This is a genomic window from Acidovorax sp. NN32, assembly GCF_057597245.1.
Window position 1 is genome coordinate 5269712 of the sequence record NZ_CP199679.1, and the last position, 43702, is coordinate 5313413.

A 43702-nucleotide genomic window follows, 5' to 3' on the forward strand; every position below is an offset into this window, starting at 1 on the left:
TCTTGTAGTCCACGTAGATCTTTTCCAGATCGGGGGTGGGGGCGTTGTGCACCCAGTTCCAGATCACCCCGACCTTGCCCTCGCCCCAGGGCCCGATCTGCGCGGGCGTGCCGGGGTTGTTGGCGTTGAGCGTGAAGTAGTTGATGTTCAGGCCATAGTCGCGCGAGGACTTGAACAGCAGTGTCAGGTCGCTGCCCCAGTTGGAGGTGATGACCGTGTCGGCCTTGGCGGCGGCCATCTTGGCCACATAGGGGGCAAAGTCGCGCGTCTGCGCGATGGGGATGAAGTCGTCGCCCACGATTTCGATGTCGGGCCGCTTGCGCGCCAGGTATTCCTTGGCGGCCTTGGAGACCTGGCGGCCGTGGGTGTAGTCCTGGTTGAGCAGGTACACGCGCTTCACGTCCTTGCGACCTTGCAGGTAGGTGGTCAGCGCCTCCATCTTCATCTCGCTCGATGGATAGAAGCGAAAGTGCCAGAAGCTGCAGCGCTCGTTGGTGAGCTGCGGGTCCATGGCGGCGTAGTTGAGGTACACGGTGGCGCGCTCCGGGTCGCGCTCGGCGAGCTTGTTGAGCCCGTCCACCAGCGCCAGGGCCACCCCCGATCCGCCCCCTTGGGTGATGTAGCGCACGCCCCGGTCGGTGGCAGCCTTGAGCGCGTTCAGGCTCTCCTGCGGCGTGCCCTTGTTGTCAAAGTCCATCACCTCGAACTTGGGCTCGTTGGGCCCGGCCTTGGCATTGACCTGCGCCACCACTTCGCGCAGCTGGTTGAGCGAGCTTTGGCCGGTGAGCGCAAAAGGGCCGGACAGCAGGTCGATGAAGCCGATCTTTACCGTCTCGGCCGCGCCGGCGTGTGCCGCCATCACCAGCGCTGCGGCGCAGGCGCCGGCCTGAAGCCATTGATGAGGCCATTTCCTGGGAACCGTGTTCATGGGTGTCTCCGTGGGGTGGGTGGGTAGGAACTGCGTCAATGCGGGGCGATGTCAATCGCCGCCGAACACCGAGCCATGGCGTTGCCGCAGCTCGTTTTTCTGAACCTTGCCGGTCCCGCCCAGGGGCAGGCTCTCGACAAACAGCACTTCGTCGGGCAGCCACCACTTGGCAACACGCTCTGCGAGGAAGTCCAGGATCTGCGCCTTGTCGAGCGCCTGGCCGGGCTTGCGCACGATGAAGAGCAGCGGGCGCTCATCCCACTTGGGGTGCTTGACGCCAATGACAGCCGCCATGGCCACCGCCGGATGCGCCACGGCGGCGTTCTCCAGGTCGATGGAGCTGATCCACTCGCCGCCCGACTTGATCACGTCCTTGGTGCGGTCGCGAATCTGCACCACGCCCTGGGGGCTGATGGTGGCGATGTCGCCGGTGGGGAACCAGCCATCGGCCAGCGCCGAGCGCTCGGCCTTGTGGTACCGGTCCACGATCCACTGGCCGCGCACCATCAACTCGCCCTGCGCCACGCCGTCGCGCGGCAGGCTGGCGCCGTTTTCATCCACGAGCTTGAGTTCGATGCCAAACACCGATTTGCCCTGCTTGGCCACCAGCGCATGGCGGTCTTCGGCCGGCAGTTCGGCATCGGCAGCGCCCAGCACGCTCATGGTGGCGATGGCCGTGGTCTCGGTCATGCCCCAGCCGTGGCGCACCTCCACGTCGTACTCGTCGTTGAACTTGGCGATCAGCGCCTTGGGCATGGCCGAGCCCCCCACACCCGTGCGCCGCATGGTGGTAAAGCGCAGCCCGTGCTGCTCCACATGCTGGATGAGGCCCATCCAGATGGTGGGCACACCCGCGCTGACGGTGACGCGCTCGGACTCCATCAGCTCGTACAGGCTGGCAGCGTCCAGGCGCGGGCCGGGCAGCACCAGCTTGGCCCCGCCAATCAAAGCCGCATAGGGCAGGCACCAGGCGTTGATGTGGAACATGGGCACCACGGGCAGGATGGTCTCTCGCGCGCTGATGCTCAGCACGCCCGGCATGCAGGCCGACAGGGCGCTGAGCGCCAGCGCCCGGTGCGAATACAGCACGCCCTTGGGGTTGCCGGTGGTGCCCGAGGTGTAGCACAGCGCTGCGCCGGTCTTTTCATCACATTCGGGCCACTCAAAGCGGTCATGCTGGCCGGCCAGCAGTGTCTCGTAGGCCTCTACCCCGGGCACCCCTTGCAGGTCGATGGTGCCCAGCATTTCGGCATCACACAGCGCCACCCAGTGCCGTACGCGGGGGCACGACGCCGCAATGGCGCGCACCAGCGGTGCAAAGGTGGTGTCAAACAGCACCACCTCGTCGTCGGCGTGGTTGACGATGTAGGCCAGCTGCTCAGGGTGCAGGCGCGGGTTGCAGGTGTGCATGACCATGCCGCTGCCCGACACGGCGTAGTACGCCTCCAGGTGGCGGTGGTTGTTCCAGGCCAGCGAGCCCACCACGCAGCCAGGGCGCAGGCCCAGCGCCTGCAACGCGTTGGCCAGCTGCCGGGCGCGCCGGGCCATGTCTGAAAAGCGGTAGCGGTGCAGGCTGCCATTGGTATCGCGCGAGACGATCTGCTGGTCGCCGTATTGGTTCTCGCCATGCTCGAGGATGGCCGAAACCAGTAGTGGCCGGTCCATCATGCTGCCGGGCTGGTGCTGCTGCATTGCCGTTGTCTCCTTGGGATGTGCACCTTGCTGCATCGCGGCATCCGCGGGTGCCGGTGCAGAGCCCTCTTTGTCGGGGCTGGCACATCGTCGCAAACAACGCGGGGCGTGCTTGTCTTCTACGTGACTGGGGTGCGCAGCACCGCCTTGGTGCACGGAGGTGTCAAAGGCCCAGCGCTGTGAAAAGCGTGTCCATGCGCGCCTGCACGGCGGCGTCCATGGCCATGGGACGGCCCCACTCCCGCTGCGTCTCGCCCGGCCACTTATTCGTCGCATCCATCCCCATCTTGCTGCCCAGCCCGCTCACAGGCGAGGCGAAGTCCAGGTAGTCAATCGGCGTGTGCTCCACCAGCAGGGTGTCGCGGGCAGGGTCCATGCGGGTGGTGATGGCCCAGATCACGTCCTTCCAATCCCGCACGTTCACATCCGCATCCACCACCACGATGAACTTGGTGTACATGAACTGGCGCAGGTGGCTCCACACGCCCATCATCACGCGCCGCGCGTGGCCCGCGTAGGCCTTGCGGATGCTGACCACGGCCATGCGGTAGCTACACCCCTCGGGCGGCAGGTAGAAGTCCACGATCTCGGGGAACTGCTTTTGCAAGAGGGGGATGAACAGCTCGTTCATGGCCAGGCCGAGCACGGCGGGCTCGTCGGGGGGTTTGCCGGTGTAGGTGCTGTGGTAGATCGGGTCCTTGCGCAGTGTGATGCTGTCCACGGTGAGGACGGGGAACTCGGCGCATTCGTTGTAGTAGCCGGTGTGGTCGCCGTAAGGGCCTTCCAGCGCGTGCTGCCAGCCGCTCGGGTGGCTCGCGTCGGGCTGGATGTGGCCTTCGAGCACGATCTCGGCGGTGGCGGGCACCGAGAGGGGCACGCCCAGCGCGGGCGTGACCTCGGTGCGTGCGCCGCGCAGCAGACCTGCGAACTGGTATTCGCTTAAAGAATCCGGCACAGGCGTGACGGCCCCAAGCAGCGTGGCCGGGTCGGCCCCCAGCGCCACGGCCACGGGGTAGGGCTGGCCGGGGTGGGCGGCGCAGTGGTCGGCAAAATCCAGCGCCCCGCCCCGGTGGGCCAGCCAGCGCACGATGACCTGGTTGCGCGAGAGCACCTGCTGGCGGTAGATGCCCAGGTTCTGCCGCGCCTTGCGCGGCCCGCGCGTGATGGTCAGGCCCCAGGTGATGAGCGGGGCCACGTCGCCGGGCCAGCAATGCTGCACGGGCAGGCGGGCCAGGTCGACATCGGGCCCTTCCCACACCTCTTGCTGGCAGGGTGCGCCGCGCGCCACGGTGTGCGGCGCCATGTTCCACAGGGTCTTGAGCAGCTGGCCCATGCCCAGCATGTCCTTGAAGCCCTTGGGCGCCTCGGGCTCCTTGAGGGTGGCCATCAGTTCGCCCAGGGCGCGCACACCGCGCAGGTTGGCCACACCCATGGCGCGCGCCACGCGGTCTGTGGTGCCAAACAGGTTGGTGAGCACCGGCATGGTGTGGCCCATGGGCTGCTCGAACAGCAGCGCTGGCCCTCCGGCGCGCAGTACACGGTCGCTCAGCGCTGTCATCTCAAGGTGGGGCGAAACCGGCTCCGCCACGCGGCGCAGATCGCCCGTGGCTTCGAGCTGGGCCATGAAGTCGCGCAGGTCGCGGTAGGCCATATCAGGTCCAGAATTTGAATGAAATTGGCCGCTAGCGCTTTTCCAACAAGCGCAAACAGCTATCAATTAAGGAGCATTCAGCTCCAGACCTTGCCACCGAGGCGCCAGGGCGTGCGGCACATCAATGAGGTCGAGCACGCGCGCCACGCTGTAGTCCACCACCTCGCCCACGGTCTGCGGGCGCAGGTAGAAGGCGGGCAGCGGCGGACAGATGATGCCGCCCATCTCGGTCACGGCCACCATGTTGCGCAGGTGCGTGAGGTGCAGGGGCGACTCGCGCACCATCAGTACCAGGCGGCGGCGCTCCTTGAGGGCCACGTCGGCCGCACGCGTGAGCAGGTTGTCAGCCAGCCCATGCGCTATGGCAGCCAGCGTGCGCATGGAGCAGGGCGCGACCACCATGGCATGGCACTGGAACGAGCCGCTGGCGATGGCCGCGCCCACGTTGGCCACGTCGTGCACGCGGTGGGCCAGGGCCTCGACGGCGGGGCGGTCCATGTCCAGCTCGTGCTGCAGGTTGCGCCAGCCGGCGTCGGAGACGACCAGGTGGGTCTCGATGCCGCTTTGGCCTTGCAGCACCTGCAGCAGGCGCGCGCCGTACACGGCGCCGCTGGCGCCCGAGATCGCGACGATGATGCGGCGGGTGTGGGCAGCATCAGCCATGCGAGGGCTCCATGGCGGCAGAGCGAACCAAGGGCTGCGCCTGCTGATCGGCCTCCACCTGCTCCAGCACCAGTGCGGCCTGCACGGGGTCGAAGTCTTCGTGCGCGCGTTTTTTCACACCGTATTGCTGCAGCTGGTAATGCCGGTCGGCCGCGATGCCGTGGCGCGCGAGCGTGCTTTTGACGCAGACCAGCGGGCAGCCGTCGAGCGCAATGATGGGCCGGCCCGAGCGCACGGTTTTCATGAGGTGCGGCACATCGCCACCCACCCCGGCGATGCACGACATCTCGGCCACGCCGCGCCGGTCGAGCTGCAGCGCCACTTGGTTGGCCAGCTGGGCGGCGCTGGAGCAGCCCGAACAGGAATAGACCAAGGGGTGGTTCTGGGGATCGGTGTTGGTGGCCATGCTTATCCTCCGTTGCGTGGTGTGGGGTCCAGGCGGCGCCGCAGGTGGCCCAGCACCTCGCGCGGCGCCAGCCTCTGCGCCCACTGGCGCGGGTCCAGCACCGGCAGCTCGATGGCATCGAGCGCGTTCTTCACCACCAGGCCCAGCTCGGTGTCGCCCTCCATCGACAGCCGGCGACTGAAGAACAGCGTGTCGGGGTCTTGCTGGCGCTGGGCCAGCAGCAGGAAGTCGTGGGCCGTGGCGCTCAGCGTCACGTCGGCCACCGCTGGGGCCACCAGCGGGGCGTGGGGTGCAAAACGCTGGCCTGTCCAGGCAAAGTCAAAGGCCAGGCGCGCATCGCGCACTTGCACCCGCATCTTCTTGTGGAGCAACAAGCGGCCCACGTCATCGGGCAGGTGCCGCGCGAGCGCCAGGTTGAGCGCCGTCACCAGCAGCATCGAGCCGGGGTAGGCGGGCAGGCGCGCCAGCAAAGCCCCCACGGGCGGCGGCACTTGTCGTTGGTTCGCGGCAGGCGTGGGCGAAGAAGGGAAAGCAGCCATTGGTAGAAGACGGGCCCTCAGGCCACGTAGAAAAAAACGGTGAAAAAATGGCAGACGCTGCCGGCCAGCACAAACAGGTGCCACAGCCCGTGGCCGTGGCGCACGCGGTGGTCCAGTGCATAAAAGACGATGCCCAGCGTGTAGCAGGCGCCGCCCGCCAGCAGCCAGGCAAACCCGGCTGGCGTGAGCGCCTGCCACAGCGGCACCACGGCCACCAGCGCCAGCCAGCCCATGAGCACATAGATGACCAGCGACAGCACGCGTGCACCCCGCGCCCACCAGATCTCCTGCGCAATGCCCAGCAGGGCCAGGCCCCACACCACGCCCAGCAGCGACCAGCCCCAGGGCCCGCGCAGCGACACCAGCGCAAACGGCGTGTAGCTGCCCGCAATCAGCAGGTAGATGCTGCAGTGGTCCAGCTTTTGCAGCACGGCCTTGATGGTGCGTCGGCGCACGCTGTGGTACGCGGCGGAGGCGGCGTACAGCGCCACCAGCATGGCGCCGTAGATGCTGAACGCCACCACCTTCCACGGATCGCCCAGGCGTGCAGCAAGGGTGATGAGCACGGCCGTGCCTGCCATGGCGAGCAGGGCGCCCACCAGGTGGCTGATGCTGTTGAAACGTTCGCCGGGGTACATGCGGTGATTCGCTTCGCGTTATGGATGCATCGCAGGCCGCGCGGCAGCACCACGCGCTGCCCCTTGCAGCCCCTGCTCCAGGCCCGGGCGCCCGAACCAGTAGCCATTGCAGGGCAGATCGGGCATGAAGGGCTGCATGCGCTCCACAAAGTCGGGGGTCTTTTTAGGAGTCTCTTTCGCAACCACTGCGCGGCGGGCTTCGTCAAACGCGGCGATCACCTGCGGCATGTGCTGGGCCTGCGGGCTCAGGCGCACCACGTCCACGCCCTGGGCCTGCATCGCCACCAGTTCGTTGGCCAGGTTGTAGACGCGGGCCGACTGGGTCTGCGTGCCGTTAAGCACGAGAAAGCCCTCGCTCTCGCGCGTGCGCAGCGGCAGTCCGTCAGCATGGTCAAGGCAGCTGAACTGGCAGTCGTCCTTGGGCAGGTTGCGGTGGCGTGCGGTAAAGCAGCGTGCCGAATAGGCCAGCGGCATGCGTCCGTAAGCAAACACCTCTGTCTCCAAACCTGCGGGCCGCTGCGCCAGCACGGCAGCGAGCGCGTCCTGCGACATTTCAAGCGGCATCACCCAGCGCGTGGCGCCCTGCTGCGCCATCCATTGCAGCGAGTGCGCGTTGTAGAGGTTCAGGTGCGGCCCGGCCACAAAGGCCTGCGGCCCGGCGGGTGCGCGCGCAAGACAGCTCACGGCGCCCATGTCATTGGCCTCGACCAGAAATTCGCCGTTGCCCGTGATCTTGTGCATCACGCCCACGTCGGCGCTGGACTCGATGAGCACCTGGCTGGACAAGACCGCCTCCTTGCCCGCGCCCCGCAGCATGCGCGCCAGCGCCAGCCAGTCGGCCAGGCGCAATTCATGGCGGCGCGAACACACCGTCTCGCCCAGGTACACCACATCCACGGGCGTGGCGGCCATGGCCTCGTAGAACGCGAACACGGTGTCGCGGGGCCAGTAGTACAGCAGCGGGCCGAGAGAGAGTTTCATGGGGCGGTCTCCGGGGTTTCATCGTGATATTTCGGATTCAAAGCGGCGCACCGACCTTCGATCTGGCGCGATCCGGGCCAGGGGACGCCGCGCAAGGGCCGCCAAGCCGCGTATGCGGCGCTTCGCTGGCGTGCGCTGGCGTTGTCCCCCTTCCCCTAGCGCGAAGCGCGTAGAGAGAAGGGGGAAGCCGCGCAGCGGCTCAGGGGGTTGTCGCCTGATCATTTCATTTCCAGGGGCGGTGGTAGGCACCCAGCGTGTGCTGCTGGCCTTCTGCCACCTGGTCCAGGCTGGCCATCCAGCGCGTCTTGGGCGCGTAGCGGTGGGGGTGGGCCAGACACTGGTCCATGGCCTCGCGCCAGACCTGGGTGACCTGCGCCACATACGCGGGGCTGCGCTGGCGGCCTTCGATCTTGATGGCGCGCACGCCCATCTTGAGCAGCTGGGGCAGCAGCTCCAGCGTGTTGAGACTGGTGGGCTCTTCGATGGCGTAGTAGTTCTCGTCGTCCCCCACATCGAAGCGGCCCTTGCACAGTGTGGGGTAGCCCGCGTTCTCGCCGGGCGCATAGCGGTCGATGAGCACGCCGTTCAGGCGCGACTCGCGGCCCTGCGGCGTCTCCACCCAGCGCACGGCCTTGGGCGGAGAGCACACGCCGTGCGTGTTGGGCGATTCGCCGGTCACGTACGACGACAGTGCGCAGCGCCCCTCGACCATCACACACAGGCTGCCGAAGCCGAAGACTTCGATCTCGACCGGCGTGCGATCGATGACCTGGCGCACCTGCTCCATCGACAGCACGCGCGGCAGCACGGCGCGCACGATGCCGAACTGCTGGCGGTAGAAGTTGATGGCCTCGTAGTTGGTGGCCGAACCCTGCACCGACAGGTGCAGGCGCAGCCGGGGATGGTGCTGCACCGCGTAGTGCATGAGGCCGGGGTCGGCCAGGATGACCGCGTTCACGCCCAGGTCCACCGCCTTGTCCAGTGCGCTGCGCCACGGCCCCGGGTTGGCCGCCTGCGGGTAGGTGTTGAGCGCCATGAAGACCTTGCAGCCGCGACCATGCGCATAGGCAATGCCGTTGGCGATGGCGGCCTCGTCAAAGTTGAGGCCCGCAAAATTGCGCGCATTGGTGGCGTCGCGCAGGCCCAGGTAGACGCAGTTGGCGCCGTGGTCCACAGCGGCCTTCAGGGCGGGCAGGCTGCCGGCGGGGCAGACGAGTTCCAGTCCGGGGGTTGCAGCTTCAGGCAGCACCGCCTCCATCGATTTCAGGGGTTCCATCACAAACATTCAAACGCGGGCCCCGGGCCGGGCCACAGCACTGGGCGCCACCATAATGAGGACACCCCACGCATCCGCTGATCTTCATCAACGGCGGTGCACAATTCCGGAGCAAACCAGTCGGGTTTTGATGTGGCCCGCCTCCGCAGCGCACCCCACAGCCGCCAGGCCTTGACTTGCGTCTACGCTGTCCCACTTTTCGTTCCTTCCTTTTGCCCAACCCGGGCGCTGCCCTGTCATGAACAAGAACCTGTGGCTGCTGGCGCTGTGCCAAGGCCTTTTCCTCACCAACAACGTTGTCTTCATTGCCATCAATGGCCTGGTGGGCCTGCAGCTGGCGCCCTTTGGCTGGATGGCCACGCTGCCGGTGATGGGCTACGTGGTGGGCGGGGCGCTGTCCACCCCGTTGGTGGCGCGCACGCAGTCGCGCTGGGGGCGCAAGGTGTCGTTCCAGATCGGGCTGGCCGTGGCCGTGGCATCGGCCGCGCTGTGTGCCTGGGCGGCGTTCAGCGGCAGCTTCTGGCTGCTGTGCACCGCTACGCTGGTGGCGGGCTATTACAGCGCCAACGGTGGCCTGTACCGCTTTGCGGCCGCCGAGCTGGCGGCCCCGGACTACCGCGAGAAGGCCGTGTCGTTGGTGCTGGCCGGTGGCCTGCTGGGCGCCGTGGCAGGCCCCAACCTGGCCAGCGCCACGCGCACGCTGTTCCCGGTGCCGTTTGCGGGCGCGTACATCGCACTGATCGGCGTGGCGCTGTTGTCCATGCTGTGCATGGCAGCCATCCGGTTCGAAGTGCAAACCGTGGTGCTCAACGCTGCGGGCCAACGCGAGCAGGGGCGCCCCCTCTCTGTACTGATGCGCCAGCCCGCCTTCATCGTGGCCATTGTGGGCGCTGCGCTGGGCTATGGGGTGATGAACCTGCTGATGGCGGCCACGCCGCTGGCTATGCAGGTGTGTGGCTTTGACTTCGATGCCTCGGCGCTGGTGCTGGAGTGGCATGTGATCGGCATGTTCGCTCCCGGCTTTGTCACCGGCCACCTCATCAAGCGGTTTGGCGTGCTGCCCATCATGGGTGCGGGGGTGTTGCTCAACTTCGCCTGCGTGGCCGTGGCGCTGATGGGTGTGGAGCTGCACCACTTTGGGATTGCGCTGTTCTTCCTGGGAGTGGGCTGGAACTTCCTGTTCACCGGCTCCACCACGCTGGCCATGACGGCCTACCGCCCTGAAGAAAAGGACCGCGCCCAGGCAGCCATCAACTTCTGCGTGTACGCCACGCTGGCGCTGAGCGCGTTCTCGTCGGGTGTGCTGGTCACCACCCAGGGCTGGACGCTGCTGAACGCCGGGTCGCTGGTGCCCATTGTGGTGACGGGGCTGGCGCTGGCCTGGCTGGGTCTGCAGCGCAAGCGCGTTTCACGCGGCGTCTGAAGGCACCTCAGCCACAGCGCCTTCTGCGGCCACCGTGGTGCGCAGCCACTGCGCAAAGGCCGCCACCGCAGGGTCTTCCAGACGCCCCGGCGCCACGAAGAGGCTGTAGCCCCGCGCACCGCTGTCATGGTGCGGGTGGGCCAGCACCAGCTCGCCCGATTGCAGTTCGCGCTCCACAAAATACCGGGGCACCAGGCCTAGCCCCAAGTCGGCGCGCACCGCCTCCACCAGCATCGAGAACAGATCAAAGCGGTGGCCGCCCAGGGTGTGGGCCGGCACGCGCGTGATGCCCGCGCGGCCCAGCCAGTCGTCCCAGGCGCCCAGGCGCGAGCTGAGCTGCAGCAGCGGCACGGCCCGAAAATCGCCGCGCTCTGTCGCACGCCGGTGGCGCGACTGCGGGGCACACACGGCCACGCAAACCTCGGGCATCAGGGGCGCTGGGACCACGCCGGGCCAGGCCGCGTCGTCGTACTGCACGGCCACGTCGAACGGAATCTCTGCCATGTAGATCTGCGTGGGGTACACCTGCAAGTGCAGGCTGCAGCCTTTGTGCTGTGCAAGGAAGGCCGGCAGCCGGGGCAGCAGCCAGCGCTCGGCAAACACCGGCACGCAGCCCACCAGCAGGCGCGCGCCATCGGGCCGCTGGGCCATGGCTTCGAGTGTGTGGTTCTGCAGCCGCAGCAGGTCGCCCACGATCTGCGCGTGGTAGCGGCGGCCCACGTCGGTGAGCGTGGAGCCGCGTGCGCCGCGCTGCACCAGTTGCAGGCCCAGCTGGCCCTCCAGCAGGCGCAGCTGCTGGCTCACGGCGCTGTGGGTGAGGCAGAGTTCTTCGGCCGCCTTGCTTACGCCGTGGTGGCGTGCCACGGCATCGAAAACAAGCAGGGCGCGGGTGCTGGGGATGTGTTTGCGCATGTAAGAAAAACTGTCGGCTGGGCAGATTAAAGCAGAGCCCAGGGGCAGGGTTCGGTCCAACAATTGCATGGCACTGCATGCCGGCCCACGGCTCCATCCACGATGGCTGGACAGGCCGGTCACCCCTTCCGTTTGTGTTCGTGTTTCGCTGGATCACCATGACTCTCCCTCTCCATACCTTCCGTGCCACAGCCCTTGCGGGTGCCATGGCCCTCGCCTGCGCCGCCTTGCTGCCCGGTGCCGCCCATGCGCAGTTCGGCGCCGTGGCGCCCACACCCACCACGCTGCGACCCGCCGTGGACAAGGCCTACGGCCAGCTCATGGCTGCGCCCCAGATCCTGCAGCTGCTTGACGCCGTGAAGGCCGACCACGACCGCGCCACCGAAGACCTGCGCATGCTCACCGAGATCGAGGCGCCGCCGTTCAAGGAACAAAAGCGTGCCGAAGCCTTTCTGGCCCGGCTCCAGGCCCTGGGCCTGACCAACGCCGCTATCGATGCCGAAGGCAATGTGGTGGGCCTGCGCAAGGGCACGGGCAACGGCCCCAAGCTGGTCATCTCGGCCCACCTGGACACGGTGTTCCCATCCGGCACCGATGTGAAGGTGAAAGAGCGCGACGGCAAGCTCTATGCGCCCGGCATTTCCGACAACACGCGCGGCCTGGCCGTGCTGCTGTCGTGGCTCAAGGTGCTGAACGACCAGAAGATCGCCACCGTGGGCGACCTGGTGTTCGTGGGCAATGTGGGCGAGGAAGAGCTGGGCAACCTGCGCGGCATGAAGCACCTTTTCAAGGAACACCTGGACATCGACGGCATGGTGGCGCTGGAGCCCGCGCCCGATGGCACGGTGCTGGTGCTGGGCACGGGCAGCCACCGCCACGAGGTGACCTTCAAGGGCCCGGGCGGCCACAGCTACGCCGCGTTCGGCGAGGTGCCCAGCGCCATCCACGGCATGGGCCGCGCCATTGCCAAGATCGCCGAGATCCGCACGCCCAAGAGCCCCAAGACCACCTTCACCGTCGGCACCGTGGGCGGCGGCACATCGGTCAACACCATCGCGCCCGATGCGCGCATGGCGGTGGACATCCGCTCCGACGAAATGGCCCCGCTGCTGGCCACCGAAAAGCAGGTGCTGGCCGCCGTGGACAGCGCCGTGACCGAAGAGAACGCACGCTGGGGCGTAAACACCCTGAGCGCATCGACCAAGCTCATCGGCGACCGGCCCGGTGGCCGTACGGCGGCGGATTCGGTCATTGTCGAAGCGGCTGTGCGCGCCAACACGGCGTTTGGCCGCAAGACGGTGCTGGGCGGCGCCAGCACCGACGCCAACGTGCCGATGTCGCTGGGCATCCCCGCCATCGTGATCGGGGGCGGCGGCAAGACGGGCGGGTTCCACGCGCTGTCCGAATGGATTGACCTGACGGACGCCTGGAAGGGTGCTCAGACCTCGCTGGTCACGGTGCTGGGGCTGGTGGGGGTGCAGGGTGTGAGCGCACCGCTGCTGGACAAGCGCCCACCCCGCACCAAGTAGTTGCGCGGCAGCGGGGCGCCCCCTCAGCGACACACACCAGCCTGGGAGTGGTGCGGGCCGTGGGTGGCGTGTTGCCGCTTGCCCTGCCGGGCAGGGTCCGCAGCACCACAATTCACGATTGTTGACATGAAGGAGACGCCAAGGTGCGTACCATGGGTGGTTCCGTCCGGGGCGGCGCACCGCCGTCCTTTATCCCTCTGCAGGAGAACACCATGGGTTTGCTCGATTCCGTTCTGGGTGCCGTTATCAACAATGCATCGCAAGGCGGCAATGGCGCCGCTGCAGCCGGTGGGGCCGGGAGTGGCCTGGGCGGCTTGATCAGCCTGGCTGCGCAGAACCCGCAGCTGGTGCAGGCCGTGATGTCCCTGATCAGCAACGACGGCCCGGTGGGTGGTCTGCCGGGGCTGATGGCCAAGTTTCAGCAGGCGGGGCTGGGCAATGTGATTGCGTCCTGGCTGAGCGCGGGGCCGAACCAGGCGATCTCAGGTGAGCAGTTGTCCAACGTGCTGGGCGCCGGCCCGCTGTCGCAGATCGCATCGCAACTGGGCGTGGGCCCCGGCGCTGCAGCAGGCCAGCTGGCCCAGGTACTGCCGGGCCTGATCGACCAGCTCAGCCCGCGCGGCGAGGCGCCGCAGGGCGGGTTTGGCACCTCGGACGACCTGTTCGGAATGCTGGGCGGATTATTACAAAAATGATAGCTGCTAGCGCTTGCTAGATAAGCGCTGGAGGCCATTTTGGCTTCAAATTTTGGGTAACCGCGACGACCCGGCTACCTCACTGCCGGACAGCGCCGCACCAGCCACTGCTGCAGCAGGTCGAACACCGGCTCGGCCAGTTCCGGGCTTTCATTGAACAGCTCGTGGAACAGGGGTTCAAAGCAGTGTGCATGCACGACGGCCTTGGGGGCTGCGGCCGCAAAGGCACGGCTGCCCGCAGGGTGGACCAGCTTGTCGCTGCCCGCCCACATCAGCAGCGTGGGCACGCTCCAGTGCGCGGCGCGGGCCACGGTGGCGGCGCCGCCGTTGGCGATGAAGCGGGCCAGGCGGGCGCTGATGCGGTCGTGGCACAGCGGGTCGGCCAGGTAGGCCGCGACCACGGCCGGGTCGTGCGAGAGGTACTGCGCATCGAGCCCATTGCCCACGCGCAGGTTGGGTGCGATGCGCGGCAGCGTGGCCAGCAGCAGCTTTTGCACGGCGCCCAGGCCCGCATCCAGCGCGGGGGATGACAACACCAGGGCGTCCACAGGCCGTATCTTCAACGACACAAAACGCGAAGCCACAAGCCCGCCCATGCTGTGGCCCAGCAACACCAGGGGCTGGCCTGCGGGCATGCGGGCGCGCGTGGCGTCCACCAGGTCGGCCAGGTCATCCAGCAGGCGCAGGTCCGAAGTGAGGCCGCCACGCGGCCCGCCGGATTCGCCGTGACCATACTGGTCGTAACCCCGCACGGCAAAACCCCAGTCGTTGAGGCGGCGGGCCACCGCGTCGTAGCGGCCCACATGTTCGCCCAGGCCATGCACCAGCAGCACGGTGCCCCGGCAGGGCTCGCCCTCGGGCAGGGGCCAGTCCTGCACAGCCAGGTTTTCGCCATCGCTGGCGGTGAAGGTGGTGAGGGTGGAGGGAATGGGGTCGTCAGAGATCATGGCGGGCGGTGCTGTTGAGCGGGCAATCGCTCAACCAGGAAAGAACAGGAAGGCAATCCCATAAAAAGGCGGTACGGCATGGCCCGGCGGGGGCCGAACGCAGCATGCGTGGCGCAACCCGCATCAGGCGATGGAGGCCCAGAGGTCGTCCCAATCCGTGGGCAGAAAATTGCCTTCGCGGCGCAACACCTGCTGGTGCTGGCGGTTGAGCACATAGTGCGTGGGGCGGCGGGTGATGGTGCCAAAGCTGTCCTGGTGCCCCACAGCGTTGCGCCAGGCAATCGGAAAGCGCTGCTCGGCAGGCACGGACACTTTGAGCAGCTCGATGTACTGCATGAAGTCCGCGTTTTTTTCGTCCATGTTCACGCCCAGCAGCACAAAGTCGCGCTGGCGGTTGTTCGTATAGAACTCGCGCATCAGCCGCAGCTCGTTGGTGCACAGGGCGCAACCAGCGGTGAAAAAGCTCACCAGGCACACCTTGCCCGCAAAGTCGGTCAGTGCGACAGGCTTGCCTTCGCTGTTGGTGCCCAACAGCGTGTGGCGCGGGCCAGGAGCGGCAACCCCCGCCGTTGCCGCAGGCGCCTGGGCATGGACAAGAGGGTGTACCGCAGCGGCCAGTGTGGTGGCCGTACAGGCGTGGAGAAAAGCGCGTTTGTCCATGGTGATCTGTGCCTGCCAGAAGGGAGTGAGGACTTGCGCAAACCGGAACGCAGCGGCCGCATCGCTTGGAGCGTGCCGGCTGCCCATGCCCATTTTTGCGTCAGTCGTGGGTGTGAAAGAACGGTGAAAGCTGAAAAGATCGCGCCTATCAGCCCGCTGCGGCAGGTGCGACCGCCTGCTGTGCCATGCCTGCAATCACCTGCGCGACGGCGGCGGTGAGCTTCTTGGCGTAGGGCACATGCAGGAACTCGTTGGGGCCGTGGGCGTTGCTTTTGGGGCCGAGCACGCCACACACCATCATTTGCGCGGTGGGGAAGCCTTCGCTGAGCATGTTCATGAGCGGGATGGTGCCGCCCTGGCCGATGTAGCCGCAGGGTGCCCCGAAGTGGGCCTGCGAGGCGGCGTTGAGCGCCTGCTCGAACCAGGGCGTGGTGGCGGGGGCGTTCCAGCCTGTGGCGCCGCTCATGCTCTGGAAGGTGACCTTGGCCTGGTAGGGCGCGTTGTCTTCCAGCAAGGCCTTGAGTTCCTGCACAGCCTGGGCGGCATCTACCAGGGGCGGCAGGCGCAGGCTGAGCTTGAAGGCGGTGTAGGGGCGCAGCACATTGCCTGCGTCCTGCAGGGCCGGGAAGCCTTCGGCGCCGGTCACGCTCAGCGTGGGCTCCCACGTGCGCTTGAGCAGGGCCTGCAGCGGGTCGGTGGTGGTGGGCAATGCAAAGGTGGTGGAGCCGCCGCAGTCGTAGTGCGCCCAGGGGAAGCGCTTGTACACCTCTTCGCCCAGGATGCCCGCCGTGGCGCGGGCCTGGGCCAGGCGGTCGGCAGGCACTTCGCAATGAAAGCTCTGGGGCAGGAGACGGCCGGTGGCGCTGTCTTCGAGCCGGTCGAGCACCTGCCGCATGATGCGGAACGACGAAGGCACCAGGCCCGAGGCGTCACCGGAGTGGATGCCTTCGGTAAGGATCTCGACCTTGAGCGTCCCGGTGGCCATGCCGCGCAGGCTGGTGGTGAGCCACAGCTGGTCGTAGTTGCCGGCGCCCGAGTCCAGGCACACGACCAGCGCCACGTTGCCCATGCGGGGCTTCAGTGCATCAATGTAGGGCAGCAGGTCGCGCGAGCCGCTTTCTTCGCAGGTTTCAATGAGGCCCACGATGCGCGGGTGGGGCACGTTCTGGCGCTTGAGCTCCTGCACGGCGGCGATGCTGGCATAGACCGCGTAGCCGTCGTCGGCGCCGCCCCGGCCATAGAGCTTGCCGTCTTCGTACTTGGGCGTCCAGGGACCCAGGTCGTTGCGCCAGCCGCTGAACTCGGGTTGCTTGTCGAGGTGGCCGTACATGAGCACGGTATCGGTGGCGCCGGCCTGGGTGGCGTCGATTTCAAAGAACAGCACGGGGGTGCGGCCTTCCAGGCGCACGATTTCGAGCGTGAGGCCTTCAACCTTCTGCGACTCGACCCACGCGGCGGCGTTGCGCACCACGGTGTCGAGCAGGCCCTGCTCGGCCCAATCGGGCGAGAACATGGGCGACTTGGCGGGGATGGCGATGTAGTCGGTGAGCTGGCGAACAATGTCGTTGTCCCAGGCTTGGCTGACCCGTTCGAGGGCCAGGGCGGGTTGCAGGGCGTGGGGGGGGACTCGGGCGTTCATGGGCAGCTCTCCTGAATACGGCGGATCTTGTGGACCGAAACCAGCATTCCAACACAACGCCTGTGCGGGCGCCATGGCAGGTATCCATACACCCGCGACATAGTCTGGCAGCGCTGTCGCAGGGGGCGCAGCTCTTCTTCGGGTGGTGTGCCCAGCGTGGCCCGTCCCGCGTCCCTCTTGGGGGTCAATACCGAGAAACAGGATGCGTGTCGGGATTGGCCTGTGCCGCCGCCAGGGAGGCGGGGCGCCGCAGGCTGGTGGACACCTCCACCCGGTTGCGGCCGTTTTCCTTGGCCTGGTAGAGCGCACGGTCGGCTGCGGCGATCAGCATGTCCCAGCTGTCGCCGGGCTCCAGCCGGCCGCCAAAGACGCCAATGCTGACCGTGACGGCAATGCCCAGGGCCGCGTCGGTGGTTGCATCTGGCGCGGCTCCGCCCACTGCGCGGATGCGGCAGCGCGATTCCTCCACCGCCTTGCACAGTTCTCGCGCCAGCTGCTCGGCCCCCAGCAACGTGGTGTCGGGCAGCACCACCATGAATTCCTCACCCCCGTAGCGGCCCACCAGGTCCTGCGCCCGCACGCGCTCGCTCAGCACATTGACCACGCTGCACAGCACCTGGTCACCGGCGGGGTGCCCGTAGCGGTCGTTGACCCGCTTGAAGTGGTCGATGTCCACCATCATGAGCGCGATGGATTCGCGCGAGCGCACGGCGCGCGAGACGTCGCGGTCCAGCGCCGCGATCAGCGAGCGGCGGTTGGCCACGCCGGTAAGCGGATCCAGCGCCGCCATGATGCGGTTGATCTCGTCGGCACGGTCGCGTGACATGAACACAAATCCCATGGAGCTGATGAGCACCACAGAAAACGTGGCCATGAAAGTCAGCGTCTGCAGCAGGCTGCCCTGGAGGATGCTGGTGGCCGTCTGGCTTTCGCCCAAGGCCAGCAGCGCGCGGCCGCCCAGCACCAGGGCCTCCAGGCCAAGCCCTGCCACCAGCAGCCACTGCCCGCGCCCCACGGTGGCATGGCGGCGCTCCAGGGCCGCTACCAGAGCCCACACGGCCTGCAGCCCGATGACCAGGCCCACAAAACTCGCGCGCGCCGGAAAGTTGTCGATAAACACGATGACAAAACACGTGACCAGCGCCGACGGTGTGAGCAGCAGCAGCCACCGTGGCGGGCGCCCCTGGAACTGGTAGATTGCGGCGATCATCCCCACAAACACGCAGGACAGCAGCAGGTTGCCCAGCACGATGGACACCACATCCGGCACCAGGCCCCGCAGCATGATCAGCAAATGCCCGACGGCATTGACCATCAGGGCGGCCGCCCACCGCCCCAGGCCATCGCGCCGACGCCCCCAGCCCACCACAGCCATGGAGGCGGCCATCATGAGCGAACTCACGATGATCATGACCAGCATGGTGGGAACGTGGGCGGCCATGGATGGGGGTGGGCTGTGTGGTGGGGGGTTTCAGATCAGCATAAACGAAGGTCTGCAGACCGCAAACCGCCAGATGACCACGTGCCCCCGCCGCACAGCCGATTGGTCGGGTGCAGTGGGCTATTGCAACTGGGCGGGTGCGCGCGCGCCACTGCCGGGGGCGTGCACCGCCTCGCCCTCGCCCGTTTGTGCCATGGGCGCGGCCAGGACCGCACGCTGGGTGTAGCCGATACCGCCACCGGACGCGCCCTCGGCCCGCGAGAGCTTGAAAACCTGCACCGCCCCCGCCAGGCGGGAGGCCTGCTCCCGCAGGCTTTGGGCTGCGGCAGCGGATTCCTCCACCAGGGCAGCGTTCTGCTGTGTCATCTGGTCCAGTTGGTTCACGGCAGTGTTGACCTGGCCGATGCCATCGGACTGCTCGCTCGATGCCGCTGTGATCTCACCAATGATGTCGCCCACGCGTTTGACCGAGCCCACGATTTCGTCCATGGTGGTGCCCGCGTTCTGCACCAGGCGTGCGCCCGATTCCACCCGCTCCACCGAGGCGCCGATGAGCGCCTTGATCTCGCGCGCGGCCTCGGCACTGCGCCCTGCCAGACTGCGGACCTCGCTGGCCACCACGGCAAAGCCCCTGCCTTGTTCACCTGCGCGGGCGGCTTCCACCGCTGCGTTCAATGCCAGGATGTTGGTCTGGAACGCAATGGAATCGATCACGCCGATGATGTCGGCAATCTTGCGCGAGCTTTGGTTGATGTCGCCCATGGTGGTGACCACCTCGCCCACCACCTGGCCACCGCGTGCGGCCACGGCGGCGGCGGTGCTGGCCAGCTGGTTGGCCTGGCGCGCGGCGTCGGCTGACTGGCGTACCGTGGAGGTAAGGTGCTCCATGCTCTGCGCGGTCTGCGCGAGGCTGCTGGCCGTGGCCTCGGTGCGGGCCGACAGGTCCTGGTTGCCGCTGGCGATCTCGGCGCTGGCAGTGGTGATGCTGTCCACCGCCGTTCGCACCTGCTGCAGCATCTGCGTGTAGCGCTGGCGCATGCCTTCCACCTCCTGCACCAGCGCGCCGATTTCGTCGCGCCGCGTGGTGCGGAATTCTTCGGTCAGGTCGCCCTGCGCTACCAGGGTGATGGCCTGGGTCAGGTCCTGCAGCGGGCGGCTTACGCCCCGGCGCAGCATGAGGAACAGGCCGATGGCCAGCAGCACCACGGCCACCGCCATCAAGCCCCACACGGCGAGCGTGACGCGGCGCTGGCTGGCCATGGCCTCGCCATCCGCCACCTCGGCCACCACCCACCAGCCGCCGCCGGTCTTGCGCACCAGGGCCCAGGGGTCTTCGGCGCCTGCGCCCAACACGGCGGCGGCTTCACGAACAAAGCCATCGGGCGATGCGGCCAAGGCTTCAAAAAACGGGCGGGCCTGGGGGTAGGCCTCCAGCACACGCTTGCCGCGTGCGGTGGGGTGGTACACGAACACCGCCTTGTCGAGCGAGGTGCCGGGGTTGATCACGTACGTGCCGCCATGCTCGAAGAATTTGGTCTGCGTGACTTGCTTTTGCAGCATGGCGTGGAACACGCTGATGTCGTTGCCGATGAACAGCAGCGCAATCACCTTGCCCGAAGCGTCTTTGGCGGGCAGGTAGTGGCCCATGAAGGGCTTGCCGCCCACCACGGTGACTCCGGTGTAGGGCTCGCCCTTGGACACGGTGGCATAGGCCGGGTCGTCCTTGCCCAGCGGCGTGCCCTGCTGGCGCGCGCCCTGTTCGTTCTTGACCGAGGTGGTGATGCGCACGAAGTCATCGCCCTTCTTGGCGAACACGGTGGCGATGCCGCCGGTCTCGCTGGCGAATTTATCGACCGAGCCATAGTCCTCGTTGACCAGCGCACCGTAGCTGCGCAGCTCGCCCGTGGCCTCGTCGAGCTGCATGGTGGCCTCGAAGTAGCGCTGAAAGCCCTTCATGGTCAGCTGCACCAGCTCGCGGTTGGTGTTGTCAGCGGCGTCCAGCGACTGCGCCACGCTCTGCGCGGTGTCGCCCACACTGGAGGCGACCAGGGCGCGGGTGCTGCGCTCGGTCAGCACGGCAATGGCCAGCCCCACCAGCACCAGCACCAGGGCCACCAGCGCAATGGCGGTCAGCGTGACCTGGCGCGCGACGGAACGGTTGTTGGCCAGGGATGCTGCCATGGGGAATGTCTCCTGCGGGTGAATACAAATGCACAAAACCAGCTGGGCCGGTCTGCTTTGAATCTACGGCCAGAGTCTTGTTACATTTATTCACGCATTCCCTTACGCAATTGCGCGGACTGGAGGCGCGGGGCAATTGCGCCTAGGAATCCGCTGCAGACTCCGCCAGCGCCCGGTCCCGCCACGCCAGACCGGCCGAGGTATCGGCCTCCGGGCGGTATTCACACCCCACCCAGCCGCTGTAGCCCAGAGCATCCAGCATCTCGAACAGGAAAGGGTAGTTCAGCTCCCCCCGGTTAGGCTCGTGGCGCCCGGGCACACCGGCAATCTGAACATGCGCCACCCGGCCCGTGGGCAGGTACTGGTGCAGCTTGGTGGCCACGTCACCTTCCACGATCTGGCAGTGGTAGAGGTCCATCAGCACCTTGAGGTTGGGGGCCTGCGCCGCATCGAGCAGCTCGTGCGCGTGATCCTGCCGGTTCAGAAAGTAGCGCGGCATGTCGCGCAGGTTGATGGGCTCGATGAGGATGTCGCACCCCGCGCGCGCAGCCTCGGCCGCCGCCCAGCGCAGGTTGCCAACGCACAGGTCCTTGAGGGATTCGCGCTCCACGCCGGGCGGCACGATGCCCGAGAGCACGTGGATGCGCGGGCAGCCCAGCACCTCGGCATAGCGCAGGGCTTCTTGCACGCCCGCGCGGAACTCGGTCTCATGCCCAGGCAGCGCTGCGGTGCCGCGCGCGTTCTGGTCCCACGCCGCCGCCATGCGGCTGCGGTCGGTGCCGCCAGGCGGGGCATTGAACAGCACCAGCTGCAGGCCGTTGTCCGCAAGCCGGGCCGCCACCTCGGCGGGCTCGAAGGCGTAGGGAAACAAGAACTCCACCGCCGTGAACCGGTCGCGCGCCGCAGCGGCAAAGCGGTCCAGAAACGGCAGCTCGGTGTACATCAGGCTCAGATTGGCGGCAAACTGGGGCATGGCGGGCGCGGGCGGAAGGTGGAATCAGAGCGCAGCAGCTTATCGTGCAGCATCGGGGCCAGCAGCCCTTGACAAGCCTCAACCAGGCTCCACCCATGAAAAATTTGAGCCAAATTGGCACCTAGCGCTTAATGGATAAGCGCCAATAGCTATTAATTTGATAGTATTTTGCTCTCCTACCAGGACACCCAATGCGCATCGGAGAACTCGCCCAACGCACCGGCACCACGCCCAAGGCCATCCGGCTGTACGAGGCCCGGGGCCTGCTGGGCACGGTGGCGCGCGCAGGCAGCTACCGCCACTATGGCGAGGCCGATGTAGCCCGCGTGTTGCTGATCCGCCAGGCCCAGGCGCTGGGTTTTCGGCTGTCGGAGCTGGATGGCCTGCCCCACATCGACACCGCTGCAGGCTGGGAACGCATGGCCCAGCTGGTGGCCCGGCGGCGGGCCGCCGTGGCGCAGGAGCTGGCGCGCCTGTCAGCGCTGGACGCACAGCTGGCGCTGTTGGAAGCCGAGCTGCACACCTGCGACACGCTGGCCGTGCCCGTGGCACCCGAAGCCTGCGCTGCGCCCTCCACACTGGCGGTGGCACCTCCGGCGCACAACCCCGCGCAATTTGGTGCAGCTACCACGGCGGGCGCTGCGAGATTCACCGCGACTTGACCTGACCGCTTGACTCTGCCCCGTGGGGCAGGGTGACCATGGCGCCATCAACAACACCGTGATGGAGCGTCTGTGGCAGAGCAACAAAACATTCTGGTCATCCTGGGCCACCCCACCGCCGAGAGCCTGTGCGCAGGCATGGCACGTGCCTATGCCGAGGGCGCCCGGCGCGCAGGGGCGCAGGTGCGGTTTCTGGACGTGGGTCAGCTGACCTTCAACCCCCTGTTCCAGGGCTATGGCGCTGCCCAGCCTCTAGAACCCGATTTGCTGGCCGCGCAGGCCGACATCACCTGGGCGCACCATCTGGTGTGGGTCTATCCGATCTGGTGGGGCGCCATGCCCACGCTGCTCAAGGGTTTTATCGACCGCGTGCTGCTGCCCGGCTATGCCTTCAAGTACCGCAAAGGCTCATCACTGTGGGACAAGCTGCTGGCCGGCCGGTCGGCCGAGCTGCTGGTGACCATGGACTCGCCGCCCTGGTACTTTCGCTGGGTCACGCGCATGCCGGGGCACCACCAGATGAAGAAGGCCATCCTGGAGTTCTGCGGCATCAGCCCCGTGCAGGTGCACAGCTTTGGCCCGGTGCGCAGCGCCAGCACCGAGCGGCTGGCGCAGTGGGTGGAAAAGGCGCGGCAACTGGGGTTGCGCCAGGGGGCACGCTCCGCGCCGGGCAAGCCGCGCCCGGCACCCGTCACTTCGTCGCTGTGAATGCTTGAACGGCAGCTCGGCCCACGGCAGGGTCATCGGTGAAGAAGCCGTCGATGCCTGCGCGCAGATAGGCCGTGATCTCACCCACGCTGTCGCCGCGCACGGTGCCATCGGTGGCGGGCGCCTTTTTCAGCCCGGAGGGCAGAAAGGCGTTTTCGGGCCGCAGCGTCCAGATGTGTACGCCCAGGCCTTCGGCGCGGGCGCGCGCCACCAGCGGGGTGGGTTCGCCCGGCACGCCATCCTTGACCGGCACCACCAGCGTCTTGAAGGGGCCGATGGCATTGGCATAGGTGGCCACCTGCTTGAGGCCCTCGGGCGTGATGAGGTCGGCATAAGCGCGCGTGTTGGCCGCGCCCTGCGCCACAAAGTCATACGGCCGGCCCGAAGGCGCCACCAGTTGCACCAGACGCACGCTGCTGAGCTTGCGGATCGCCTGCAGGTTGCTGACCTCGAACGACTGCACGAACAAGGGCGCATCTTTGTGGTTCCAGCCGTTCTTCTCCAGCGCGGCCAGCAGCGGCGCCTCCAGCGGCAGGCCGATGGACTGGAAGTAGGTGGGGTGTTTGGTCTCGGGGTAGATGCCGATGGTGCGACCGGTCTTGGCCGTCGCCGCCTTGGCCAGGTCGATCACCTCCTGCAAGGTGGGCACCTCGAACTGGCCGTTATAGGCCACGTTGGCCGGGCGCTGCGCGGGGATGCGCTCGCGGGCGCGCAGGGTTTTCAGCTCGGCCAGCGTGAAGTCTTCGGTGAACCAGCCGGTGATGGCCTGGCCGTCGATGGTCTTGGTGGCCTTGCGCGCGGCGAACTCGGGGCGGTCCACCACGTCGGTGGTGGCTTCCTTCACCGAGCCGTCGGCGCCCAGGATGGCAATCGCGTTCTCGTGCCGCGCCACCAGCACGCCGTCCTTGGTGATGACGAGGTCGGGCTCGATGATGTCGGCGCCGTCGTCAATGGCCTGCTGGTAGGCGGCCAGCGTGTGCTCTGGCCGCAGCGCCGAGGCGCCCCGGTGGGCAATCACGGTGGGGGTGGGCGGCCAGGCCTGGGCGACGGCGCCCAGCGCCCAGGTGGTGAGCAGCGCGGCGGCAGTCACGGCGCGCAGTGCAGTGCGTTTCATGCGGGTCTCCTACAAGCAGAGCCCGCACCTTAGCCGATGCGTTTGACAGCGTCGTGTCGCGAGGATGCCTACGCGTGTTCGAAGTGAAAAACGGCCGTGCCCGCGCGTGCATTAGGCAGCCAGCGCACCTCTTGCCCGTCCTGCAGCCCGAAGGAGTCGAGGATGCGCAGGCTGTTCTTGGTGGCCAGCACTTCGAAGTCTTTGTAGGTGCCCACGCGGATGTTGGGCGTGTCGTACCACTGGTAGGGCAGGCGCCGCGTCACCGGCATGCGCCCGCGCAGGATGGACAGGCGGTTGGGCCAGTGCGCAAAGTTAGGGAAGGCCACCACACCCGTGCGGCCCACACGCGCTGTCTCGCGCAGCATGGTTTCGGCATTGCGCAGGTGCTGCAGCGTGTCGATCTGCAGCACCACGTCAAAGCTGTTGTCGCCAAACATCGCCAGCCCCTCGTCGAGGTTGAGCTGGATCACATCCACGCCGCGCTGCACGCAGGCCAGCACGTTGGCGTCGTCGATCTCCACGCCATAGCCGCTGCAGCCGCGCTCGCGCTGCAGGTAGTCGAGCATGGCGCCGTTGCCACAGCCCAGGTCGAGCACGCGCGAGCCGGGGGGCACCAGGCGCGCCAAGGCTTGCATCGCCGCTTTTTCGGTCATGGTTGCAACTCCTTGGCAATGCTATCGAAGTAAGAGCGCATGACGCCCATGTACCGGGCGTCATCGAGCAAAAAGGCATCGTGCCCGTGGGGCGCGTCGATCTCGGCGTAGCTCACGCTGCGACGGTTGTCGAGCAAGGCCTTCACGATCTCGCGGCTGCGCTTGGGTGAGAAGCGCCAGTCGGTGGTGAAGCTCACCAGCAGGAACCTGGCCTGCGCCCGGGCCAGGGCCCGCGTGAGGTTGCCGGCATGGGTGCGCGCGGGGTCGAAGTAGTCCAGCGCCCGGGTGATGAGCAGGTAAGTGTTGGCGTCGAAGTAGTCGCTGAACTTGTCGCCCTGGTAGCGCAGGTAGCTTTCGATCTGGAACTCGATGTCCTGCGTGCTGTATTTCAGCTCCAGGCCTTCGCGCAGCTGCCGGCCGAACTTCTCGTTCATCACGTCGTCGCTCAGGTACGTGATGTGACCGATCATGCGGGCGATGCGCAGGCCACGCTTGGGGATCACGCCGTGGCGGTAAAAGTGGCCGCCGTGGAAGTCCGGGTCGGTCACGATGGCGCGGCGGGCCACTTCGTTGAAGGCAATGTTCTCGGCTGTGAGGTTGGGGGCGCTGGCCACCACCACCGCGTGGCGCATGCGCTCGGGGTACTGCAGCGTCCACGAAAGTGCCTGCATGCCGCCCAGGCTACCACCCAGCACGGCGGCCAGTTGCTCGATACCCAGGCGGTCGAGCAGGCGGGCCTGGGCGTTGACCCAGTCTTCCACCGTGACCACCGGGAAGTCCGCGCCATAGACCTCGCCCGTATCGGGATGGTTGTGCATGGGGCCGGTGGAGCCAAAGCAGGAGCCCAGGTTGTTCACGCCGATCACGAAGAAGCGGTCGGTGTCCACGGGCTTGCCGGGGCCGATCATGTTGTCCCACCAGCCCTCACTCTTGTCCTGCCCGGCGTAGACGCCTGCTACATGATGCGAGGCATTGAGGGCGTGGCACACGAGCACGGCATTGGAGCGGTCGGCATTGAGCGTGCCGTAGGTCTCGTAAGCCAGGTGGTAGTCGCGGATGGACGCACCGCTTTGCAGCGGCAGGACCTCCGGAAAATGCATGGACTGGGGCGTGGCAAGAAACGACATAAAAAAACCCGGCGTCGCTAAAAACGAGGCCGGGCGGATGTGTCGGACGGGTCTTTAGCAGGATTTATAAAGCGCCCGCAAGCTGTGGCAAATCGGCGCGTCTGGCAAATATACCAAAACGGCCGCTGCTGCTCACCCGGCGGGCGTGAAGATCGCCACCAGCCCCAGCACCAGAAAAATCACCGCCGAGACCACATGGACGGCGCGAATGGGCACGCGGCGAGTGATGCGCTCGCCCAGCCATACCACCGGCGCGTTGGCGATCATCATGCCGAGCGTGGTGCCCGCCACCACCCACAGGTAGGCGTTGTACTGCGCGGCCAGCATGACGGTGGCGATCTGGGTCTTGTCGCCCATTTCGGCCAGGAAGAATGCGACCACGGTGGTGCCAAACACCCCCCAGCGTGGCGATCCGTCGGCTTCGCCTTCGTCCAGCTTGTCGGGGATCAGCATCCACACCGCCATGGCGATGAACGACGCACCCAGGATCCAGCGCAGCACCTGGGGGCCGAGGAACGTGGTCACCCAGGCACCCAAAGCCCCGGCCAGGCCGTGATTCACCACGGTCGCCACCAGGATGCCAAGCACGATCGGCCAGGGTTTGCGAAAACGTGCGGCCAGCACGAGCGCGAGCAGCTGCGTCTTGTCGCCCATCTCGGCGAGCGCGACGATGGCGGTAGAAATGAAGAAGGCTTCCATGGGGGAGGGGGTCCTATCCGGCCGGATGGGTGGAAAACGCATTGACTGCACCCCGACTCCGGCCATGTGGATCGGTTTGCAGTCAATGGTCTCGCCCAGCTCAAAAGCCGCATACGCCATAGGTTTCGAAGAACCCAAGTGTGTTGACGCATGCCCCCGGCGCATTGCGCAGCCGGGCGGGCTACTCCCCAAAGACTCGCGGATTTTACCCTGCTTCCGACAGGGAAAACAGGCGGGTGGTTGCCGAAAGGTGGCGACGGGCCAGGTTCGGGTGGCTGTTCAGACCCTGCGGGTTTCCCCTGAAAACCGCCGTTGCACGCTCCAAAATACCCACAAATTTGTGCAGGATGGATGGCTTGATCCAGAAATAAACCCCACACGCCTCATAAAGTGATTAATAATGGGTTCGCTTTTCTGCTTGCAGGAAAGCAGTTAGCTTAGCGGTGAATGGTCAGTTTCGCGTCTTTGAAGTCGTCACAGGTTTGTTGATTGCGTCGGACTCCATCGCGTTTTTGTGTTTTTTCAGGAGTCCTTCATGGGCAACAAACTTTACGTGGGCAACCTGCCCTACTCTTTCCGCGACGAAGATCTGCAACAGACCTTCAGCCAGTACGGCTCGGTCGGCAGCGCCAAGGTCATGATGGAGCGCGACACCGGCCGCTCCAAGGGTTTCGGCTTTGTCGAAATGGGCAGCGATGCTGAAGCCCAAGCCGCCATCCAAGGCGTGCATGGCACCAATTTCGGCGGCCGTGACCTCGTGGTCAACGAAGCCCGTCCCATGGAGCCCCGCGCTCCCCGTAGCGGCGGCTTCGGCGGCGGCAACGGTGGTGGCGGCGGCTACGGCGGTGGTGGCGGCGGTTACGGCGGTGGCCGTAGCGGCGGCGGCGGTGGTGGTGGTTACGGCGGTGGCCGTAGCAGCTACTAAAAAGACCTTGCTGGCAGACCTTTGCGGTCTGCCAAAGGCAAAACAAAGGAGCCCCTGGGCTCCTTTTTTCATGCCTGCGCGGCATCGCCACCACAGTCGGCATTGCCGCTTGCTTTTTCCGCAAAAGTGTGGCGCATAATGAGCCAGCGGGGTTTCCCCCGCTTAAAGTTTGCGGTGATCCGTCAGTTTCGCGCTGAGAGCGTCATTGAGATTAGCTGGCTGCGTTTTCGGGACTCCATCGCTTTTTCCATGTGTTTTTGAGGAGTCCCTCAATGGGCAACAAACTGTACGTCGGCAACCTGCCGTACTCGGTGCGCGACAGCGATCTCGAACAGGCCTTTGGCCAATTCGGCGCAGTGACCAGCGCCAAGGTCATGATGGAGCGCGACACAGGCCGCTCCAAGGGCTTTGGTTTCGTGGAAATGGGCAGTGACGCGGAAGCCCAGGCCGCCATCAATGGCATGAATGGCCAGCCACTGGGTGGCCGCAGCATCGTCGTGAACGAAGCACGCCCCATGGAGCCCCGCCCACCCCGCAGTGGCGGATTTGGCGGCGGTGGTGGCGGTTACGGCGGCGGCGGTGGTCGCAGTGGTGGCGGCGGTTACGGCGGTGGCCGTGAAGGCGGCGGCGGTGGTGGTTATGGCGGCGGCCGCGAGGGTGGCGGCGGTTACGGCGGCGGTGGTGGCGGTGGCCGCAGCGAAGGCGGATTCCGCAGCCCCTACGGCTCTGGCTCCCGCAACGGCGGTGGCGGCGGTGGCCGCAACGGCGGTGGTGGCGGCTATGGTGGCGGTGGTGGCAACGGCTACTGAAGCAGGCCAGTGACGTTTCTCTGAAAGCCCCCTCGGGGGCTTTTTCATGCACGACCGCCACGTCTTGCTTCTATCGCAGCCAGGACCGCCCCGAACCGGCGGCCAAAAACCACCTCCGGTGGACCTAGGAGCTACTGCTCGCTCTGCCGCCGCTTGCGCGGGCGCCCGGCCAGCAGCTTGTCGAACAGCACGTTCGGCACCATGCGCAGCAACTTGGCAACCACCCCCATTTGCCAGGGGATGACCCGGTAGCTGACACCGGCCGTGATGGCCCGGAAGGCACGGTCCGCAAAATCATCGGCCTGCATCAGAAACGGCATGCTGTAGCGGTTCTGGCGGGTGAGCGGCGTGTCGATGTAGCCCGGAGAAATGGTGACCACACGCACTCCGTGGGGGCGCATCTCCCCGCGCAGGCTCTCGCAGTAGCTGATGACGGCCGCCTTGCTGGCGCAATACGCACCATGCCCGGGCAGGCCACGGATGCCTGCCACGCTGCCGATGCCCACCAGCGTGCCGCTGCCACGCTGCGCCATCGCGTCCGCAAAGGGATGGAAGGTGGCCGCCACGCCGATGTTGTTGGTGGCAAAGGTGCGTGCCATCACCTCGATGTCGTCGCGCACTGCCGTGTCCATGCCCACACTGATGCCCGCATTGGCAATGACCACGTCAGGCACCCCTTGGCGTGCGATGCAATCGCGGCCCGCAGCAACGATGCTGTCGGTCACGGCCACATCTGCACTATAAATTTCGTAGCTGTCAGCGCTTATTCCTTGAGCGCTAGCCCATGTTTTGACCTCAGAGGTGCGGCGCGCCACCAGGGCCAGGCGGTAGCCCGACCGGTGAAAGCGCAGGGCCAGGGCCTGGCCGATGCCGCTGGACGCGCCGGTGATGAAGACAAGGGGAGTGGTCATGCAGGTTCCGGACGTGGGCAACGCGTACTAGGGTTTGGCCGCGCCAGGCTGGAGCACGCCACGCACACGTCCGCGCAGCTGCAGCACCTGGTCGAGGTTGTCGTAGTCCATGCCGTCGGCCGTGAAGCGATCATTGCCGCGCGTGAGGGTGACGGGCTTGTCGGAACGCACGCGCTCGGTGTTGGTGTAGGCGTGCAGGAATTCGCTGCGGAACTCCAGCCGAGGCTGGGCGGGTGACCCAGGCTTGGCGGGCAGGGGCTCGCGCGTGACGATGGCATTTCCAAACAGCTGCACCTCCGAACCATCGGCGTTGGTCAGGGCGCGGTCTGCCGTGGCCACGGTGAGGCGGCCCTGCGGCGTCACCGAGCGCATGCGCGCTTTGTCGATCTCCAGCGTGTCGGAGTCGGGGTAGTGCCGCGCTTCTTCGCCCTGCACTTCGCTTTGCAGGCGCCCGCTCGCGTCAAAGCTTTTTACCGAGAACGACTTCATGAAATAGTCGGGCTGGTTGCCTTGTTGGCGCTCGATGGCAGGCAGCAGGGGCATGGGCGCGTTGCGCACCAGCCACCAGGTGCCCAGCGCCAGCAGCCCCATGAGCACGACGGGCAGATAGAGCGAGAACTGTTCCCAGCCCTGGCGGACCCAGTTGCGCATCACGGTGTTGCCTCCGGGCTAGGCACGACAACCTGGCAGGTGGGGAAAGAGCGCAGAAAACCCCGGTTCATGCGGTGTACTCCGCCAGCAGTGCGGCATAGCGGCCCGAGGCCACCAGCAGCAGATCACACAGTTCGCGCGCGGCACCATCGCCGCCCCGGGCCTGCGTCACAAAATGGGCGGCGTGGCGCACTTCGGCCTGGGCGTTGGCCGGGGCGCACGCGAAAGCACTGCGGCGCATCACCGGCAGGTCGGGCCAGTCGTCACCCATCGCAGCAGCCTGGGACCAGTCCAGCCCCAGCGTGGCCAGCATCTGCTCAGCGGCGGGGCGTTTGTCTTCGGTGCCGAACACCGCGTGTTCGACCCCCAGCGCCTTCAGGCGCACGCGCAGCGGTGCGGAGTCGCGGCCCGTGATGACCGCAGGCGTGATGCCTGCCTTTTGCAGCAGCTTGAGCCCATGCCCGTCCAGCGTATTGAAGCGCTTGAGCGTTTCGCCCGATTCGCTGAAATACAGGCCGCCATCGGTCAGAACGCCATCGACATCAAAGAAAGCGATACGCACGCTCTGGGCGCGCAGCAGCAGCTCGGGGGGAAATTGCAGCACCGGAAAGGTCACGTCAGAAGTCATCACGCAGCGTTTGAACAAGCACGGCCAAAGCCAGTGCACCCGTGGAACCGGCTTCGCCGGGCCAGGGGGTGCGTCTCCCCTTCAAGGGGGGAAGGCGCGAAGCGACTCAGGGGGGTCCTATCCAATGAGGTCATATGACTTTGGCTCGCATCAGGTCGCCGATGTGCACCACCCCCGTGAGCACCCCTCCCGCATCCACCACCAGCACGCTGGTGATGGCATGCGCCTCCATCATTTCGGCGGCGTCCACCGCAAGGGCATCCGGGGCAATGCGGCGCGGGTGGGGGTGCATGACCTGGCCCGCCGTGGCCGTGCGCAGGTCGGCCCCGGCCTCAATGCGGCGGCGCAGGTCGCCGTCGGTGAAGATGCCCAGCACCTGGCCAGCAGCATCCACGATGGCCGAGGCGCCCAGGCCCTTGGCACTCATTTCGCGCATAAGGTCGCTGAAGGAGGCGTCGGGCGCCACACGCGGCACCTCGCTGCCGGTGCGCATGACATCGCTCACATGGGTGAGCAGCTTGCGCCCCAGCGCACCGCCAGGGTGCGAACGGGCAAAGTCTTCAGGGCGGAAGCCCCGGGCGTCGAGCAGGGCTACGGCCAGCGCGTCACCCATGGCCAGCTGGGCCGTGGTGCTGGCGGTGGGGGCCAGGTTCAGGGGACAGGCCTCACGCTCCACGCTGCAGTCGAGCACCAGGTCGGCATGGCGGGCGAGCGTGGACTGCAGCCCGCCGGTCATCGCGATCAGCGGGGCGCCCAGGCGCTTGAGCACGGGCAGGATGGCCGTCAGTTCACCACTTTCGCCACTGTTGGAGATCGCCAGGACCAGGTCGTCGCCCGTGACCATGCCCAGATCGCCGTGGCTGGCCTCGGCCGGGTGCACAAAAAACGCCGGCGTGCCCGTAGATGCCAGCGTGGCTGCAATCTTGCGGCCCACGTGGCCGCTTTTGCCCATGCCCATCACCACCACACGGCCACGGGCCTGCAGCACCATCAACACAGCCTCGGCAAACACGCCATCGACGCGGGCCGCCAGCCCGGTCAGCGCCGCCGCCTCAATGTCAAAGGTCTCGCGGGCCAGGCGCAGGGCCTGTTCGGCGTCAAAAAGGGGCAGCGTGGCGGGCACAGGGATCATCCGGTGGATTCTATCGACCGGGCATGCCTGCGCGGGTGGCAGATTTTTTGCCCTGGCTCTGGCATGGACCCTGCTTCGGACAGAAAACACCGAGGGCCGCAGGAAGGCTCGGATAGCATCGAACCATGTCCTCACTCGCCCTCACCTTGCTTTACCTGTTGGCCGCAGTGCTGGGTGTTGTGGTCTGCCGCAGCCTCAAGCTGCCACCCATGCTCGGCTACCTGGCTGCGGGGGTGCTCATTGGCCCCCATGCGCTGGCGCTGACGCAGAACTCGGAAGGGGTGCGGCACCTGGGCGAGTTTGGCGTGGTGTTCTTGATGTTCGCCATCGGGCTGGAGTTCAGCCTGCCCAAGCTGCGCGCCATGCGGCGCCAGGTGTTCGGCCTGGGGCTGATGCAGGTGGTGCTGACGATGGTGGTGGTCACCGGCGCGGCACTGGTGCTCTCCCGCTGGGTGGGCGGCGTGTGGGATATGGGCTGGCAGACGGCGCTGGCGCTCTCGGGCGTGATGGCGATGAGCAGCACGGCCATTGTGGTCAAGCTCATGGCCGAGCGGGCCGAGCTCGAAAGCGAACATGGCCGCCGCGTGATGGGCATTCTGCTGTTCCAGGATCTGGCCGTGGTGCCGCTGCTGGTGTTGATCCCCGCGCTGAGTTCCTCGTCAGACCAGCTGCTGACCGCGCTGGCGTGGGCGCTGGTCAAGGCCACGGTGCTGGTGGGCATTCTGCTCACGGGCGGGCAGCGGTTCATGCGCTGGTGGCTCACGCTGGTGGCGCGGCGCAAGAGCGAGGAGCTGTTCATGCTCAACCTGCTGCTGATCACGCTGGGCCTGGCCTGGCTGACCGAACTGGCGGGGCTGAGCCTGGCGCTGGGCGCCTTCATCGCGGGCGTGCTGGTGTCCGAGACGGAGTACAAGCACCAGGTGGGCACGGACATCCGCCCGTTTCACGACGTGCTGCTGGGCCTGTTCTTCATCACCATCGGCATGATGCTGGACTGGCACATCCTGGTGGACCGCTGGGCGCTGGTGCTGGCCCTGCTGACGGTGCCGCTGGTGGTCAAGCTGGGGATCATCCTGGTGCTGGCCCGCAGCATGGGGGCCACCACGGGCGTGGCCCTGCGCACCGGGCTCTACCTGGCCCAGGCGGGGGAGTTCGGATTTGTGCTGCTGTCGCTCACGCAGGCCAACGGGCTGGTGCAGCCCGCGCTGATGAACCCCATCCTGGCCGCCATGGTGCTGTCGATGCTGGCGACGCCGTTTCTCATCATGTACAGCAACCGCATCGTAATGAAGCTGGTGGCCAGCGACTGGCTGCAGCAGTCGCTGCAGATGACGTCCATCGCGCGCAAATCCATCAACACCAGCAAACACGTGATCATCTGCGGCTACGGCCGCTGCGGACAAAACCTGGCGCGCATGCTGGAGCATGAAGGCATCCCCTATATGGCGCTGGACCTGGACCCGGACCGTGTGCGCCAGGCCGCCGCTGCGGGCGATTCGGTGGTGTATGGCGACGCCACCCGCCTGCAGGCGCTGATGGCCGCTGGCCTGGTGCGTGCCAGCGCGGTGGCGATCACCTACATCGACGTGCCGGCCGCCCTGAAGGTGCTGGCCAACGCGCGCTCGCACGCACCGCAGGTGCCCGTGGTGGTGCGCACGCAGGACGACCTGCACCTGGACAAGCTGCAAGAGGCGGGCGCCACCGAGGTCGTGCCCGAGGCCATCGAAGGCTCGCTAATGCTCGCCAGCCACGCGCTGGCCCTGGTGGGCGTGCCCATGCGCCGCGTGCTGCGCCTGGTGCAGGACCAGCGCGATGCGCGCTACAACCTGCTGCGCGGCTACTTCCACGGCGCCGACGACGACACGGCCAACGAGCGCGACCAAGAACGCCTGTCCACCATCAACCTGCCGCCCGGCTCCACAGCCCTGGGCCGCAGCCTGGGCCAGCTGGCCCTGCCCGCCATGGGCGTTCGGGTGGTGAACCTGCGGCGTGGCAACGGCCACATCAGCGCAGCGGAGGACGACGCACAGCTGGCCGAAGGCGACACGCTGGTGCTCTCAGGGCACCCGGCGGCGCTGGCACTGGCGGAGGACAAGTTGTTGCGGGGGTAGCAGGGTACATCCCCCTGAGGCACTGCGTGCCTTCCCCCTTCTCTCTACGCGCTACGCGCTCCGGGAAGGGGGACGATGCCCTCGCTGCGGGGCGGCCCTTGCTTGGCATCTCTCGCCTAGTGCGTGCCAGTGGCTGAGGCTGGCGCCAAAATTTGAACTAAATATGGCCCTAGCGCTTATCTATCAAGCGTCAATAGCTATATATTTAATAGCAAATTACAAAAGCTCGGCGGGCCCTGGCCGCCCGAACAGATAGCCCTGGAACTGCTGGCAACCGTTGCGCAACAGGAACGCGCGCTGCCCTTCGGTTTCCACCCCTTCGGCCACCACGTCCAGGCCCAGGCTGTGGGCCAGGGTGATGATGGTGCAGGCGATGGTGGCGTCGTTGGGGTCGGTGAGCACGTCGCGCACAAAGCTCTGGTCGATTTTGAGCTGGTCCAGTGGCAGGCGCTTGAGGTAGCTCAGGCTCGAATAGCCCGTGCCAAAGTCGTCCAGCGAGAAGCCCACGCCGAGCGTGCGCAGTGCCTGCATCTTGAGGATGCTGTCTTCCACGTCATGCAGCAGCAGGCTTTCGGTCAGTTCGAGCTTGAGGTGGGCCGGGTCCGCCCCGCAATCGCGCAGCACGCTGAGCACTTCATCGGCAAAGCCGGGTTGGCGAAACTCCTGCGCGCTCACGTTCACGGCCACGGTCCAGTCCGCAGTGTGCGGCGCTGTTGCCCAGAGCGCCAGCTGGCGGCAGGCCATGGTCAGCACCTGGCGCCCTAGCGCCAGGATCAGTCCGGTCTGCTCTGCCAGGGGGATGAAGTCGCCGGGAGGCACCATGCCGCGCTGCGGGTGGTTCCAGCGCACCAGCGCCTCGGCCCCCAGCACCTTGCCGGCCTCGTTCACCACCGGCTGGTAGTGCAGCAGGAACTCGTTGCGCAGAATGCCCTGCCGCATGTCGCCTTCCAGCGCCGACCTCGCAGACGCCGCCGCCTGCATGGCGGGGTCAAAGAAACACAGCGTGTTGCGGCCCTGCGCCTTGGCCTGGTACATGGCCAGATCGGCGCGCTGGAGCAGCTCCTGCACCGGCAGCTGCACACCGCGAAAAAGGGCAATGCCAATGCTGGGCGTGCTGTGCACTTCGCTGTTTTGCACCACGTAGGGCTCGTTCAGCGCCGCCAGCACCTTTTGCGCCACGGCCTCGGCTTCGGCGGCCGCAACGTCCACCTCGGCGTGGAGGCCCTGCAGCACCACCACGAATTCGTCGCCACCCAAACGCGCCACCGTGTCGGTGGCGCGCACGCAGGCGCCGATGCGCCCGCCTACCTGCACCAGCAGCCGGTCGCCCCACTCGTGGCCCATGGTGTCGTTGACGGCCTTGAAGTTGTCGAGGTCCAGGAACAGCAAGGCCCCGTGGCAGCGCTCCCGCGCGCACGCGTTGGCCGCACGGTCCAGCCGGTCCATGAGCAGTCGCCGGTTGGGCAGGCCTGTGAGTTCGTCATAAAAGGCCAGGCGCTGGATCTCGGCCTCGGCCAGCTTGCGTTCGGTGATGTCGCGCGCCACGCCCCGGTAGCCCGTGAACTGGCCAGCACCATCAAAGATGGGCTCCCCGCTGATGGAGACCCACACGGGCTTTCCGTCTTCGGTCAGGCGCTGCATTTCAAAGTCGTGGAACACCTCGTGCGCCTCCAGTTGCCTGCGGTGCTCCCTCCATTGGCCCTCGCTCACAAAGGTATTGGGCAGCTCCCAGCGCGTGCGCCCGTAGTGCATTTCGTCGGGTACACCGGCGTCGTTGTAGGGGCTGCCGTCCAGGCGCACAAAGCGGAACTGCGCATCCTGCTCCCAGTACCAGTCGGAGGACAGGTGGGTGAGGCTGCGCCAGCGCGATTCGCTCAGGCGCAAGGCCTCCAGGGTGCTCAGGTAGTCGGTCACGTCCGTGAAAGTGCGCACGCGCCCCCCTGGCTCCAGGGCCCGGGTGCGCACTTCGATGTAGCGGCCGTTGTGGGTGCGCCGCACATAGGTGTCCGGCATGGTGAGCTTGCCACCGTGGGCCGCATATTCCGACGCCACATAGTTGCGCGCCGTGGGTTCTATCAGCTCAAACCCCGTGCCGAAATCGCCCCGTTCGGTCTGAAACCGCACCACGTCCTCGACCTTGGGCTGGGCGGCCAGCAGGGATTCGGGCAGGTCGAGCAGCTCCAGATAGCGCCGGTTGTAGACCCGGATACGTCCCTCCGCATCCACGTTGGTAATGCCTTGCGACACGCTGGCCAGCGTGCCTTCGAGGGCGCGCGTCTTCTCCGCCAGCAACGCGCTGGTGCGCGCGAGTTCCACCTCAACCGCGCTGCGCGCCAGCTCGGCTCGGCGGGCCATTTCCAGCTGGCCCACGGTGTTGAGCAGGGGCTGGAGAAACTGCACGTCTGCCGCCGAATACCCCTCGGGCCGATTGGCCAGGCCCACCATGGCCACCAGTTCGCCCGCCGCATGGATAGGCAGCCCCAGGTAGGTGTGCAGCGGGGGATGGCCCGGGGGCGTGCCCGCGCTGCGCGTGTCGTGGCCTGCATCGTTGGTGAGCACCGGCTCGCCCGACACCAGCGCCGCGCCCACCAGGGACCGCAGGTTGTCGAACACCATGCCTTCTTCTGCGTGCTGGGCATAGAGGGCATGGGAGGCCTCATCCCAACTGATGTCCGTCATCGCATGCACCCGCAGGAAGGGATGCCCATCAGCGGCACGTTGTACCTGGCCCACCAGGCCAAAGGCACTTTGCGTGAGCGACATCAGCTCCTTGAGCAGGGCCTCGAACGCGGCGCGCGGGCCCGAACTGGCGATGAACATGGCCTGAGCGAGCGATATCGCCTGCAGCAACCGGTGCTGGCGCGTCAGCATGGCCTCTGCCACCAGCCGGGCACGGGCGCTGGAACTGCGCTCCAGCACCGCATCGATCTGCGCGGGCAGGGTCAGCAGATAGTCCAGCGCAGGGTCCTGCACAGCATAGTCATCAAAGCCGTGGCGCAGGGCCTGGGCCGCATGGGTCTCGGCGCCCTTGCGCACGATGATCATGGCCGGGACGCCATCGAGCAGCCGCAGCAGGTCAAAGGCCGAGCCATCGACGCTGCGCTGCGCCGCCAGCACAATGTCCGGCCTGCTGTGCTCCAGGTGGTCCCGGGCCTGCGCCAGCGACTGAGCCACATCCACCCGCCAGCCGGACCAGGGGTCTGCGAGCGCATCCACCACCGCCTGCGCGTGGTGATGATCGCTTTCGATCAGCAGGATGGAGATGGGCATGGCCGATCGGCGTTGTGGAGTGGTCCAACGGGGGGCGTTACCAAGGGTGTAACAGCACGGAAACATTATGGGGGCTTGCAGCGCTCCGGGCACACCCCCAGGGCACCCACCCCCGGCTGGATACACTTTGCCCCACAACGGCCTTTGGCCTGCGCACGTTTGCGCGTGCAGCCTTTCTTTACCCCCTCGATCCCATGCAGCCACTCAGCGTCAACGAATACCTCCGCCAGCACATCCGCACCGTACCCGACTGGCCCGCACCCGGTGTGCAGTTCCGGGACATCACCCCGCTGCTGCAGGACCCCAAGGTGTTCCGCGTGCTGATCGACGCCTTTGTGCACCGCTACATGGACAAGGCGCTGCGCCCGGATGTGGTGGCCGGGCTGGATGCACGCGGCTTCATCCTGGGTGCCGTGGTGGCCTATGAACTCAACGTGGGTTTTGTGCCCATCCGCAAGAAGGGCAAGCTACCCTTCACCACGGTAGAGGAAACCTATGAACTTGAATACGGCAGCGCCACGGTGGAACTGCACACCGACGCCGTAAAGGCAGGCGACCGCGTGCTGCTGATCGATGACCTCATTGCCACGGGCGGCACGATGATGGCGGGCCGCAAGCTGCTGGAGAAACTGGGCGCGACGGTGACCGAGGGCGCCGCCATCGTGGACCTGCCCGAGCTGGGAGGCTCCAAACGGCTGCGCGAATCCGGCCTGCCGCTGTACACGCTGGTGGACTTCGAGGGCCACTGATCACGGCCGCCCAGAGTCCGACGAACTGCGGCCCGCAGGGTCAGTTCAGTTCAGCTCGCCGTACTGGGTGCTGCTCAGGTCCGGCGCGGGGCCATCGGACCCGGGCATTTCGGTGTCTTCAAACCCCGTGGGCTGCGAAGGCGGCAGCAAAGGCCCCGAACGCACAGGCACACCGGGCTTGGCCGCTGCCAGCGGCACTGCGGCGGTGGTGCCTGCCGCCGAGGCCAGGGCGCGCTTGAACGCCGCCACTTCGTCCGCCTCGATGGGTTCGTACCGTGGTGCTGGGCGTGGTGCGGCGGCGGGCGCAGTGGGCGCCGCAGCAGGCGCAACCGCCGGAGCAGCCAGGGGAGGGCGCAGTGGCGCGGGGGCCGTGGCGGCGGCTGTCGGCACGGGCGCCACCGGGCGGGCCGGGGTGGCCACCACCGGAGCGGGTGCCGTAGCCACCGGAACCGGCCGCCGGGCCAGCGGTGGCGCTGCCTGCAGGGAAGCCCCCTGGGGCGCAACCCCCTTCTGGGGGATACCCACTGCCACGTGGTCATTGATGCGCCAGTACACGGCGGTTACCAGGATGTCGTAGCGGGTTTTGGCCGTCTGGGCAATCAGCGCCTCGATTTCGGACAGGCGCACAGTTTCTCCACCGTATTCACGCGCCAGGTCCATCATGACCAGAAACTGGCGCCCCCGCTGGTCCAGCGACAGCACCTTGAACTTGTAGCTGGCCGACAGCACACCGGCCCGCACCATCGCGTCGCGGACCACCGTGTAGAGCAGCTCGCGGCGCTCCATGCGTTCGTTCTTGCGGTTGGCGGCGTGCTCGGGAGGCAGGGGCTCCACCAGCGGTTTGCCCTGGCGGCCTGGCGAGAGCGGTACCGTGGCATCGGCATTCAACAGGCCCGACGGTTCGGCCATGGGCCGGGGCTTGGGGGGAGCAGGTTTGCGGCTAAACCAACTGAACAGAGACATGGCTTGCTTTCTACGGGACGGCGCCAGAAAAATCCAAATTGAGTGTAACTTGCTGTACACCCATTCTTGCCCCGCAAAAGCCCGCAGGCCACCACCACATCGGTGGTCTGTCAGGTGGCCGCAACGCGGCGGCGGCGATTGCCCAGCCGCTTGGCCAGTACCGCCCCAGCGGCCATCACCAGGCCCAGCGCAATGGCAGGCTGGCGGATGGAAAGTTCGGTGAAGCGGATGGCGGTCAGGCTCCACAGCTTGCAGGGCGCGCTGGCCTGCACGGTGGCGCTGCGGGAGCGGTGCGAGAAAAACGCACCTTCGCCCACCACGGAGCCTGCCCCGACGATCGCCAGACGCAAGCGCTCTTTTTCGTCCTGGTAGTGCACGCTCAGGCTGCCGCTTTCCACCAGGTACAAGGTGCGGTCTGTAGCGCCCTGCATGAACAACACCTGTCCGGCGGGCATGACCACGGGCAAAAGGTAAGACGAGAGGATGTCCCACTGCGCCTGGGTCAGCGGGTTGGTCATGCTGTCGTCGGCACTGGCCTGTGCGATGGCATCGATCAGACCTTGCAGGTCTACCTTGGAAACAACAGGCGTGGGAACATTCATGGTTTGCCGAAAGTACCCTTGTTACAGATTGCGCACAAGCGCTGTTTACGTCCATTTACAACATAAGCGACAGGCGGCGGCCTGTGCGCCCTGGTCGGATGCAAACCCGTTCTACCTGCGCGAGCAGCGGCCCTTCTGCGGGCCTATTTGCCAATACAAAAACTGGAAAAAATGACGCCCAGCAGGTCGTCCGAGCTGAACTCGCCGGTGATGGCGCTGAGGGCATTCTGGGCCAGGCGCAGCTCTTCGGCCAGCAGATCCAGCGCCGGGCCCGGTGCCTGCAGCTGGTCGGCCGCCTCTTGCAGGTGAGCCCCCACGGCCTGCAGTGCCTCCACATGCCGGGCGCGGGCAATGTAGAGGCCTTCCGGCGCAGACTGCCAGCCGGCTACTTCCAGAAGCAGGCGCCGCAGACCATCCAGGCCCTCGCCCGTCCGGGCAGACAGGTGCACGCCAGGCCGGGCGTTTTCACCCGCCGCCGCAGCCGCCCCTGGCGCCCGGTCGAGCTTGTTCCAGACGTCAATCACGGGAACGCTCTTGGGCATTTTTTGGGCCATGGCGCTTGCTATATCGGCGTCACCAGCTATGTATTCAGGAGCATCCGCACGCTCCAGGTCATGCAGGAACAGCACCGCGTCGGCCCCGGCAATCTCGTCCCAGGCGCGGGCGATGCCGATGCGCTCCACCTCGTCCTCGCTGTCGCGCAGGCCGGCGGTGTCGATGATGTGCAGGGGCACACCTTCGATCTGGATGGTCTGCTGCACCTTGTCGCGGGTGGTGCCTGCAATGGGGGTGACGATGGCCAGCTCGGCCCCCGCCAGTGCGTTGAGCAACGAGCTTTTACCGGCATTGGGCTGGCCTGCGATCACCACCTTGATGCCCTCGCGCAGCAGCGCGCCCTGGCGCGCCCGCTGCATCACAGAGGCCAATGTTTGCTGCAAATTCGATAGCTGTCCATGCGCATCTGCCTTGCGCAGGAAGTCGATTTCTTCCTCAGGGAAGTCCAGCGTGGCCTCCACCAGCATGCGCAGGTGGATGAGGGCATCACGCAGGCCATGGATCTCGGCCGAAAAAGCCCCGGTCAGCGAGCGGCTGGCGCTGCGGGCAGCCGCCTCGGTGCTGGCGTCGATCAGGTCGGCAATCGCCTCGGCCTGGGCCAGGTCGATCTTGTCGTTCAGAAAGGCGCGCTCGGTGAACTCGCCCGGCTGGGCGACGCGCAAGCCGCGCAGATTGGGCTGGCCGGTAGCAGGGTCGGTGGCGGCACCCGCCTCCAGGCAGCGTGCCAGCAGCAGTTGCAGCACCACCGGGCCGCCGTGGGCCTGCAGCTCCAGCACGTCTTCGCCGGTGTAGCTGTGCGGGCCGGGAAAGTACAGCGCCAGCCCCTGGTCGATGGCCTGGCCCTGCGCATCGCGAAAGGGCAGGTAGGTGGCCTCGCGGGGCTTGAGGGTGCGCCCGCAAACCGCCTGCACCAGCGCATCCAACCCGCGCCCTGACACGCGCACGATGCCGACGGCCCCACGCCCCGGGGCGGTGGCGATGGCGACGATGGGGTCTTGGTGGCGGGCAAGCATGGTGGTGACTGTACAGGGTGGATGGGCAAGAAAAAAGGCCGCTTGCGCGGCCTTTCGGGAGTCAGTTCATTGATGTCAGCGTTGCCGCTGCGGCATCACTTGAACTTCGGCAAGTTAAATTGCGGTGGCACGCCCATGCGGGTGTTGATGAGCCACTGCTGCGCAATCGACAGGATGTTGTTGGTCAGCCAGTACAGCACCAGGCCGGCCGGGAAGAAGAAGAACATCACGCTGAAGATCAGCGGCATGAACCACATCATCTTGGCCTGCATCGGGTCTGGCGGCGCGGGGTTCAGGGCTGTCTGCAGCAGCGAGCTGGCCGTCATCAGCAAGGGCAGGATGAAGAACGGATCCGGCGTTGAGAGGTCGTGGATCCAGCCGATCCAGGGCGCATTGCGCATTTCCACGCTGGACAGCAGCACCCAGTACAGCGCAATGAACACAGGGATCTGGATCATGATAGGGAAGCAGCCGCCCATCGGGTTGACCTTCTCCTCGCGGTAGATGCGCATCATCTCCTGCTGCATCTGCTGCGGCTTGTCCTTCAGGCGCTCGCGCATCTCCATGATCTTGGGGTTGATGGCCTTCATCTTGGCCATGCTGGCGTAGGCCTTGGCGTTGAGCCAGTAGAACGCGATCTTGAGCAACAGCACCAGGGCGACGATGGACCAGCCCCAGTTGTTCAGCAGCTTGTGCAGCTGGTCCAGCAGCCAGTACAGCGGCTTGGACAGGATGGTGAGCCAGCCATAGTCCTTGACCAGCTCCAGGCCGGGGTACAGCTTTTCCATCATCGTTTCGACCTGCGGGCCAGCGAACAGGCGCGCATCGATGGTCTTGGTGGCACCGGGCTCGATGGCGCCCAGCGAGGTCAGCATGCCCACGGAGTACAGGTTGGTGTCCACCTTGCGGGTGAAGGGCTCGCGCTGCACACCGTCGGCCAGCAGCCACGCTGTGGCGAAGTAATGCTGCACCATGGCCACGTAGCCGTTGGGCGAGTCCTTGGGGATGTCGATCTTGCCGTTGTCGATGTCCTTGAACTCGATCTTCTGGTACTTCTTGGCGTCGGTGTAGACGGCCGGGCCGGTGAAGGTGGAGTAGAACGACGACTCTCCGGGAGGCTTGTTGCCATCGCGCACCAATTGCAGGTACAGCTGGGGCGACACCGCTGCGCTGCCCGTATTGACGATGTCGTGCTTGACCGCGATGTCATAGGCGCCACGCTTGATGGTCCAGGTCTTGACCAGCTTCACGCCGCCCTGTGCAGGCGATTCGAAGCGAACGCTGATTTCATCTTCACCGTCCTTGAGTTCACGCGGGCCGGGCACCACGGTCATGGCAGTCTTGTGGGTGGGGAACGTGCCACCGATCAGGCCGGTTTGCGCCACATAAACGCGCTGGGCGCTTTCGTCCAGCAACAGGAAATTGCGGGCCTTGTCGGCCATGTCGGCGTGCTTGAGCAGCTCGGCATGCGTGAGCGAGCCGCCTTCGCTGTCAAAAACCAGTCGATACAGGTCGGTCTTGACTTCGATGCGCTCGCGGGGGGCAGGTGCTGCCGCAGCAGCCGCTGGCTGGCCCGGCACGGCGGAGGCCCCCGTCGCTGCAGCGGCCACGGGTGCACTCGTGGAAGGCACGCTGGCAGCCCCGGTCGCGCCCGACGCAGCGCCAGCAGCGGCGGGTGCCGTCACAGCGGGCGTGGTGGGGAAAAAGGTGGCCTTGTTGCCGTTGTGCAGCTGCCACTTGTCCCACAGCAGAACCATGGAAAAGCCAAAAATCACCCACAGGATGGTGCGGCGAATGTCGTTCATGAAGACTTCTTTGGTGAGGATGGTTGGGTGTTGGAAGGATGAAGCCGCGAGAAAAGCCGCATGCTGCGCGGCAATTGTTGCGGGACCGGGTCATGGCCCCCGTCACACCAGGGGTGGCAGCGTACCAGCCTGCGCACCGTGAGATAGCTACCCGCCGCAGCGCCATGCTGCTCCAGCGCCTGCAGCGAATAGGCCGAGCAGGTCGGTTCAAACCGGCATGACGAACCCAGCCAAGGGCTCAGGAACAGCCGGTAGCCCTTGACGACACCGATCAAGAGGCGCTGCATCAGCATGGCACCACCGACTCTGCAACACCACCTTGTTGCTGCGCGGGGGCAGCAGCACCGGCCCCACCTGCACGCCGTGCGGCGTAGCCAAACAGCTGCAACAGCTCTGCCCGCACCGCCTGCTTGAGCTGGTCGGACGTAGCGCTCACGAACTGCTTGCGGTCAAACGCCGTGCGCAGACGCACCACATGGGCGGCCTGCGGGAGCCGCGCTTCAAACGTGGCGCCCACGGTGTAGATCTGTCGCTTGATCGTGTTACGCGTCACCGCGCGGCGCGCCCAGCGCTTGGGCACCATGGCACCCAGCCAGACGCCCTGCACGGCAAACAGGGCCTGCGGCCCTTGCTGTTGTGGCAAGGAGCCGGGCCCTGTGGGTAAAGCAGCACTGGCTTGGCGGTCAGCCGCAGCACCTTCGGCATCCAGCACCAGACGGTGCAGCACAAAATGCGCTGTACGGGAGACAGTGCCCCCCGCCATGGTGGCCTGGAACTGCGGACGGGTTTTCAGCCTGTGCATGCAAGCGCCCCGTTTGGAACCTGGCAGTACAAGCCGGGAACAGGCGGGGAGCAGGCCGTAGACCGTAGCGGCCTTAGACGGCCAGGCGCTTGCGGCCCTTGGCGCGGCGTGCGTTGATAACGGCACGGCCGCCGCGGGTCTTCATGCGGACGAGGAAACCGTGGGTGCGCGCGCGGCGCGTCTTGGAGGGCTGATAAGTACGTTTCATGGTGCTATTCCTTGAGGTTCAGTTCCGGACTGCTGCTCTTGAACCCCCTGCAATCTGCGCAGCCACGCCCTGTACAACAGGACTTTGGCGGCAGATCCACGGGGCAGAAATAACGGCGCGCCGGGTCAAATCACCCTGAACACATTCAGGGAAACCCGAGATTATCGCAGGCTAGCCAGCTGCTGGCAATGCCTTTTGGCTGGCAGGCTTATCTCCGGATCACGTTTCGGCTTGTTTTATCGCGGCTTTTCGCGGGTTCACGGCAATTACAGCTGCGGTTTTCAATGGGTACACGCCAGCACCACAGCGCCCCCTGAACGACTATCAACACCTCTGACCACCGCAGTTTTCAAATTGTGGATAACTATTTGACAAGCTACAATCCGCCGCCCAGCCCCGTTCCTCCTATCCACAACAAGAATCCCCCTGAA

At 66.4% G+C, this 43702-nt stretch carries 41 protein-coding genes and 1 riboswitch (1 of these 42 only partly in view); of the genes, 9 read left to right on the forward strand and 32 right to left on the reverse strand.

Annotation, left to right across the window (positions count from 1 at the left end; genetic code table 11):
- From ACT89O_RS24360 to ubiU, 9 genes are all read right to left on the reverse strand, one after another.
- Nucleotides 1-928, reverse strand: partial view of a branched-chain amino acid ABC transporter substrate-binding protein gene (locus ACT89O_RS24360; protein WP_487261438.1) — the 5' portion only. 332 nt of this gene lie to the left of the window's left edge; the window shows 928 of its 1260 coding nt (coding positions 1-928); the start codon lies at nt 926-928; its stop codon lies off the left edge, out of view.
- Between the two features lie 51 nt (nt 929-979).
- On the reverse strand, nt 980-2620 hold the full coding sequence (locus ACT89O_RS24365) for a long-chain-fatty-acid--CoA ligase (protein ID WP_487261439.1): 1641 nt from the start codon (nt 2618-2620) through the stop codon (nt 980-982).
- A gap of 163 nt (nt 2621-2783) precedes the next feature.
- Nucleotides 2784-4271, reverse strand: coding sequence for a 4-hydroxy-3-polyprenylbenzoate decarboxylase (ubiD, locus tag ACT89O_RS24370; RefSeq protein ID WP_487261440.1), 1488 nt, complete (start codon nt 4269-4271; stop codon nt 2784-2786).
- A gap of 66 nt (nt 4272-4337) precedes the next feature.
- Nucleotides 4338-4934 carry a UbiX family flavin prenyltransferase gene (locus ACT89O_RS24375; protein WP_218300775.1) on the reverse strand — a complete coding sequence of 199 codons (597 nt, stop codon included), beginning with the start codon at nt 4932-4934 and terminating at the stop codon, nt 4338-4340.
- Nucleotides 4927-5340, reverse strand: coding sequence for a putative zinc-binding protein (locus ACT89O_RS24380; RefSeq protein WP_487261441.1), 414 nt, complete (start codon nt 5338-5340; stop codon nt 4927-4929). Before ACT89O_RS24380 ends, ACT89O_RS24375 begins: the two co-directional genes overlap by 8 nt.
- Nucleotides 5341-5342: 2 nt before the next feature.
- Nucleotides 5343-5879 carry a ubiquinone anaerobic biosynthesis accessory factor UbiT gene (ubiT, locus tag ACT89O_RS24385; RefSeq protein WP_487261442.1) on the reverse strand — a complete coding sequence of 179 codons (537 nt, stop codon included), beginning with the start codon at nt 5877-5879 and terminating at the stop codon, nt 5343-5345.
- 17 nt (nt 5880-5896) lie between these two features.
- Nucleotides 5897-6517, reverse strand: coding sequence for a PAQR family membrane homeostasis protein TrhA (trhA, locus tag ACT89O_RS24390; RefSeq protein ID WP_487261443.1), 621 nt, complete (start codon nt 6515-6517; stop codon nt 5897-5899).
- An 18-nt stretch (nt 6518-6535) separates the two neighbouring features.
- Nucleotides 6536-7498: a U32 family peptidase gene (locus tag ACT89O_RS24395; protein WP_487261444.1), complete on the reverse strand. Its 963-nt coding sequence runs from the start codon at nt 7496-7498 to the stop codon at nt 6536-6538.
- 223 nt (nt 7499-7721) lie between these two features.
- On the reverse strand, nt 7722-8756 hold the full coding sequence (gene ubiU / locus ACT89O_RS24400; protein ID WP_487262906.1) for a ubiquinone anaerobic biosynthesis protein UbiU: 1035 nt from the start codon (nt 8754-8756) through the stop codon (nt 7722-7724).
- 256 nt (nt 8757-9012) lie between these two features.
- On the opposite strand from ubiU, the gene ACT89O_RS24405 reads away from it, so the two are divergent.
- The gene (locus ACT89O_RS24405) at nt 9013-10197 is read left to right on the forward strand and encodes an MFS transporter (protein WP_487261445.1); all 1185 of its coding nucleotides are present in this window, start codon (nt 9013-9015) and stop codon (nt 10195-10197) included.
- On the opposite strand, the gene ACT89O_RS24410 is transcribed toward ACT89O_RS24405, so the two are convergent.
- Nucleotides 10183-11109: a LysR family transcriptional regulator gene (locus ACT89O_RS24410; RefSeq protein WP_487261446.1), complete on the reverse strand. Its 927-nt coding sequence runs from the start codon at nt 11107-11109 to the stop codon at nt 10183-10185. The genes ACT89O_RS24405 and ACT89O_RS24410 overlap by 15 nt on opposite strands.
- Nucleotides 11110-11267: 158 nt before the next feature.
- On the opposite strand from ACT89O_RS24410, the gene ACT89O_RS24415 reads away from it, so the two are divergent.
- Together ACT89O_RS24415 and ACT89O_RS24420 are read left to right on the forward strand one after the other, a co-directional pair.
- Complete coding sequence (locus ACT89O_RS24415; protein WP_487261447.1) at nt 11268-12638, forward strand: M20/M25/M40 family metallo-hydrolase; 1371 nt, start codon at nt 11268-11270, stop codon at nt 12636-12638.
- Nucleotides 12639-12850: 212 nt separating this feature from the next.
- A complete protein-coding gene (locus tag ACT89O_RS24420; RefSeq protein ID WP_487261448.1) occupies nt 12851-13333 on the forward strand; it encodes a YidB family protein in 483 nt (160 codons plus the stop codon).
- A 74-nt stretch (nt 13334-13407) separates the two neighbouring features.
- Here ACT89O_RS24420 and ACT89O_RS24425 read toward each other — a convergent pair whose 3' ends face one another.
- The 6 genes from ACT89O_RS24425 to otnI all read right to left on the reverse strand — a co-directional run bounded on the left by ACT89O_RS24425 (nt 13408) and on the right by otnI (nt 21174).
- Nucleotides 13408-14280, reverse strand: coding sequence for a lysophospholipase (locus ACT89O_RS24425; RefSeq protein ID WP_487261449.1), 873 nt, complete (start codon nt 14278-14280; stop codon nt 13408-13410).
- 123 nt (nt 14281-14403) lie between these two features.
- Entirely contained in the window at nt 14404-14940 is a 537-nt protein-coding gene (locus ACT89O_RS24430) for a peroxiredoxin family protein (RefSeq protein WP_487255979.1), read from the reverse strand.
- A gap of 148 nt (nt 14941-15088) precedes the next feature.
- Nucleotides 15089-16579 (reverse strand): M20 family metallopeptidase, encoded by a 1491-nt coding sequence (locus ACT89O_RS24435; protein ID WP_055401400.1) that lies wholly within the window; start codon nt 16577-16579, stop codon nt 15089-15091.
- A gap of 184 nt (nt 16580-16763) precedes the next feature.
- Complete coding sequence (locus tag ACT89O_RS24440) at nt 16764-18020, reverse strand: GGDEF domain-containing protein (protein ID WP_487261450.1); 1257 nt, start codon at nt 18018-18020, stop codon at nt 16764-16766.
- 120 nt (nt 18021-18140) lie between these two features.
- The gene (locus ACT89O_RS24445; RefSeq protein WP_487261451.1) at nt 18141-20201 is read right to left on the reverse strand and encodes a methyl-accepting chemotaxis protein; all 2061 of its coding nucleotides are present in this window, start codon (nt 20199-20201) and stop codon (nt 18141-18143) included.
- Nucleotides 20202-20343: 142 nt separating this feature from the next.
- Nucleotides 20344-21174: a 2-oxo-tetronate isomerase gene (gene otnI, locus ACT89O_RS24450; protein ID WP_487261452.1), complete on the reverse strand. Its 831-nt coding sequence runs from the start codon at nt 21172-21174 to the stop codon at nt 20344-20346.
- A gap of 191 nt (nt 21175-21365) precedes the next feature.
- Between otnI and ACT89O_RS24455 the strand changes: the two genes are divergently transcribed.
- Both ACT89O_RS24455 and ACT89O_RS24460 read left to right on the forward strand, forming a co-directional pair.
- On the forward strand, nt 21366-21836 hold the full coding sequence (locus tag ACT89O_RS24455; protein WP_487261453.1) for a MerR family transcriptional regulator: 471 nt from the start codon (nt 21366-21368) through the stop codon (nt 21834-21836).
- 72 nt (nt 21837-21908) lie between these two features.
- Nucleotides 21909-22544: an NAD(P)H-dependent oxidoreductase gene (locus ACT89O_RS24460; protein ID WP_487261454.1), complete on the forward strand. Its 636-nt coding sequence runs from the start codon at nt 21909-21911 to the stop codon at nt 22542-22544.
- Here the strand turns inward: ACT89O_RS24460 and ACT89O_RS24465 are convergent.
- The 4 genes from ACT89O_RS24465 to ACT89O_RS24480 all read right to left on the reverse strand — a co-directional run bounded on the left by ACT89O_RS24465 (nt 22528) and on the right by ACT89O_RS24480 (nt 26137).
- Nucleotides 22528-23658 (reverse strand): glycerophosphodiester phosphodiesterase, encoded by a 1131-nt coding sequence (locus ACT89O_RS24465; RefSeq protein ID WP_487261455.1) that lies wholly within the window; start codon nt 23656-23658, stop codon nt 22528-22530. The two genes, ACT89O_RS24460 and ACT89O_RS24465, sit on opposite strands and share 17 nt — an antisense overlap.
- Nucleotides 23659-23726: 68 nt before the next feature.
- Entirely contained in the window at nt 23727-24311 is a 585-nt protein-coding gene (metW, locus tag ACT89O_RS24470) for a methionine biosynthesis protein MetW (RefSeq protein ID WP_056056781.1), read from the reverse strand.
- Complete coding sequence (metX, locus tag ACT89O_RS24475; protein ID WP_487261456.1) at nt 24308-25438, reverse strand: homoserine O-succinyltransferase MetX; 1131 nt, start codon at nt 25436-25438, stop codon at nt 24308-24310. The genes metW and metX overlap by 4 nt, the downstream gene beginning before the upstream one ends.
- A gap of 132 nt (nt 25439-25570) precedes the next feature.
- Nucleotides 25571-26137, reverse strand: coding sequence for a TMEM165/GDT1 family protein (locus ACT89O_RS24480; RefSeq protein ID WP_487261457.1), 567 nt, complete (start codon nt 26135-26137; stop codon nt 25571-25573).
- 9 nt (nt 26138-26146) lie between these two features.
- Nucleotides 26147-26339, reverse strand: a riboswitch (yybP-ykoY riboswitch).
- Between the two features lie 333 nt (nt 26340-26672).
- On the opposite strand from ACT89O_RS24480, the gene rbp (ACT89O_RS24485) reads away from it, so the two are divergent.
- Nucleotides 26673-27062, forward strand: a complete 390-nt coding sequence (gene rbp, locus ACT89O_RS24485; RefSeq protein ID WP_057271457.1) for an RNA-binding regulator — start codon at nt 26673-26675, stop codon at nt 27060-27062.
- A gap of 272 nt (nt 27063-27334) precedes the next feature.
- On the forward strand, nt 27335-27871 hold the full coding sequence (rbp, locus tag ACT89O_RS24490; protein ID WP_121508090.1) for an RNA-binding regulator: 537 nt from the start codon (nt 27335-27337) through the stop codon (nt 27869-27871).
- Between the two features lie 131 nt (nt 27872-28002).
- Here the strand turns inward: rbp (ACT89O_RS24490) and ACT89O_RS24495 are convergent, their stop codons facing one another.
- The 4 genes from ACT89O_RS24495 to ACT89O_RS24510 form a co-directional block, all read right to left on the reverse strand.
- Entirely contained in the window at nt 28003-28782 is a 780-nt protein-coding gene (locus tag ACT89O_RS24495; protein WP_121508089.1) for an SDR family oxidoreductase, read from the reverse strand.
- 27 nt (nt 28783-28809) lie between these two features.
- The gene (gene lptC / locus ACT89O_RS24500; protein WP_121421699.1) at nt 28810-29433 is read right to left on the reverse strand and encodes an LPS export ABC transporter periplasmic protein LptC; all 624 of its coding nucleotides are present in this window, start codon (nt 29431-29433) and stop codon (nt 28810-28812) included.
- A 67-nt stretch (nt 29434-29500) separates the two neighbouring features.
- Nucleotides 29501-30061, reverse strand: a complete 561-nt coding sequence (locus tag ACT89O_RS24505) for a KdsC family phosphatase (RefSeq protein ID WP_487261458.1) — start codon at nt 30059-30061, stop codon at nt 29501-29503.
- 130 nt (nt 30062-30191) lie between these two features.
- A complete protein-coding gene (locus tag ACT89O_RS24510) occupies nt 30192-31193 on the reverse strand; it encodes a KpsF/GutQ family sugar-phosphate isomerase (RefSeq protein ID WP_487261459.1) in 1002 nt (333 codons plus the stop codon).
- A gap of 125 nt (nt 31194-31318) precedes the next feature.
- Here ACT89O_RS24510 and ACT89O_RS24515 point away from each other — a divergent pair, with 125 nt between their 5' ends.
- The gene (locus ACT89O_RS24515) at nt 31319-33304 is read left to right on the forward strand and encodes a monovalent cation:proton antiporter family protein (protein ID WP_055401241.1); all 1986 of its coding nucleotides are present in this window, start codon (nt 31319-31321) and stop codon (nt 33302-33304) included.
- Between the two features lie 216 nt (nt 33305-33520).
- On the opposite strand, the gene ACT89O_RS24520 is transcribed toward ACT89O_RS24515, so the two are convergent.
- On the reverse strand, nt 33521-36574 hold the full coding sequence (locus tag ACT89O_RS24520; RefSeq protein WP_487261460.1) for an EAL domain-containing protein: 3054 nt from the start codon (nt 36572-36574) through the stop codon (nt 33521-33523).
- A 194-nt stretch (nt 36575-36768) separates the two neighbouring features.
- Here ACT89O_RS24520 and ACT89O_RS24525 point away from each other — a divergent pair, with 194 nt between their 5' ends.
- The gene (locus ACT89O_RS24525) at nt 36769-37323 is read left to right on the forward strand and encodes an adenine phosphoribosyltransferase (protein WP_121421703.1); all 555 of its coding nucleotides are present in this window, start codon (nt 36769-36771) and stop codon (nt 37321-37323) included.
- A 45-nt stretch (nt 37324-37368) separates the two neighbouring features.
- On the opposite strand, the gene ACT89O_RS24530 is transcribed toward ACT89O_RS24525, so the two are convergent.
- From ACT89O_RS24530 to rpmH, 7 genes are all read right to left on the reverse strand, one after another.
- Nucleotides 37369-38286 carry a hypothetical protein gene (locus tag ACT89O_RS24530; protein ID WP_055401235.1) on the reverse strand — a complete coding sequence of 306 codons (918 nt, stop codon included), beginning with the start codon at nt 38284-38286 and terminating at the stop codon, nt 37369-37371.
- A gap of 110 nt (nt 38287-38396) precedes the next feature.
- Nucleotides 38397-38888 (reverse strand): Crp/Fnr family transcriptional regulator, encoded by a 492-nt coding sequence (locus tag ACT89O_RS24535; protein WP_487261461.1) that lies wholly within the window; start codon nt 38886-38888, stop codon nt 38397-38399.
- A gap of 143 nt (nt 38889-39031) precedes the next feature.
- Nucleotides 39032-40456, reverse strand: coding sequence for a tRNA uridine-5-carboxymethylaminomethyl(34) synthesis GTPase MnmE (gene mnmE / locus ACT89O_RS24540; protein ID WP_487261462.1), 1425 nt, complete (start codon nt 40454-40456; stop codon nt 39032-39034).
- Between the two features lie 95 nt (nt 40457-40551).
- Nucleotides 40552-42261, reverse strand: a complete 1710-nt coding sequence (gene yidC, locus ACT89O_RS24545; RefSeq protein ID WP_121421705.1) for a membrane protein insertase YidC — start codon at nt 42259-42261, stop codon at nt 40552-40554.
- Nucleotides 42258-42551 (reverse strand): membrane protein insertion efficiency factor YidD, encoded by a 294-nt coding sequence (gene yidD, locus ACT89O_RS24550; RefSeq protein ID WP_055401258.1) that lies wholly within the window; start codon nt 42549-42551, stop codon nt 42258-42260. Before yidD ends, yidC begins: the two co-directional genes overlap by 4 nt.
- Nucleotides 42548-43063, reverse strand: a complete 516-nt coding sequence (locus tag ACT89O_RS24555) for a ribonuclease P protein component (protein ID WP_487261463.1) — start codon at nt 43061-43063, stop codon at nt 42548-42550. Before ACT89O_RS24555 ends, yidD begins: the two co-directional genes overlap by 4 nt.
- A gap of 73 nt (nt 43064-43136) precedes the next feature.
- Nucleotides 43137-43271 (reverse strand): 50S ribosomal protein L34, encoded by a 135-nt coding sequence (gene rpmH / locus ACT89O_RS24560; RefSeq protein ID WP_005798102.1) that lies wholly within the window; start codon nt 43269-43271, stop codon nt 43137-43139.
- Between the last annotated feature and the right edge of the window lie 431 nt (nt 43272-43702).

What these genes read in the sequence shown, in the direction of transcription:
- ACT89O_RS24420 (WP_487261448.1), top strand. Translation starts at nt 12,851, where the DNA reads ATGGGTTTGCTCGATTCCGTTCTGGGTGCCGTTATCAACAATGCATCG.
- ACT89O_RS24515 (WP_055401241.1), top strand. Translation starts at nt 31,319, where the DNA reads ATGTCCTCACTCGCCCTCACCTTGCTTTACCTGTTGGCCGCAGTGCTG.
- ACT89O_RS24430 (WP_487255979.1), bottom strand. Translation starts at nt 14,940, where the DNA reads ATGGACAAACGCGCTTTTCTCCACGCCTGTACGGCCACCACACTGGCC.
- ACT89O_RS24455 (WP_487261453.1), top strand. Translation starts at nt 21,366, where the DNA reads ATGCGCATCGGAGAACTCGCCCAACGCACCGGCACCACGCCCAAGGCC.
- rbp (WP_121508090.1), top strand. Translation starts at nt 27,335, where the DNA reads ATGGGCAACAAACTGTACGTCGGCAACCTGCCGTACTCGGTGCGCGAC.
- ACT89O_RS24525 (WP_121421703.1), top strand. Translation starts at nt 36,769, where the DNA reads ATGCAGCCACTCAGCGTCAACGAATACCTCCGCCAGCACATCCGCACC.
- ACT89O_RS24520 (WP_487261460.1), bottom strand. Translation starts at nt 36,574, where the DNA reads ATGCCCATCTCCATCCTGCTGATCGAAAGCGATCATCACCACGCGCAG.
- trhA (WP_487261443.1), bottom strand. Translation starts at nt 6,517, where the DNA reads ATGTACCCCGGCGAACGTTTCAACAGCATCAGCCACCTGGTGGGCGCC.
- ACT89O_RS24395 (WP_487261444.1), bottom strand. Translation starts at nt 7,498, where the DNA reads ATGAAACTCTCTCTCGGCCCGCTGCTGTACTACTGGCCCCGCGACACC.
- ACT89O_RS24465 (WP_487261455.1), bottom strand. Translation starts at nt 23,658, where the DNA reads ATGAAACGCACTGCACTGCGCGCCGTGACTGCCGCCGCGCTGCTCACC.
- ACT89O_RS24405 (WP_487261445.1), top strand. Translation starts at nt 9,013, where the DNA reads ATGAACAAGAACCTGTGGCTGCTGGCGCTGTGCCAAGGCCTTTTCCTC.
- yidC (WP_121421705.1), bottom strand. Translation starts at nt 42,261, where the DNA reads ATGAACGACATTCGCCGCACCATCCTGTGGGTGATTTTTGGCTTTTCC.
- lptC (WP_121421699.1), bottom strand. Translation starts at nt 29,433, where the DNA reads ATGCGCAACTGGGTCCGCCAGGGCTGGGAACAGTTCTCGCTCTATCTG.
- ACT89O_RS24555 (WP_487261463.1), bottom strand. Translation starts at nt 43,063, where the DNA reads ATGCACAGGCTGAAAACCCGTCCGCAGTTCCAGGCCACCATGGCGGGG.
- ubiD (WP_487261440.1), bottom strand. Translation starts at nt 4,271, where the DNA reads ATGGCCTACCGCGACCTGCGCGACTTCATGGCCCAGCTCGAAGCCACG.
- ACT89O_RS24380 (WP_487261441.1), bottom strand. Translation starts at nt 5,340, where the DNA reads ATGGCCACCAACACCGATCCCCAGAACCACCCCTTGGTCTATTCCTGT.
- ACT89O_RS24435 (WP_055401400.1), bottom strand. Translation starts at nt 16,579, where the DNA reads ATGAACGCCCGAGTCCCCCCCCACGCCCTGCAACCCGCCCTGGCCCTC.
- ubiT (WP_487261442.1), bottom strand. Translation starts at nt 5,879, where the DNA reads ATGGCTGCTTTCCCTTCTTCGCCCACGCCTGCCGCGAACCAACGACAA.
- ACT89O_RS24480 (WP_487261457.1), bottom strand. Translation starts at nt 26,137, where the DNA reads ATGGAAGCCTTCTTCATTTCTACCGCCATCGTCGCGCTCGCCGAGATG.
- ACT89O_RS24375 (WP_218300775.1), bottom strand. Translation starts at nt 4,934, where the DNA reads ATGGCTGATGCTGCCCACACCCGCCGCATCATCGTCGCGATCTCGGGC.
- ACT89O_RS24410 (WP_487261446.1), bottom strand. Translation starts at nt 11,109, where the DNA reads ATGCGCAAACACATCCCCAGCACCCGCGCCCTGCTTGTTTTCGATGCC.
- ACT89O_RS24425 (WP_487261449.1), bottom strand. Translation starts at nt 14,280, where the DNA reads ATGATCTCTGACGACCCCATTCCCTCCACCCTCACCACCTTCACCGCC.
- metW (WP_056056781.1), bottom strand. Translation starts at nt 24,311, where the DNA reads ATGACCGAAAAAGCGGCGATGCAAGCCTTGGCGCGCCTGGTGCCCCCC.
- ACT89O_RS24445 (WP_487261451.1), bottom strand. Translation starts at nt 20,201, where the DNA reads ATGGCAGCATCCCTGGCCAACAACCGTTCCGTCGCGCGCCAGGTCACG.
- otnI (WP_487261452.1), bottom strand. Translation starts at nt 21,174, where the DNA reads ATGCCCCAGTTTGCCGCCAATCTGAGCCTGATGTACACCGAGCTGCCG.
- ACT89O_RS24440 (WP_487261450.1), bottom strand. Translation starts at nt 18,020, where the DNA reads ATGGCCGCCCACGTTCCCACCATGCTGGTCATGATCATCGTGAGTTCG.
- rbp (WP_057271457.1), top strand. Translation starts at nt 26,673, where the DNA reads ATGGGCAACAAACTTTACGTGGGCAACCTGCCCTACTCTTTCCGCGAC.
- ACT89O_RS24495 (WP_121508089.1), bottom strand. Translation starts at nt 28,782, where the DNA reads ATGACCACTCCCCTTGTCTTCATCACCGGCGCGTCCAGCGGCATCGGC.
- ACT89O_RS24505 (WP_487261458.1), bottom strand. Translation starts at nt 30,061, where the DNA reads ATGACTTCTGACGTGACCTTTCCGGTGCTGCAATTTCCCCCCGAGCTG.
- ubiU (WP_487262906.1), bottom strand. Translation starts at nt 8,756, where the DNA reads ATGGAGGCGGTGCTGCCTGAAGCTGCAACCCCCGGACTGGAACTCGTC.
- ACT89O_RS24510 (WP_487261459.1), bottom strand. Translation starts at nt 31,193, where the DNA reads ATGATCCCTGTGCCCGCCACGCTGCCCCTTTTTGACGCCGAACAGGCC.
- rpmH (WP_005798102.1), bottom strand. Translation starts at nt 43,271, where the DNA reads ATGAAACGTACTTATCAGCCCTCCAAGACGCGCCGCGCGCGCACCCAC.
- mnmE (WP_487261462.1), bottom strand. Translation starts at nt 40,456, where the DNA reads ATGCTTGCCCGCCACCAAGACCCCATCGTCGCCATCGCCACCGCCCCG.
- ACT89O_RS24415 (WP_487261447.1), top strand. Translation starts at nt 11,268, where the DNA reads ATGACTCTCCCTCTCCATACCTTCCGTGCCACAGCCCTTGCGGGTGCC.
- ACT89O_RS24365 (WP_487261439.1), bottom strand. Translation starts at nt 2,620, where the DNA reads ATGCAGCAGCACCAGCCCGGCAGCATGATGGACCGGCCACTACTGGTT.
- metX (WP_487261456.1), bottom strand. Translation starts at nt 25,438, where the DNA reads ATGTCGTTTCTTGCCACGCCCCAGTCCATGCATTTTCCGGAGGTCCTG.
- ACT89O_RS24530 (WP_055401235.1), bottom strand. Translation starts at nt 38,286, where the DNA reads ATGTCTCTGTTCAGTTGGTTTAGCCGCAAACCTGCTCCCCCCAAGCCC.
- ACT89O_RS24535 (WP_487261461.1), bottom strand. Translation starts at nt 38,888, where the DNA reads ATGAATGTTCCCACGCCTGTTGTTTCCAAGGTAGACCTGCAAGGTCTG.